The sequence below is a fragment of the Halomonas sp. MES3-P3E genome, assembly GCF_002836035.1.
GTDB classification, from domain to species: Bacteria; Pseudomonadota; Gammaproteobacteria; order Pseudomonadales; family Halomonadaceae; genus Vreelandella; species Vreelandella arctica.
Genome location: NZ_PJBT01000007.1, coordinates 1 through 52793, shown reverse-complemented (window position 1 = coordinate 52793; position 52793 = coordinate 1). Strand labels below are relative to the sequence as shown.

47 protein-coding genes, 1 tRNA gene and 1 other RNA gene are annotated in these 52793 nt (G+C 55.5%); 26 read left to right on the top strand and 23 right to left on the bottom strand.

Annotated features, from left to right (window positions below; genetic code table 11):
- The 6 genes from CXF87_RS02580 to CXF87_RS02555 form a co-directional block, all read left to right on the top strand.
- Positions 1 to 475: GGDEF domain-containing protein (locus CXF87_RS02580; RefSeq protein ID WP_157826456.1), on the top strand; the 475-nt coding region annotated here is incomplete at its 5' end.
- Positions 476 to 528: 53 nt separating this feature from the next.
- Complete coding sequence (locus tag CXF87_RS02575) at positions 529 to 1899, top strand: CHAD domain-containing protein (RefSeq protein ID WP_101145371.1); 1371 nt, start codon at positions 529 to 531, stop codon at positions 1897 to 1899.
- 85 nt (positions 1900 to 1984) lie between these two features.
- The gene (locus CXF87_RS02570) at positions 1985 to 2191 is read left to right on the top strand and encodes a ParD-like family protein (RefSeq protein ID WP_101145370.1); all 207 of its coding nucleotides are present in this window, start codon (positions 1985 to 1987) and stop codon (positions 2189 to 2191) included.
- Positions 2184 to 2990, top strand: a complete 807-nt coding sequence (gene map, locus CXF87_RS02565) for a type I methionyl aminopeptidase (RefSeq protein WP_101145369.1) — start codon at positions 2184 to 2186, stop codon at positions 2988 to 2990. The genes CXF87_RS02570 and map overlap by 8 nt, the downstream gene beginning before the upstream one ends.
- A gap of 105 nt (positions 2991 to 3095) precedes the next feature.
- Entirely contained in the window at positions 3096 to 4460 is a 1365-nt protein-coding gene (locus CXF87_RS02560) for a S8 family serine peptidase (RefSeq protein WP_101145368.1), read from the top strand.
- Between the two features lie 70 nt (positions 4461 to 4530).
- Entirely contained in the window at positions 4531 to 4770 is a 240-nt protein-coding gene (locus tag CXF87_RS02555; RefSeq protein ID WP_008956696.1) for a hypothetical protein, read from the top strand.
- Positions 4771 to 4931: 161 nt separating this feature from the next.
- Here CXF87_RS02555 and CXF87_RS02550 read toward each other — a convergent pair whose 3' ends face one another.
- On the bottom strand, positions 4932 to 5633 hold the full coding sequence (locus CXF87_RS02550) for an FMN-dependent NADH-azoreductase (RefSeq protein WP_008956695.1): 702 nt from the start codon (positions 5631 to 5633) through the stop codon (positions 4932 to 4934).
- Between the two features lie 120 nt (positions 5634 to 5753).
- Between CXF87_RS02550 and CXF87_RS02545 the strand changes: the two genes are divergently transcribed.
- Positions 5754 to 6653: a LysR substrate-binding domain-containing protein gene (locus CXF87_RS02545; RefSeq protein ID WP_101145367.1), complete on the top strand. Its 900-nt coding sequence runs from the start codon at positions 5754 to 5756 to the stop codon at positions 6651 to 6653.
- Between the two features lie 114 nt (positions 6654 to 6767).
- On the opposite strand, the gene CXF87_RS02540 is transcribed toward CXF87_RS02545, so the two are convergent.
- Positions 6768 to 8684, bottom strand: coding sequence for a DNA topoisomerase III (locus tag CXF87_RS02540; protein WP_101145366.1), 1917 nt, complete (start codon positions 8682 to 8684; stop codon positions 6768 to 6770).
- Positions 8685 to 8892: 208 nt separating this feature from the next.
- Here CXF87_RS02540 and CXF87_RS02535 point away from each other — a divergent pair, with 208 nt between their 5' ends.
- Together CXF87_RS02535 and CXF87_RS02530 are read left to right on the top strand one after the other, a co-directional pair.
- Entirely contained in the window at positions 8893 to 10134 is a 1242-nt protein-coding gene (locus CXF87_RS02535) for an ABC1 kinase family protein (protein ID WP_101145365.1), read from the top strand.
- Positions 10135 to 10240: 106 nt separating this feature from the next.
- Positions 10241 to 12058, top strand: coding sequence for an SEC-C domain-containing protein (locus tag CXF87_RS02530; RefSeq protein WP_101145364.1), 1818 nt, complete (start codon positions 10241 to 10243; stop codon positions 12056 to 12058).
- A 48-nt stretch (positions 12059 to 12106) separates the two neighbouring features.
- Here the strand turns inward: CXF87_RS02530 and CXF87_RS02525 are convergent, their stop codons facing one another.
- Positions 12107 to 13468, bottom strand: a complete 1362-nt coding sequence (locus CXF87_RS02525; RefSeq protein WP_101145363.1) for an AmpG family muropeptide MFS transporter — start codon at positions 13466 to 13468, stop codon at positions 12107 to 12109.
- A gap of 97 nt (positions 13469 to 13565) precedes the next feature.
- Here CXF87_RS02525 and CXF87_RS02520 point away from each other — a divergent pair, with 97 nt between their 5' ends.
- The 4 genes from CXF87_RS02520 (at position 13566) to CXF87_RS02510 (ending at position 16227) form a co-directional block, all read left to right on the top strand.
- Positions 13566 to 14084: an FKBP-type peptidyl-prolyl cis-trans isomerase gene (locus CXF87_RS02520; RefSeq protein ID WP_101145362.1), complete on the top strand. Its 519-nt coding sequence runs from the start codon at positions 13566 to 13568 to the stop codon at positions 14082 to 14084.
- 120 nt (positions 14085 to 14204) lie between these two features.
- Positions 14205 to 14360, top strand: coding sequence for a cytochrome c oxidase subunit CcoM (gene ccoM / locus CXF87_RS21515; protein WP_157826455.1), 156 nt, complete (start codon positions 14205 to 14207; stop codon positions 14358 to 14360).
- A 221-nt stretch (positions 14361 to 14581) separates the two neighbouring features.
- Positions 14582 to 15082, top strand: coding sequence for a hypothetical protein (locus CXF87_RS02515; RefSeq protein ID WP_101145361.1), 501 nt, complete (start codon positions 14582 to 14584; stop codon positions 15080 to 15082).
- Positions 15079 to 16227, top strand: coding sequence for a GGDEF domain-containing protein (locus CXF87_RS02510; RefSeq protein ID WP_101145374.1), 1149 nt, complete (start codon positions 15079 to 15081; stop codon positions 16225 to 16227). Before CXF87_RS02515 ends, CXF87_RS02510 begins: the two co-directional genes overlap by 4 nt.
- On the opposite strand, the gene CXF87_RS02505 is transcribed toward CXF87_RS02510, so the two are convergent.
- The 4 genes from CXF87_RS02505 to CXF87_RS02490 form a co-directional block, all read right to left on the bottom strand.
- Entirely contained in the window at positions 16211 to 16645 is a 435-nt protein-coding gene (locus tag CXF87_RS02505) for a group I truncated hemoglobin (protein ID WP_101145360.1), read from the bottom strand. The two genes, CXF87_RS02510 and CXF87_RS02505, sit on opposite strands and share 17 nt — an antisense overlap.
- Before the next feature lie 63 nt (positions 16646 to 16708).
- The gene (locus CXF87_RS02500) at positions 16709 to 17608 is read right to left on the bottom strand and encodes a DUF3034 family protein (RefSeq protein ID WP_232774542.1); all 900 of its coding nucleotides are present in this window, start codon (positions 17606 to 17608) and stop codon (positions 16709 to 16711) included.
- Positions 17609 to 17620: 12 nt separating this feature from the next.
- A complete protein-coding gene (locus CXF87_RS02495; RefSeq protein ID WP_101145359.1) occupies positions 17621 to 19975 on the bottom strand; it encodes a putative bifunctional diguanylate cyclase/phosphodiesterase in 2355 nt (784 codons plus the stop codon).
- Between the two features lie 49 nt (positions 19976 to 20024).
- A complete protein-coding gene (locus CXF87_RS02490; protein ID WP_101145358.1) occupies positions 20025 to 20702 on the bottom strand; it encodes a carboxypeptidase regulatory-like domain-containing protein in 678 nt (225 codons plus the stop codon).
- A 380-nt stretch (positions 20703 to 21082) separates the two neighbouring features.
- Between CXF87_RS02490 and CXF87_RS21510 the strand changes: the two genes are divergently transcribed.
- Positions 21083 to 21355, top strand: coding sequence for a hypothetical protein (locus CXF87_RS21510; RefSeq protein WP_157826454.1), 273 nt, complete (start codon positions 21083 to 21085; stop codon positions 21353 to 21355).
- Positions 21356 to 21401: 46 nt separating this feature from the next.
- Positions 21402 to 22622 (top strand): PqqD family protein, encoded by a 1221-nt coding sequence (locus CXF87_RS02480; RefSeq protein ID WP_101145356.1) that lies wholly within the window; start codon positions 21402 to 21404, stop codon positions 22620 to 22622.
- Positions 22623 to 22633: 11 nt separating this feature from the next.
- On the opposite strand, the gene CXF87_RS02475 is transcribed toward CXF87_RS02480, so the two are convergent.
- Both CXF87_RS02475 and CXF87_RS02470 read right to left on the bottom strand, forming a co-directional pair.
- Positions 22634 to 23176, bottom strand: coding sequence for a transglycosylase SLT domain-containing protein (locus CXF87_RS02475; RefSeq protein WP_431313233.1), 543 nt, complete (start codon positions 23174 to 23176; stop codon positions 22634 to 22636).
- A 64-nt stretch (positions 23177 to 23240) separates the two neighbouring features.
- Complete coding sequence (locus CXF87_RS02470) at positions 23241 to 24959, bottom strand: proline--tRNA ligase (RefSeq protein ID WP_101145354.1); 1719 nt, start codon at positions 24957 to 24959, stop codon at positions 23241 to 23243.
- A 279-nt stretch (positions 24960 to 25238) separates the two neighbouring features.
- Here CXF87_RS02470 and CXF87_RS02465 point away from each other — a divergent pair, with 279 nt between their 5' ends.
- Complete coding sequence (locus CXF87_RS02465) at positions 25239 to 25673, top strand: hypothetical protein (RefSeq protein ID WP_101145372.1); 435 nt, start codon at positions 25239 to 25241, stop codon at positions 25671 to 25673.
- A gap of 63 nt (positions 25674 to 25736) precedes the next feature.
- Here the strand turns inward: CXF87_RS02465 and CXF87_RS02460 are convergent, their stop codons facing one another.
- The 3 genes from CXF87_RS02460 to CXF87_RS02450 all read right to left on the bottom strand — a co-directional run bounded on the left by CXF87_RS02460 (position 25737) and on the right by CXF87_RS02450 (position 28931).
- Positions 25737 to 27158, bottom strand: coding sequence for an amidase (locus CXF87_RS02460; protein ID WP_101145353.1), 1422 nt, complete (start codon positions 27156 to 27158; stop codon positions 25737 to 25739).
- 106 nt (positions 27159 to 27264) lie between these two features.
- Complete coding sequence (gene nfo / locus CXF87_RS02455) at positions 27265 to 28128, bottom strand: deoxyribonuclease IV (protein WP_101145352.1); 864 nt, start codon at positions 28126 to 28128, stop codon at positions 27265 to 27267.
- A gap of 47 nt (positions 28129 to 28175) precedes the next feature.
- Positions 28176 to 28931: a glycerophosphoryl diester phosphodiesterase gene (locus CXF87_RS02450; RefSeq protein ID WP_101145351.1), complete on the bottom strand. Its 756-nt coding sequence runs from the start codon at positions 28929 to 28931 to the stop codon at positions 28176 to 28178.
- 197 nt (positions 28932 to 29128) lie between these two features.
- Between CXF87_RS02450 and CXF87_RS02445 the strand changes: the two genes are divergently transcribed.
- The 5 genes from CXF87_RS02445 to CXF87_RS02425 all read left to right on the top strand — a co-directional run bounded on the left by CXF87_RS02445 (position 29129) and on the right by CXF87_RS02425 (position 35538).
- Complete coding sequence (locus tag CXF87_RS02445) at positions 29129 to 30106, top strand: NADPH:quinone reductase (protein ID WP_101145350.1); 978 nt, start codon at positions 29129 to 29131, stop codon at positions 30104 to 30106.
- 261 nt (positions 30107 to 30367) lie between these two features.
- Entirely contained in the window at positions 30368 to 32317 is a 1950-nt protein-coding gene (locus tag CXF87_RS02440; protein ID WP_101145349.1) for an SLC13 family permease, read from the top strand.
- 124 nt (positions 32318 to 32441) lie between these two features.
- Positions 32442 to 33200, top strand: coding sequence for a DeoR/GlpR family transcriptional regulator (locus tag CXF87_RS02435; RefSeq protein WP_101145348.1), 759 nt, complete (start codon positions 32442 to 32444; stop codon positions 33198 to 33200).
- A gap of 127 nt (positions 33201 to 33327) precedes the next feature.
- Positions 33328 to 34815, top strand: a complete 1488-nt coding sequence (gene glpK, locus CXF87_RS02430; protein ID WP_008956669.1) for a glycerol kinase GlpK — start codon at positions 33328 to 33330, stop codon at positions 34813 to 34815.
- A gap of 498 nt (positions 34816 to 35313) precedes the next feature.
- Positions 35314 to 35538 carry a hypothetical protein gene (locus CXF87_RS02425; RefSeq protein WP_101145347.1) on the top strand — a complete coding sequence of 75 codons (225 nt, stop codon included), beginning with the start codon at positions 35314 to 35316 and terminating at the stop codon, positions 35536 to 35538.
- A 71-nt stretch (positions 35539 to 35609) separates the two neighbouring features.
- On the opposite strand, the gene CXF87_RS02420 is transcribed toward CXF87_RS02425, so the two are convergent.
- From CXF87_RS02420 to betI, 11 genes are all read right to left on the bottom strand, one after another.
- Positions 35610 to 37253, bottom strand: coding sequence for a glycerol-3-phosphate dehydrogenase/oxidase (locus tag CXF87_RS02420; RefSeq protein ID WP_101145346.1), 1644 nt, complete (start codon positions 37251 to 37253; stop codon positions 35610 to 35612).
- Between the two features lie 153 nt (positions 37254 to 37406).
- Positions 37407 to 39158 carry an ABC transporter substrate-binding protein gene (locus tag CXF87_RS02415; RefSeq protein ID WP_101145345.1) on the bottom strand — a complete coding sequence of 584 codons (1752 nt, stop codon included), beginning with the start codon at positions 39156 to 39158 and terminating at the stop codon, positions 37407 to 37409.
- 118 nt (positions 39159 to 39276) lie between these two features.
- Positions 39277 to 39549 carry a DUF2160 domain-containing protein gene (locus CXF87_RS02410; RefSeq protein ID WP_008956665.1) on the bottom strand — a complete coding sequence of 91 codons (273 nt, stop codon included), beginning with the start codon at positions 39547 to 39549 and terminating at the stop codon, positions 39277 to 39279.
- A 12-nt stretch (positions 39550 to 39561) separates the two neighbouring features.
- A complete protein-coding gene (locus CXF87_RS02405) occupies positions 39562 to 40458 on the bottom strand; it encodes a carbohydrate ABC transporter permease (RefSeq protein ID WP_008956663.1) in 897 nt (298 codons plus the stop codon).
- 1 nt (position 40459) lies between these two features.
- The gene (locus CXF87_RS02400; protein WP_101145344.1) at positions 40460 to 41347 is read right to left on the bottom strand and encodes a carbohydrate ABC transporter permease; all 888 of its coding nucleotides are present in this window, start codon (positions 41345 to 41347) and stop codon (positions 40460 to 40462) included.
- Entirely contained in the window at positions 41340 to 42440 is a 1101-nt protein-coding gene (locus tag CXF87_RS02395) for an ABC transporter ATP-binding protein (protein ID WP_101145343.1), read from the bottom strand. Before CXF87_RS02395 ends, CXF87_RS02400 begins: the two co-directional genes overlap by 8 nt.
- On the bottom strand, positions 42433 to 43530 hold the full coding sequence (locus tag CXF87_RS02390) for an ABC transporter ATP-binding protein (RefSeq protein ID WP_008956660.1): 1098 nt from the start codon (positions 43528 to 43530) through the stop codon (positions 42433 to 42435). Before CXF87_RS02390 ends, CXF87_RS02395 begins: the two co-directional genes overlap by 8 nt.
- A gap of 264 nt (positions 43531 to 43794) precedes the next feature.
- Complete coding sequence (locus tag CXF87_RS02385; RefSeq protein WP_101145342.1) at positions 43795 to 46281, bottom strand: acyl-CoA dehydrogenase; 2487 nt, start codon at positions 46279 to 46281, stop codon at positions 43795 to 43797.
- 202 nt (positions 46282 to 46483) lie between these two features.
- Entirely contained in the window at positions 46484 to 48157 is a 1674-nt protein-coding gene (gene betA, locus CXF87_RS02380; RefSeq protein ID WP_101145341.1) for a choline dehydrogenase, read from the bottom strand.
- Positions 48158 to 48369: 212 nt separating this feature from the next.
- Positions 48370 to 49839 (bottom strand): betaine-aldehyde dehydrogenase, encoded by a 1470-nt coding sequence (gene betB, locus CXF87_RS02375; protein WP_101145340.1) that lies wholly within the window; start codon positions 49837 to 49839, stop codon positions 48370 to 48372.
- Between the two features lie 23 nt (positions 49840 to 49862).
- Positions 49863 to 50483 carry a transcriptional regulator BetI gene (gene betI / locus CXF87_RS02370; RefSeq protein ID WP_198555986.1) on the bottom strand — a complete coding sequence of 207 codons (621 nt, stop codon included), beginning with the start codon at positions 50481 to 50483 and terminating at the stop codon, positions 49863 to 49865.
- 191 nt (positions 50484 to 50674) lie between these two features.
- Between betI and CXF87_RS02365 the strand changes: the two genes are divergently transcribed.
- The 5 genes from CXF87_RS02365 to CXF87_RS21865 all read left to right on the top strand — a co-directional run.
- Entirely contained in the window at positions 50675 to 51610 is a 936-nt protein-coding gene (locus CXF87_RS02365) for a choline ABC transporter substrate-binding protein (protein ID WP_008956649.1), read from the top strand.
- 86 nt (positions 51611 to 51696) lie between these two features.
- A tRNA-Met gene (locus CXF87_RS02360) sits at positions 51697 to 51773 on the top strand.
- A 52-nt stretch (positions 51774 to 51825) separates the two neighbouring features.
- Positions 51826 to 51922, top strand: an RNA gene (gene ffs, locus CXF87_RS02355) — signal recognition particle sRNA small type.
- Positions 51923 to 51996: 74 nt separating this feature from the next.
- On the top strand, positions 51997 to 52218 hold the full coding sequence (locus CXF87_RS22365) for a DUF6538 domain-containing protein (protein WP_431313232.1): 222 nt from the start codon (positions 51997 to 51999) through the stop codon (positions 52216 to 52218).
- 235 nt (positions 52219 to 52453) lie between these two features.
- Positions 52454 to 52793, top strand: a 340-nt coding sequence (locus tag CXF87_RS21865) for a hypothetical protein (protein ID WP_232774540.1), incomplete at its 3' end; no start/stop codon positions are given.

Here is a 52793-nt window from a genome sequence, read left to right as displayed (position 1 = left end):
GTTACAGCACTCCCAGTCCGAAAAGATGCCGTTTAGCCTTTTTATGATTGATGTGGACCATTTCAAAAATATTAACGATACCTGGGGGCATAGCCATGGGGATTGGGTGCTGTCCAAAATCGCTAAGGTTTGCGCAGAGTCTCTGCGTCCATCGGATGTAATAGGGCGATTTGGTGGTGAAGAGTTTGTAGTGGCCCTGCCGAACACTAACCCAAACGATGCGCAAATCATCGCTGAGTGCTTGAAAAAGAAGGTCGCTGAGTTGCCGTTAAAGGAAGAAATGAGCGAGCTGAGCCCAAGTGTCACCATCGGGGTAGCTGCAACGAATAGTAATGAGGTCGATCTAGACTCTCTCATCACGCGGGCGGATAAGATGCTTTATGCTGGCAAGCGCGGCGGCAGGAACAAAGTCGTGGTGTGTCGCGATGGTATAAAAGAGGGCAAAGGCGGGGGCGCCTTTAATCTTACTCAATAGTTGATGCGCGTGTACTAAACTTCGTTCAACACCCTTTACTTGTGAGCGAACCCATGCGGCACTTATACCTAATGCGGCACGCCAAGGCCAAACAGCCCAGTGGCGATATGACCGACCACCAACGGCCGTTGCGAAAGCGGGGTAAGCGTCAGGCAGCGGCGATGGCGCCTGTGCTGCAGCGCTGGCAAGCGTTCGAAGGGGAGATTTACGTCAGTACAGCAGCTCGCACGCGGGAAACCTTCGACGAGATCGCGGTGCAACTGCCTGAACATACTCTGGTCGATCAGGTTCACTTCGATGAAGACCTTTACACTTTCGATGGCGCCGGGCTGCAGGCATGGCTCAAAGCGTTACCGGATGAAGCCGAAAGGGTGCTGGTGGTTGGGCATAACCCGGCGCTGCATGACCTGGCCCGTTGGCTCGATAAGACAGCGTCGCATTCGCTGCCCACCGGTAGCGTGCTGCATTTCACGCTGTCTGGCACTGCCTGGAAAAGCGTGGAGCAGGGCGGAGCCAAATTGACGGGATGCCTGACCCCGGAAGCGGTCAGTTACCCACTTTTCAAGCGCCTTGCCCCCCAACCACCCAAACACAAAAGCGACACTGCCAGCCGAATAGGCGCCATGCTGGAGCACCAGTATCAGATGATTCGAGCCTTGGAGCCTGGCGTCATCGCAGGTGTTGATCCTGAGTTTCTGCACCAGTACCGGGTGAATCTGCGCCGCAGCCGGGCAGTGGGTGAATCCGTGCACGCCATTGCCCAAGTGCCTGGTTTTAAGAAGATGCTTAAGCGGCTCAAGCATCGCGCCCAGGCCACCAGTGATCTCCGTGATATTGATGTGTTTCTGGAGGATATGGGCAAGACATCACCGCCGCCCTCGTCGGTTACTCGAAAGGGGTTAACGCAGTGGCTGCAGGCTAGCCAGCGGGAACGGCACCAGACGCTGTGCCAGCAGTTAAATGCACCGGCGTACGCTGAAGAGCTTGAGGGCTGGCAGAGTTTTATCGCTTCCGATGATGTTGGAAAGGCGCTGTCAAAACTCACGCTAAAACGCATCAAGGCGGTACTGGATGAGCGCATCACACGCCACGATGAGGATCTGGCGGCACTCTCATTGGACGCTCACGACGCCGAGTTCCATGAACTGCGCAAGGGCGTGAAGCGGATTCGTTACCTGGCTGATTTAAACCCAGAGACTCCTGAGCCGTTCCTGACTGAATTAAAGCACCGCCAGGGCCTGCTCGGCGACTATCAAGACCTGTGTACCCGTCAGGCTTGGCTGGATGCGTTTAGCGCAAGCCCCGATAACGACCCGCAACAACAGCAGGAGTGTACCCAGTGGCGCGCTTCGTTAGAGAAGCCGAAGCTGGCGCTGCGCAAGAAAGTATTGGCGTTGAAACCTTTCTCAAACGTTACAGCTTAACGTAACAAGGTAGCCTTGCCGCCAGTCGTTACGCGATATATCATCCGTATATGATTTATATTCGTTTCATATACTGGGTGGTGTGATGGGTATCGTAAAAATCAATGATCAGCTGCACGAAGATATTCGCAAAGCGAGCTCGGTGATGGTGCGTTCTATCAATGCCCAGGCGGAGTACTGGATAAAAGTAGGTATGCTCGCTGAGGCCAATCCGAGCATGACTTTCTCTGAGATTATGCGTGAGCAAATGAAACAAGCCGACGTTGAAGTAAGGAAGGTGGTCGGTGAGTGAGGTAACGCTCAAAAACGAGGAGGAGTTGCGCTTAATGCGGGAAGCCGGTCGGCTACTCGGATTGGTGTTCAGCCAACTTGACCAACGTATTGCGCCCGGCGTATCCACCATGGATATTAACGATTGGGCCGAGCGCTATATCGTCGATCAACTGGAGGCTCGTCCGGCCAGTAAGGGGCAATACGATTACCAATACGTATTGAATGCCTCAGTGAACCACGTAGTGTGCCATGGCATTCCATCCGACAAGCAAACGCTCAAATCAGGCGATATCGTCAATGTCGACATTACCCTGGAGAAAGACGGCTTTATTGCTGACTCCAGCAAGATGTACCTGATTGGTGATGTCACTCCCTATGCCAAGCGACTGGTCGATAAAACCTATGAAGCCATGTGGCAAGGGATTCAAGCGGTCAAGCCCGGTGCCACCTTGGGCGATGTGGGTTATGCGATTCAGCAACATGCCGAACAGCATGGCTACTCTGTGGTTCGTGAGTATTGCGGCCACGGCATTGGCCGGGAAATGCATGAAGAGCCGGAGGTGCTGCATTACGGAAAGAAAGGCAGAGGCTTGGCGTTAAAAGAGGGCATGGTGTTTACCATCGAGCCCATGATTAATCAGGGCAGGGCCAAGATCAAAACCAAGCGGGATGGTTGGACGGTGGTGACCAGTGACAAGACATTGTCAGCCCAGTGGGAGCACACGATTGCCGTCACTGCTTCCGGTTTTGAAGTGCTCACCCTTCGGGCTGAAGAGCGTCTTCCCGATGAACTCAATCAATCTGGCGAAGATCATTAGGTGCGTTAAGCTGAAAGCACGACTTTCTGCATGGAGAGACTTTGCTTTCTATGGGTAAGCACTTGAGCAGTAACGTTTGAAAGCCAGACGAAATGGAGGTCAGCGATGGCTAAAAAACCGACAGGCCGCGGAAACGGTAACACACCCACTGGAGAAAACGGGGCGCTTGCCACCGTATCGTGTAGCACCGAAAAACTTCTGTTGGCGGCCCTGGAGCGGGGAGGCAGCTGTCTGGAAACAGGGCGCTTTCTTATCAGCTTTCGTGACGGATGGATGGAAGAGGGTATCAAGTCGTTAAAAGCCCAGAACTTTCGGGTGGCCGATGCCCGTGACTTTACCGATCAGGCCGTCAGCCTGGAAGACGCTGGGGATGCCGAAGCGATGGTGTTTCCCGAGCTAGGCGTGGCACTGGTGGGTGGTGATGCCTTGGAGCAACATGGCATGAGTGTGTTGGATAAGGTGTCAGCGGATAGTCCTATCGAAATCATTGAGCCGGAGTACTTTGCGTTTTCCGAGAGCTCTGGTTTTAAAAGCTCTGATTTTAAAAACACTGGTTCTAAAAACTCGGAATACCTTCGCGGCTTCTTGCGGGCAACGAGCACCATCGCGCGCGACCTGGGTGTCGACCTTGATAAGTATGATGCCGATGAGGAGCTTGAGTCTGACGCTCAGCAGTCGACATGGGGGCTAACCCGGTGCAGGGTGCCGCAAAGTAGTTGGAGTGGTGCAGGTATTAAGGTGGCCGTGCTGGATACCGGAATGGATCTTGGCCACCCGGATTTCGTTGGAAGGGAGTTCGTTACCCGCTCATTTGTCGGGGAGCCGGTGCAAGATATGAATGGTCACGGTACGCATTGTATCGGCACGGCCTGTGGACCCGAGGCGCCAAGTGAAAGCACGCAGCGTTACAGTATCGCATATGAAGCGGAGGTCTTCGTCGGGAAGGTGCTGACTAACTCGGGCAGCAGTACCGGGGCGGGCGTGCTGGCTGGCTTGAACTGGGCTATCGCCAACCGGTGTGAGGTGATCTCGATGTCGCTTGGTAGCCAGAGCCCGGTGCAGGCCGCCTACACCCATGCGGGTGAAGCGGCGCTGCGTAATGGGTGCCTCATTATCGCCGCGGCGGGGAATTCTGCGACCAATACCGGCGCACCTGCCAACTCGCCTACCGTGATGTCAGTCGCGTCTCTCGATCCGAACCTAAAGCCCTCCAGCTTTTCCAATCATGGCAAGATTGAGATTGCTGCGCCTGGGCGCGATATCTTCTCCTCATGGCCACGGCCTACTCGGCATAAGTCGATCAGTGGCACCAGCATGGCGGCACCACACGTGGCAGGCTGCGCAGCCCTTTGGGCACAGTCTGATGACACATTGCGGGGAAGGAAACTGTGGCAGCAGCTGATAGCTTCGGTGCAGGAACTGCCATTACCGGAATCCAGCGTGGGAGCAGGATTGGTGCAAGCGCCCTAACGATAGGCGGCGTGCTGGGCAGCCACTTCTTTCAGGCCGCCCGGTGCACTCACTTCGGAGATAATGCCAGATGCCAACGGTAGCGCTATGGGTGATCACTATTTCCAGCGATCAACCGATAAATGAAATGGCTACACGCCTCAGTGAGGAAGGACTGACCATCAAGGATATCCTCGAAGAGATCGGCTGTATAACCGGCTCCGCAGACGATGTCACGGCGGAACGGCTGAAGCATATACAGGGCGTGGTGGATATTGCGCCCGATATGCAGATTGATGTAGGGCCGCCGGGGGCGGATGAGACTTGGTAAGCTTATTCACCTTTCAACATAGAAGTGGAGCTGCCAAAAAGAGGAGATTAGTCGCAACCTTAGGTGGTGATAGGGGAAAGACTGGCGCACTCTTGAGAGTAGGTGCGGATATCCTAGGCTAGCGATCTCCGCACCAAACAAGAGGCTGTTGAATTCAATTACTAGGCTGATTCGGCTATTGCATTAGCCACCATTTCCTTCTGTAAGTCAGCAACCAGAGTTTCAACATCGCGCAGAGCCTCAGCAATCGATTTATCCAACACCTCCCCACCCGCTTCCTGTCCTTCGATCGCGATGTAGTGAACGCGAGTGATACCGATAAACGCCAGCGCGGTGGCCAAGTGTGGTTCAAGATGGTTCATATGGGCCATTTCTTCACCGGGGGCCATATTGACGCCACCTCTAGCCGTAAGAACAATCGCTTGCCTTGGGCGGTCATCCAGTTTTGGAATGTAAGGGTCGGTCGGGTTGCTCTCGTCAATATCCACTGTTCGGCCAGCGCGCACTACTAGATCGATCCACGCTTTAAGAGCGGCTGGCATGCCGAAGTTGTAGAGTGGGGTACCGATAACGAGAATATCTGAGGCAATCAGTTCATCTACCAACTGATCGCTTTCTGCCAGCGCATTTTTCATCCAAGGCTCTAGATGTTCCTCAGGCGTAAACGCAGACGCAATCCAGTCATGGTTGATAAAAGAGGGTGGGTGTTGGCCGATATCCCGGTAGGTGACGGTGTCTTTCGGACGACTGGATTGCCAGTGGTTTATGAATCGCTGAGACAGGTGGCGGCTGTGGGAGCCGTGCTCATCTTTTCCCGCAATTCCGGGGCGTGCGCTAGCGTCTATGTGCAGGATATGAGACATGGAGAAACTCCAGTTATGAGCTAAACTCATCTATGATTAACGACAGACTTAGCGTAGGCCTTGATCAGTGGCCCAAACAAACGATCTTTTCTTGCTGTAATAGATGAGCAAAACTCATTCATGAGCACTCGACGATTACCCTCACTGTCAGCACTTCGCGCCTTTGAAGCGGCTGCCCGCCATCAAAGTGCCAAGCAGGCGGCGCTAGAGCTCTCGGTGACACCTACTGCCATTAGCCATCAAATTCGTGGGCTTGAGGAGGCGCTGGGCATTGCGCTGTTTATTCGCAAGCCCAGGCAACTTGAACTTACTCCGCGCGGGCGGGAGCTGCAGCAGGTGTTGGAAGCTTCGTTCGACAATATTAGTCATACCATCGAGCGCCTGAGTGCCATGCCGGAACGCCGTGGCATTACCCTTACGACCACCCCAGTCGTGGCAGTGCGCTGGCTACTGCCTTGGGTTTGCCTGCTGCGTGACGCCCATCCCGACATTGACCTGCGCATTCATGCCTCCCATGAGCCTGTTGCGCTGGATGGCGTTACTGCCGATCTCGCCATTCGCCATGGCGATGGACGCTGGCCTGGGTTAGTGGCTGAAAAACTGTTTGATACCACGTTGATTCCAACCTGCAGCCCGCAACTTGTGAAGCACGTTGCAGGCGATTTCACGAAGTATCCGCTGATTCACTTTCGTCCTCAGGGCATATTGATTTCGCCAATGGATTGGGTTGGCTATCAAAAAGTAGCGCAGATACCGGGATTGAGTATCGACGCAGGATTGGCTTTTTCTGATGAAAGCCACGCTATCTCGGCGGCTGTTGGTGGTCAGGGTGTGATGCTGATGAGCCGACAACTGATTGAGGATGAGCTGGCCGAAGGCCGTCTGGTGCAACCCTTTGGCCCCGAACTAAATGACCGCGCCTTTTTCCTGGTCTACCCAGAAAGCCGCCGCAACGATCCGACCCTTCTGGCTATCCGGGAGTGGGTGATGGCGGTACCGGGAGTTAAATCAAAACAGTAAACTTATATTTGAATCCAGTTTATACCGTTATCTTGAGTGGGTTATCTATCCGGGCCACCTTTCTGCCTATCGAGTGCATAACGATTGAACAGCGGATCATTTCACCCAATGTTGTTAACTCGTCTTCTTTCTACTGACGGTACTTCTCTTTTTGGTATAACGCTTGCTTGTCTTACCCGTGCGCTTCGCTGGCGTGCTGGTTTCCCCCTGGGCGGTCTGCAGGCTCTGCCTTAACTTGGCCGCGTCGCTGTGGGTGAGCAGGCCGCGTAGATCATCCAGCAGCGCTTGCTGAAACGCGCCAGGGTCGTCCTGTTGTTCGGAAATCGCCCGTAGGCGCTGTTCCCAAAGGGCGGTTCGTTCAGGCGTGCTCACGGCGCTGGGCAGGGCGGTGATCAAGGCAGTGCCAAGCTTGGTGGCGCGCAGGGCTTTTTGCTGGCGAGCTAAGTAGCCGCGCTGTACCAGGGTTTCGATAATGCCCGCCCGGGTGGCTTCTGTACCTAGGCCGTCGGTGTCGCGGAGTGTGCGGCGTACGTCCGGATCATCCACGTAACGGCCAATGTTCATCATGGCCTTGATCAGGCTGGCATCGGTGAACGGTTCTGGCGGGCGGGTTTCCTTCTCTTCAACCCCTGCACCTAGCGCTTGGCTGGGCTCCCCTTGGGTGAGAGGGGGCAGCGGTGGGGTTTCATCGCGGGTGGTGAAGAGCGGTTTCCAGCCGAGGTCGAGAATGCTTTGGCCGCGGGCACGGAAGGCTTCATTCAGTAGCGTAAACTCCGCTTTGACTTCAAAAGTGCGCAGCGGGCGATAGAACTGTGCCATCACGTTGCGCACGATCAATCTAAAAACATGGCCTTCGGTGTCGGAAAGCTGACTGAAATCTGCCAGTTTGCCGGTGGGTGCGATCGCATGGTGCGCGCCCACCTGCTTATCGTTCCACGCTTTGGAGCGCAATGTGAAGTCCGCCCCATTAAGCCACTGCTGTAGTGCTTGATCGTTTTGGCAGGCGCTGGTCAGGCTGCGTTGGGCAAGCTGAAGATGCTCTTCCGGCAGGTAGCGGCAATCGGAGCGGGGGTAGGTAATCAGTTTATGGCGCTCATAAAGTCGCTGACAAATATCCAACACCATCTGCGCGGAAAGTCCATGGCGGCGGGCGGCGTCTACCTGAAGGGCAGAGAGTGAATAGGGCAGCGGCGGTGACTGGCGTTTCTCCTGCTGGTCGAGTTTGGTCAGTTGCCCTGATGCGCCGGGTAACTGTGCTGCTCGGGCATCCGCGGGCGTGCGATCAACCAAGCGCCCTTGATCATCGAGAGGCTCATGCTCTTTGGGGGCCCACCAGGCGCGCAGTTGACCCTGGGCGACGTTGAGATCCACCCATAGTGGATAGAACGGGTGGGGTACAAAGTCGCGGATGGCGTTGTCGCGGCGCACGATCAGCCCCAGCACCGGGGTTTGCACACGGCCTACGGAAAGCACGCCGTCGTGCCCCGCTTGGCGGCCGGTGAGTGTCCAGGCACGGGTTAGATTGATGCCATACAGCCAGTCGGCACGGGAACGCGCCTGGGCTGCTAGAAAGAGCGGCTGGTACTCAACGTTGGAGCGTAGCTTGGCAAGCGCTCGGCTGACGGCAGGCTTGTTCAGGTCGCTAATCAGCAGGCGTTGTACCGGGCCGCGATACTTCATGTACTCGATCACTTCCTGCACCAATAGCTGGCCCTCTCGGTCCGGGTCGCCAGCGTGCACGACATCGGTGGCCTGTTTGATCAGTTTGCGAATCACCGCCAGTTGGCCGCGTGCTTTTGAACGAGGCATCAATTTCCACTGGTGCGGCACAATCGGGAGACGATCTAAACGCCACTGTTTATCGGCGGGATCGTAGGCCTCCGGCGGCGCTTGCTCTAATAAATGCCCCAGGCACCAAGTGACGGTGGTGTCACCACACACCACTGCGCCATCCTGGCGTCGGCTAGTGCCCGGTAATGCCTCAGCAATGGCTTGGGCGAGGCTGGGTTTTTCGGCAATTATCAGGCGCATAGCAGCGAAGCCTTTATCGTATCCTTTGATGGCGCCTATGGTAGCAGACGCCTTCATCGTTAGTGACCGGGATTGGTTTGTGTGGTTGAGATACGTAGTGTGATGCGAGAAGTGGTCAATGCTGTTAACTTGTATAAATTGTGTATAGATAATTTTATTTGCTGGCACTGTCGTTAGCTATAGAGACAGTGACGTGAGGGCATGACCAATGCGTGAACAAGGTAGAACACGGCGCTTGATGGGCTTGGGCGCACGTACTGGTGGGGCGTTGCTGAAAACCCGCTTGGGCGGTCAGGCGGATTGGCGCGCCCTGGGAGAAGCGTTGTTCGAAGGGCTTTCCGAATTGAAAGGGCCGGCCATGAAGCTTGCGCAAATCATGTCTCAATGGGATGACCTGCTGCCCCCGGATCTTGCGGAGGAGCTAGCTCGCCTGCAGCGCCAGGCCGAACCCATGCCGTGGCCGCGTATCCGTGAAGCGTTGGTACTGCAGTACGGTGACATCGACCACTATTTCAGTGAGATCGAGGAGCGACCCTTTGCCAGCGCTTCCATGGGGCAGGTGCATCGGGCGACTACCCACGAAGGCGAAACGATTGTGCTCAAGGTGCAGTACCCTGGCCTTGCCGAGGTGCTGGAGAGCGATTTGATTCAGGTGCGGCGCATTAAGCGGTTAGGCCGCTGGTTTAAAGTGCCTCAGGCGCGGCTGGATGCGCTGTTTGATGAGCTCGCTGAAAGCCTGCGTGGGGAGTTGGATTATTACGCCGAAGCTGCCGCGTTGGCCCGCTACCGTGAACGCTATCAAGACGATCCCCGACTGGTGATTCCCGAGCCTTTGCCAGCGCTCTCCGGCCAACATGTGTTGGCAATGCGCTTTGTCGACGGGACGCCATTGCGAGAGCTGGCGGACGCCGATGATGCGACGCGCCAGGGCATTGCCCAAACATTAGCCGATTGGATTACCCAGGAGCTATTTACCTACGGCGAACTGCACGCTGACCCCCATGCGGGTAACTTCGCTGCCGATGCCCAAGGGCGACTGGTGATTTACGATTTAGGCGCGGTGATCGCCGTGCCGGAGACGCGCATCAAAGCAATGATGCAACTGCTTGATGCTACGCTAAAGCATGACCCCATGGGCATGGATGAGGCGCTGATGCAGATGGGGGGTCGCCAGGGGCAGGGCGCGCCGTTAGCGCTCTATCGCGAATCGGCGGAGTGTATCGCGCCGCTGTTCGCGCCGGGTGAACAGGATTTCAGCGACGTGCGTGTTCACCGTCGTTTACGCGAGCTCACGCCAAAGGTCTGGGCGGCCATGGACCGCCTGCAGCCACCTGCAGATACACTGCTGCTTTCACGCGCGCTCAATGGTCACTACTGGAATCTTGTGCGTTTAGGCGCTCGGTTGGATATGAATGAGCGTACGACCCCATTGTTACAACGGGCCCATTAACGATAAACCGATTGCCGCTGCGGGGGCGACGGCCTTCGTGATAAACTATGCCGCTTTCATTTTAGACATCGATTACGGGTCATCGTAAAACACAGTGGAGACGGCAATGCTGGCGGTATGGGTCGATCAGCTGCTGGGATTTGCCTCCGGGGCACTCTCGGCAATCAGGCAACAAGAACACTATCCGGACTTCATGACCTGGGTACGCGCCAAAGGGGCGGACTCATTTGAAGGCGATGTGGCCATGGCTCAGGCATTGGCGCCGGTGCTGTGGTCGCAAACGCCGCTGGAGCGGCTTAATTTTGCCTGCGAGCCACTTGCCACGCCGGGGCGCAACGAGCCGTGCTGGTGCGACTCCGGACGCAAATTCAAGCAGTGCTGCTACAAAGTCGAGTTTCCCACCGACATCCCCGATCAGATGATGTGGATGCTCTCGCTGCGTGAGTGGAAGGGCGCTACCCTGAAAGCGGCGCTGGATAGCCAGCAGGCACCGGCGCAAGCGCTGCTGGAAGCGGGCCTTATTGCGGCTGAAAGCGGCCAGACCGGTCGCGCCATGCAGATTCTAGAGTCACTGTTTGACGGCAGCGACTGGTCACGGCTGCCCGAGCAGGCTGAACCCGCGTTTGAAATCCTGCTGGATATTTATCAAGAGCGTGGTTTTACCCGCAAGCGTGCCGATCTGCTCGACGATGTCATGGAGCGTGGCCCGCTGTTCCTGCGCGGCGTCGCTCTCGAACGCTTGTGTCTTATGCACCTGGATAATGATGATTTAGACAGCGCCCGGGGTGCCTTTGTAAAAGCCCAACAGGCGCTGCCCGATTCGCCTACCTTGGCTTACATCGAAGCCATGCTGCTGCTACATGAAGGCCACGAGCAGGAAGCCAAGGAGCGTGCCAACTTCTGGTATCGCCGCCTAGTTCGTCAGGGCGAACTGGACGAAGACCAACTGGATTTCCTGGCTGCTCTTGCGGAAAACCCCGGGGCTACGCTTGCCGACCAACTGCTCAGTGCAGAAGAAGACTTGGCCACACCGCTGGTGTCGCTTCAGGCGTTGCTGGCAGCGTTGCCTACTGCGCCGAAAATCGATATTCAGGCTGACTCTGAAAGTGGTCGGTTGCTGTATAACACCAGCGCCCGCGAAGCGACGCTATTTGCCGCCTGGCATGAGCAGTTTCAGGTGCTGGTGGATGAGGATGTGGCGCTGGGTTTCCGCGATGACCCCTGGGGCAATGCGGTTGAATGGATGTCGGCGCTGTGCGCACATCCAGAATGGCTGGATGCCCCGCAGGTGGTGCAAGATTTAACGTTGGCACTCACCAGCCGTTTTGGCAGCCTGCCGTGGATGGCACCTAGCCTGCTGGAGCCGTTGGCACTGCGTCTTTCACGCTGGATGGAACAGGCCCGCGCCGAGGGTGACGGCAACCTGTGTTGGGATGATGCTGACAATGCCATGCTACTGCGCACCGGCCTGGCGCTGGTGGTCGGTATGGAGCGTGGCGCGCGCCAGCACTCTCGCGAGCTGGCCGAAGAGCTATTGCTGATCGACCAGGAAGATAGCTTGGGGCTGCGTGAGTTGGTGTTAGATCAACTGCTGCGCGACGACCGTAACGAAGAAGCGCTGGCGCTGGCCGAAGATAATGACGACGACGGCTCGCTGGTACTTGGGCTGCTGATGGGCAAGACCTTGGCGCTCTATCGCTTAGAGCAGCGCGAAGCCGCTGAAACGGCGCTTAGTGATGTGCTTGGTCATAATCGCTATGCGCTAGAGCTGATTTGCGCCGAGAACCCGCGGCCTTCCATGCCCCACCCAGATGGCCAGGTTGACCCCGGCTCCCGGGCCGAAGCATGGCAGTACCGCACGCTGATGCGCGACCAGTGGCGCACGACGCCGGGCGCCCTGGATTGGCTTGAATCACACCGCTAGCCCAAATATTCACTCGTCTAATCCTTCAAGCCTGGCCTTCAAGCCTGTTTAAGCAGGCTTGGGGGTAGGCACTAACTGCTTGTCGCGGTTGATCCAGATGGCAAGCACAATGGCGGGCACGCCGAGTAGAGTGGCGATGACAAAGAAGCTCGGGTAGCCCTCGGCAGTAACCACGAGCCCGCCAAAACCGCTCAAGAATTTCCCCGGTAGCGTCATAAGCGATGAGAAAAGCGCATACTGCGTCGCGGTATAAGCGCGTGAAGTGAGGCTGGAAAGAAAGGCGATAAACACCGCACTGGCCAACCCGTTGGCGAGGTTGTCGCCGATAATCGTGACGACCAACATAGGTAGTTGATTACCCACCACCGCAAGCGCCGCAAACAGCAGGTTGGTCACCATGACCAACCCCGCCCCGAAGATAAGCAGCGGGCCGATGCCGTAACGCACCACCAGCAGTCCGCCTAAAATCCCGCCAGTAATGCTCATCGCGATACCAAATATATTGGTCACGTTAGCAATTTCCGCTAGCGAAAAGCCCAAATCGATATAGAGCGGATTGGCCATAGAGGCCATGGCCAAATCGCTGATTCTAAACACTGCAATAAACACCAAAATCCATAGCGCTTTTACCCCATAGCGGCTAAAAAAGTCGGTAAAGGGGCAGACTAACGCGCCAATGCTCCAGGCGCCCATACGGCGTAAAAATTTGGGTTTGCCGCGGCTGGCGCGAATGAATGCACGTACCTTGGGTTCGTGAATAAGCTGAATGGAAAGTGATGCGCGTTTGGGTTCCGGGCGCAGCAATACGGTCAGCACGCCAATGCTCATCAGTGCCGCCATGCTGAGATAGGCAACATCCCAAGACGTAGACGCCGCGATATACAGCGCCCCAGCGCCAGCAGCAAGCAGGCCCCCGCGATAGCCAATAATATACGTCGAGGCCATGGCTGCCTGGACGTTGTCATCCGCGGATTCGATTCGGTAGGCGTCGATGGCAATATCTTGCGTTGCTGAGCCAAAGGCAACCAGCAGCGCAAAGACGGCCACCCAGCCGAGATTGCCGACCGGGCTCAAACCGGCGAGTCCCACCAGTCCGGCGGCAATCATGCTTTGTGCTAACAGCATCCAGCCGCGGCGCTGGCCGAAGGCGCGAGTCAGTAGCGGCAGTGCCAGCCGGTCAACCACCGGTGCCCAGAAAAACTTGATCGAGTAGAGCATGCCGATCCAGGCAAAAAAGCCGATCGCCGCAACTTCCACGCCATCGCTGCGTAGCCAGGCGGAGAGCGTCGAGAACACCAACAGAAAGGGTAGGCCTGCGGAAAACCCCAGAAACAGCATGGTGATAACGGGCGCACGACAATAAATCGCCAGCGCAGCAAGCCAACTGCGCTGGGGGGTGGGGCTTAACATTAAGCGCTACTCCTGGAAAGACGTTAGCAATGACCAAGTGATAAACTGACGCAGTGTTCGATTACAAAGCCGACAGCTTACCGGAGAGGAGTTTTCCATGTCGATTACGGCGCATCAGGTAGTTACCTTGCACTATGTTCTTAGCGACGTGCTCAACGATGGCAGCAAGCAGGTATTGGATGACTCCCAGGCGCGCAATAAGCCGCTGGAGTATCTTCACGGCCACGACAATATTGTGCCGGGGCTTGAAAGTGCCCTAGCGGGCCAAGCGGTGGGCGCCGTGCTAAGCGTTCAACTGATGCCTGCCGATGCCTACGGAGTGCGAAACGAGGCGTTGATCCAGGAGGTCAGCCTTGCCTCCTTTGGCAATGCGGAATTGACCCCCGGCAGCCGTTTTCAAACCGAAGGCGAAGCCGGCCCGCAAATCGTCACCGTGCTGGAAGTGGAGGGCGACCGTGTCACTGTGGATACCAACCACCCGCTTGCCGGGCGCACGCTTAACTATCAGGTAACGATTCTGGACGTACGCGACGCCACCCGCGCAGAGCTTGCCAAAGGTCACCCGTTACCGCCGGGCACTGAGCACAGCAAAGTTGAAGACCGTAAAGTTCTATAGCGTGGTTGCGCTGCTATGAACGCCCAAAAATTGACTAGTATCAATTTCCTGTTCAACCGCTTACTCCCGCCACTCGCAACTTGACCTAGGTCAGCATTCTCCCACCGATGAGTGACTAGTATGAACGCATACATCACGGCGGGAGGATTCACCATGTATTGGGATGACACAGTTGTTTTCGGTTTGGTCACCGTCGCTTTGGTTATCGCTTTTATGGTGGGTTGGGTCGGCTTCGTGATTCGCGATCATCTGCGTAAGGATGAGCGCAAAAAATAGCCGACCTGCCTTGCGTCAACGTTGTCAGGGGAGGGGGTTTACTAGCGTAGTGAGCCTCTTGTTGCCAGCCCACAGTGGGCTGGCTTTTTTATGTTTCATATTCCATATTCCATATTTCATATTCATCGTGAGTTGAAATTATATGGCCTGCGTTGAAAAGCAAAGCTAGGCGGGCTCTGGTAAAGTTCGTTGAAAGGATTAACACATCAGGAAGCTTTGCCATGAACGCAGTTGTCTTACAACGCAGCCCATGGGTTCGTGCACGTGGTCTATTAGCGTGCGTGTTAATTAGCACTAGCACCTTATTGCCCGCGTCTGCCTTTGCACAAGCATTGGATATTATCAATGGCGATGTCACCCAGAAGATCGCTTTAAGTGATTTACACGCTATATCTGATACCACTTTTACACTTTACGACCCTTACCAGGGGCGCGATGTAGAAATGCAGGGCGTAGCGTTTCAAGATTTTTTGATTGATCAGTTTGGTGAAGTACCGCCAGCGCTGCACTTCACCGCCTGGGATGACTACGAAGTGACCCTTGAAGGGTGGGACGACCCCACCTGGTATTTAATTACCTCAGAAGATGGTGCCCCGTTAACCATTCGTACACGAGGTCCCGTGCGGCTGGTAGAGCGAGACTATAGTGGCCGCGATGTCGCGAACCTGCGGGATTTCAATGACTGGATCTGGATGATTCGTAGCATAGAGGCGAAGTGGTGATATCCAAAGCCAAGCCTGCGGTGGCGCCATCCATTCAACCACGCCCTTTAGCTCGCCAGCCTCGCTATGTCACATGGCTGTCGCTGAGCGTGATGAGCTTTTTGGCGCTGATGGTGCTGATTGTTTATGAGTCGCGCTGGGTTTACCCAGAAATACAGGCCTATTTTAGCCAGACGGGCAATTTGACCGGTCAGCAACTGGCCACCCGTTCGCGGGTTTACTTACAAAATGCCCAATCCGAGCTGCTAGCCGACCAGCCTGAGCAGGAAGCTTTCGCTGCGGCTATCACCGACATTGAGCTCTCTTACGGCTTATCCGATATGCATGTTTATCGGCATCAGTATGAGTGCACGGAGCCAAGCCTGAGAATTTTAAACCGTGTATTAGCACGGTTAGAGGTGGCCGAAATTGATCGAGTCGGCGCGGTAGGCGAGTTGTTTGGGCCAATACAGTGCCTTACCCACATTGAGATGGATCAGTTAGACCAGCGTGGTGCGGCGATCAATGATTTCTCCGTAAGCACTCGCCAACATAACCAAGTACTGACGTATTCCAGCCTATTGATCTTCGTGATGGGGCTGGTGTTTTGGTGGCTTCATGAGCGCCAGTTACGGCGCACCGATCATGCAACGCAAGAGACTTTCGAGTGGATGCAGCGCGCGATGCGTGACCCACTTACTGGAATCGGCAATCGCAGCGCTTTGCATCAAGATGTGTTGGCAAAGCAGCATCAGTCGCTGGGGCTGATTCTGATCGATATCGACTTTTTTAAACAGTACAACGATGCCTACGGGCACCCGCAAGGCGATACCCTGCTGCGCCAGCTGGCCACCTTGATTGGTGAAACGCTTAATGATGAAGCGCAGCTCTACCGCTTGGGAGGCGATGAGTTTGCGGCACTCCTTCGCTGCCCCGATACTGAAACGCTAAAGAGCTACTGCTGTCAGTTAATTGAAGGGATTCGCGCAGCTGACTTTGCGCACCCCGCCCATCCAGATAAAAAAGGCGTTACCTTCAGTGTCGGTGGGAGCCGTTTTATGGCCGACGAAGCAACGTTTGCCTACGCCTACGAAGCCGCCGATAAAGCGCTCTACCGGGTGAAAGCAGCAGGACGTGATGGTTGGCAGGTTACTGAAGACGCATAATTTCTGCATACAGGGGCGCGAGCCTCCCCAGCAGTTCATTGCGTGCGCCAAGAGTAACATCTTCCTCCTCCATCGCCGCGTCGAGGTGCTCCACTACACGATTAAAATGTACGTTCGTCACTCCCATATGCTGGTGGGCACGATCCATCGGCGGGCCTTCGTAGCGGCAGGGGCCGTCGCTGATATCGCATAGCTGACTAGCCAGCGATTCAGCAAATAAATCGATATTCGTGTTTGCAAAAAACACCACCACCTCGGCATCATCCGCAATCCGGTATAAGAGGTTTTCAACCACTGCGTCGATCGTAGGCTGCCCTCCCAGGCGCTCGTAGAGCGTCGCTTGGTTGCGATTGTGTGCACAGCTGGCCAGAGAGAGGGCGATGGTCGTCAACATCAAAGCCATTAAATAGCGGCGCATTGTTATGTCCTTTTGGATGAGCTCTCGCAGTGAACTTAAAGCAGTAAAATTAAAGCAGTGAACTTAAAAAGCGGCCTGGAGTGAAAGGTACCCGCCGCGCTGGGAAGGCAGGCCAGCAATGTCGCCTAAATCCAGCCAAGCACCTGTGAGCGATAGATGCTTATTGAAGAAGTAGGCACTGTAAAGACTTTGCCAGTCATCCTCTCTCGCCTCGCTTAGGTTATCGGGTTTCTGACGATACTCAGCGCCAATAATCCAGCGGGGAGTGACAAACAGCCCCACGCTACCCTCGGCTAGCCACGAGCGGCCATCTTGGTTGCCACCAAAACCGAGTAGGCCTCCCTGGTTGGCATCGGTATTGCGCAGTGTTGCGTTGAGCAGCACGTTGCGGCCCGCAACTGCACTAAACAGCAGTTTGCTGGCGCTGAGATAAATATCGGTACCGTGCGTTTCGTCGGCACCCAGGGCGGTGGGGGTGGTGCCGTCCACGAGCCGTTTGTGCTGTAACCCAACGCTCCAAATACCCCAGGGGTGATAAAGCACATCGCCCAGTAAACGTACTTTAGCGCCGTAAATATCTTGGCCCAGTTCGCCGCCCAGCGTGTCTAAATCAAGCGTTTGACGCGCGACAGAGACTTCAGCTCGATCGTAAATATTCAGACTGGCGCCGGTTACCGTCAGCCGGTAATCATCCACCCAGGCGCGGGTAGCGGCGGCGGTAACGCCTACTTCGTGCTCGCTTGCTGTGCTGGCAAGTACCGCCCAGGGGGATAAACCTCCCCCCGCTGCGCCTTCAATGGCACTCACCCCGCCGGTACCTAAAATACGGCTGCCAGCATGGCTAGGCATGACGGCTATCGCCAGACTAAAGATGAAGCAGGCAACAAAGAAACGACAAAGTAAGGCCTTCGATAAGGTGCTGAGCGAAGCTAAATGCATTGGCACGGTGTAGCGTAACGTCATGGGGTTCTCTATTTAGATTCTCATGGGCGATAGGGCAGGGAGGGGAAGCACCAGCGGGGCGAAATTATCCAACCAGCCGGTGAGCTCTTCAGCGGGCATCGACTTGGCAATCCAATAGCCTTGGAGATAGTCACAGCCGAGCGTGCTAAGTAGTTCAGCACTGGCTCGATTCTCAACCCCTTCTGCAACCAAACGCAGGCCTAAACTGTGGCCCATCTCGATAGTCGAGCGAACAATGGTGAAGTCGTCCTGCTGGGTGTCGAGTGCCAGCACAAACGATTTGTCGATTTTCAGCTCATCCACGGGCAGGCGCTTAATTTGTGCCAGTGAGGAGTAACCGGTGCCGTAATCATCAATGGCGATACGCAACCCTAGTTGGGTGAGTTCTAGCAGGGTGGTCATGGCCGCATCCACATCCTGCATTACCGCACTTTCGGTTACTTCTAAACTCAACTGGTCGGGGGTGAGCTGATAACGCTTGAGGAGATCCGCTAGGTGTGTCGCTAACTGCGGATCCATAACATCGCTGGCGGAGAGATTAACGGCTACTGACAAGTGATAGCCTCGCTGCTGCCAAGCTTGGATCTGCGCACAAACGTGGGTTAGCATCCATTGACTAAGCATGCGGATATTGCCCGAGCGTTCGGCCAGCCCAATAAATTCATCGGGCGGCACAAAGCCCAGTGAGGGATGACGCCAGCGCATCAGCGCCTCACATTGATGGACTAACCCCGTATGAATATCCACCTTGGGTTGATACGCCATCCACAGTTCCCCATTACCCACTGCTTCCTGCAGATCACGAATGAGCGTGAGCTGGCGCAAATGATGTTCATCTTGCCCCTCCAGGTAGTATTGATGCGCATGCCGATGGCGGCGTGCCATGTCTAACGCTATATCAGCACGGCGCAATAATAGCTGAGGGCTGTCGCCATGCTCGGGGTAGTTCGTTTCACCCGCTGAAAGCGAGGGGGTGATGGGCGATTTATCCAGGTCAATGGGTTGGCTTAGAATGCCAAACAGCTGTGTCCGCCATGCAATGCTGCTACTGGGTTGTTTGACGAGCAGTAACAGTTCATCGCCATCTAGCCGATACGCTTTGTTCTCTGGCGCAGGCAAATGTTGCAAACGATTGGCCAGAGTGGCCAATAGATGATCCCCAAGCGCGTAGCCAAAGGTGTCATTAATATCGCGAAAATTATTGATCGCTAGGCGCAGTAGCGTGAAGGGCTCGCCCCGTTGGATTGAGAGACAAATATCTTCCTGAGCGCTAATGCGATTGGGTAAATCGGTGAGTAAGTCGTGGCGGGATTGATGATGAAGTACGGCCTCCCGCTGAATAATATCTTCCTGCATAGAGAGCAGTGTTGATGCCAATAAGCCCGTTTCACTACGCTCTTGGCCAATTGATAAGCGAGTAATACGCTCACCCTGGCCGATACGCCGCGCCGCATTGGCCAGCTCTATGAGCGGTTTGCTCATGCTTCGCGCGCTCCACATGGCCACTAATAGGGTAAAAAGCAGGATTAACGCGACAATACCGAGTAGCTGCCATTGCAGTGAGCGGTAAGCCCCCAGTAGCTCGTTGCGCGAAAGTTGCAGTAATGCGTAGGTTTGATTGGTGTCATCAGCATAGAGCGGGCTGGCATAGGAAAAATACTCAGCATCGGGCGTCATTTGGCTAGTGGATGAATATTCCCCTTTCATGAGTTCGTCACCGCTGCCGCTCATTAACTGCCGTGCTAATTGCTCTTGGTGGGAGCTTGCGAGGTAGCTTATCTCGCCGTTATCGCGATAGTTGACCACGCTTATTTCAAGCCCGGTTAGCGCATTAATCTCCTCGGTCACTGCTTCGTTGATTAAAAAGCCCATCCCCACCCAACCAATCAGATTCGGCGCACGCACAGGCAGCAGGGCGAACTCATACGGCTGACCCTCGGCAATCACGACGCTAACTGCGGTGCCCTCCTGGCGCGCGCGCGCCAAGAGCTGCGGGAAAGGCATCGGGCTATTTTGTACATGATGGCTGCTTGCCAAAATATGGCCATCAAGGCTACTTAAAAGCACCATGTCGGCTTTGGCGCGATCACCGTGATTGGCCAGCACGGAGTAGAGCGTCTCGGTATCCTGGGTGGAAACGGCGCTCTTGAAGCCGAAATCATCGGCCAGGATCGCGACGTTATCTCTTAACTGTTCGCCGCGTGAATCCAGCAATTGCTGCAATACGTTGGCGCCTACCTCTAAACGCTGGGACCCTTTGGCGAGGATGTCATTTTGCGTAGCGCGAAGAAACGCCACGCCGGTGGCAAATTGCGAAACAATCACCACCGTTAGCAGTACTAGCATGAGGCGTGTTCGAAAGCGCATAGCAACCTCGAAAATGGCGGATCAGCGTATTTTAAACACTGGAAAGTGCTTAACTGGCATCTTTAAACCGCTGCTGAAGAGGAGACAGCATTGGCTCGGGCGGCGGCAACGCGTTGAGCTCTAAACGGACGTCCAACTGATCCGTGTCGGTAATCGTGCCTTCCCACCACCGTTGTTGGCTGTCATCAAGGCGAGGATGCCAAACACGTACACGATGCTGGCCTGGCGGTAAAGCGGGTAGGGTCAGCGTGCCGTCGGCATTCGTTATTGCCGCATAGGGCGCATCGCTGACTACTATAAAGGCCTGCATATGGTCATGGATATTGCATCCCAATACGACGACCCCTGCCTGATCAAAATGAACGGGTGGGGGTGTTTCCTGTAGGTACAGATTCAAATCAAACGTTTTCGCCGGTGAAAAAGAGTAAACGTGGTGGCGTGTAGTGTCCTGATTGGGAAATGCCACATAACTGCCGGTGGGCACGGTTAGCACCCTGGGATGAAAGGTCGCATCGCGCTGATAGATATTCTGTTCTTGTGGCTGATTGGCAGATGCTGAGTCGTAGTAGACCTCCACAACGGCATCCTCAAGGGGTAAGCCTTCGTCGCTGTTGACGGTGATCTGTGCAGCGTTAGCGGTCGTGCTAAAGAGAGTTATCGCCAGCCCAACGAGCGCAGCAGTGAATGTGCTGATAAAACCAACATAAAGGCGACGTTGTATTGGCATTGGAAGTCGGCATCTCACGTTGAGGGGTAATATATGTCATTGGCAGCGTGTTTTTCTGATGCTGCGTTGAGGCTAATAGTGAAAGGATTATGCAAGAAAGTCATGCTTTCGGCTTAACGGTAAGCCAACTCTTGCAAAAAAGAGTAAACAATAGGGAAAACAGCCCCGATTAGTGGCGCTCTGTTGAAGCGGTGGTTAAAGTGAATACTGAGAAAACGGTGTTCGATAACTGCGGAGAAGTGATATGAGCACTCAGGATGAAGTCACCACAATGCTAAAACAGCGGCGTTCACGCCGACAGGTCTTGGCTAGTCTAGGGCTTGGCGCAGCGGCGCTTTACGTGGCTCCTACACTGCTTTCAACGGGGCAGGCTGAAGCACATGAACGCGGGCGCTCTCGCCCTAAGGGCCGCCATCAGCATCAACATCAACATCATTCGGGGCGTCGCCACTCAAAGCCCAGCTTTTCACGGCCTGACCATTCAAGACCCCATTATTCACGGCCGAACTATTCCAGACCTCACTATGACCGGCCGAACTATTCCAGGCCAAGCTACGACCGGCCAGACTATTCACAGCCTGGTTATTCTCGCAACGGTTATTCGCGTCCCCAGCGATATGACGAACGTCCTCGTTGGGAACGTGATGGTGTGATTGAGCTGCGTATCAGCCGCCTACTCCCACGCGGCTGGTGAAACCGATGATGACGTCTGACGCCGAAGCTGTTGATTACGCGCTCACCGGTCTGGGGCCGTGTATTCGCCTGGTGAATGCTCAGCCACTGCTGCCGGTTCTTCAAGCTGCCATGCCAGGCTGGCCGCTTACCCCATGTCCGTTACAGCCAAACAAGCCAGATATTTGTGTTTGGCAGCAGGAAGAGGGGTTTTGGCAGCAGGCACCGGCATTGCCCAAGGGGATGTGGCTGGAAACGCCAGTCAGCACGGCGTGCAGCGTTATTGCAGATATGTCTGGGGCCTATTTGCGCCAGCATCCAGCCTATATTGGATTGCACTGCGGTGCGGCTGAGATAGACGGTCAATTAGTCATTTTTCCTGAGTCTCACCGTGCCGGTAAAAGTACGCTGACGTGTGCGTTTGCAGCCGCTGGATACCGTGTTTTTGGGGATGATGTCGTGGCGCTGACGCCTCAAGGAAAGGGGGTTTCGCTGGGTGTCGCGCCACGTTTGCGTTTACCGCTTCCCACCACGATTGCGGACGAGTTACAGGACTTTATTCATCGGCACCGAGGGCCGAGCGATGATCGCTATGGCTATGTCGCGTTGGACGAAACATTGCTGGCTCGCCACGGAGAGCAGTGCCCGGTCGGTGCCATTATATTGATTGACCGGGATAACAGTGTTGCTCGTCCCCAGCTTACGTCGCTGCAACATGGAGAAGGGTTGTGGCAACTGTTAAAGCAGAATTTTGCCGACACGCTTTCCGACCAGGAACTGATTGATAAATTCTGGCCTCTGGTACAGCGCATGCCCTGTTTCCTGCTGCGCTATTCAGATGCATACGAAGCGGCCGCTTTTGTAGGGCGCGAACTAAAAGAGGCGCTTCACGCCCAGCCGGCTACTTACACATCGCCTTCACAGGCCGCGGCAATGCCTGAGGCTGCGGCGCTTGATCGAAACGATCTGCGCCAGTGGCGAGCGCGTCCAACGGCGCATGAGTATCCTCTCGGCGATGAGCTATTCGTGATCGTGGAGGAGGGGGGCGAGATCCATCGTATGAACGTAACTAGCCGAGCGGCATGGGCATTACTGCAGCATGAAGCACTGACCATCGAGGAGCTAAGCCAAACGCTGGTGGCATTTTTTATGCCGGTCTCTCTTGAGCAAGTACGTAGCGACATGGCTGAGTTGCTGGGGCAGTTCTTAGCCGTTGGCTTAATTGAGCCCGTTGCAAGCGCCTCTTAACGCGATCTAGGCTAGCGCCACGTATCTCGCCAAGCATGCATGACTCGCTCCGGGTACCAGGTTTTCCCTAAGCTGCCGTTATAACGCGCTAGCGCACGGGTAAAATCGCCATTTTCAATAGCTAAGTAGTGCGCCAAAATCGTACAGCCATAGCGCAGATTACGCGAAGGCTGCGTCAAATCGTCTATCGGAAGCCCCAGTTCGCTGACCCAGAAGGGCATGATTTGCATCAAGCCGACGGCACCTGCCGAAGAGATTGCATCGGCTTTGAAGGCGCTTTCCACCTGAATCAAGGCTAATACCAGCTCTGGCGGTAAGGCTGCCAGCCTGGCTTCTTGATAGATACGCGTAAGCAGGCTTCGTCGCTGGGCGGCGTCATTGATAAAACGCGCCAGCGGCGCGTCCATGCGTGCTCGCCACTGGCGCGCTGCCCACTGTTGCTGAGGCGTTTGGTGATACTGATTGGCGGCTTCAAGGGTAGGGCGCAGGGTCGGCGGCAGTGGCTGTGCTGCTGCAGGCCCTGCGGTGCTGAGCAGGAGTAGGCCCAGCGCCACCTTAAGGGTTAGCCACCGCGTAGCGCTAAACAATCCACGAGACGCGGTGGCTGCCTTGGCGGGGTTAGCGCGCCTTCTCACGCAGGAAGTCGACGATCTTGTCGGCGGGCACCATGGTTGCTTCGCTATCCCGGCGGCCTTTGTATTCCAACTCGCCATTATCCAGGCCGCGATCACCAATCACCAAGCGATGGGGTACGCCCATCAGTTCCAGGTCGGCAAATTTAACGCCAGGGCGAGTGTCACGGTCATCCAGCAATACGTCGAGACCCGCAGCGCTCAGCGCTTGGTAAAGGCGCTCGGACTCTTCACGTACACGCTGAGACTTGTGCGCATTCATCGGCACCAGCGCCACTTGAAACGGTGCGATAGCGTTAGGCCAGATAATCCCCGATTCGTCGTGGTTCTGCTCAATAGCGGCGGCGACCACGCGGGTCACGCCGATGCCGTAGCACCCCATCCACGGGTGGCTGGTCTTGCCGTTGTCGCCCAGCACGTTGGCGTTCATGGCCTGGGAGTACTTCTGGCCAAGCTGGAAAACGTGACCAACTTCGATACCGCGCTTGATAGAGAGCGTGCCCTGGCCATCTGGAGAGGGGTCGCCTTCCACCACATTGCGAAGATCCGCTACTTCGGGCAGGGCCACATCACGCTCCCAGTTAATCCCGAAATAGTGTTTGCCTTCAATATTGGCACCCGCGCCAAAGTCGCTCATCAGGGCAACGCTGCGGTCGGCAATAATGGGCATATCAAGGTTCACCGGGCCAAGCGAGCCAAAGCCTGCGCCGGCTGCTGCGCGAATTTCCTCTTCGCTGCCCATGGTCAGCGGCGCCGCCACTTGGGGAAGGTTCTCGGCTTTTACCTCGTTCAGCTCATGATCGCCGCGCACCAATAGGGCAATCAGGCCACCTTCAGTTGCACGTACAATCAGGGTCTTGACCGTTTTCTCGATCGGCAGATCAAACTGCTCAACCAGGGCGGCGATGGTTTTGGCGTTAGGTGTATCTACCAGATGCATCTCTTGGGTAGGTGCTTCGCGCTGTATGTCGCTGCCCAGAGGAGCAGGCAGAGCTTCGGCTTTTTCCATATTGGCCGCGTAGTCGGAGGCGTTAGAGAACACGATGTCATCTTCGCCGGAGCCCGCCAGTACGTGGAATTCGTGGGAGCCCGTACCGCCAATGGAGCCGTTGTCTGCGATCACCGGGCGGAAGTCGAGGCCTAAACGCGTGAAAATGCGTGTGTAGGCATCGTACATATCCTGGTAGGTCTGCTTCAGCGAGGCTTCATCAAGGTGAAAGGAGTATGCGTCCTTCATGATGAACTCACGTGAGCGCATCACGCCAAAACGCGGACGAATCTCGTCGCGAAACTTGGTCTGGATCTGATAAAAATTGATTGGTAACTGCTTGTAGCTGGCGATCTCTTTACGCACCAGGTCGGTAATGACCTCTTCGTGGGTTGGGCCAACGCAGTAATCGCGGTCGTGGCGATCTTTCAGGCGTAGTAGCTCAGGGCCATACTGCTCCCAACGGCCGGACTCCTGCCACAGCTCAGCCGGTTGCACGGCCGGCATGAGAACCTCCTGGGCACCGGCGCGGTTCATCTCTTCGCGCACAATGGCTTCCACTTTACGCAGTGTGCGCAGGCCTAGCGGAAGCCATGTATAGAGCCCTGAGGTTAAACGGCGAATCATCCCGGCGCGGAGCATTAGCTGGTGGCTAATGACTTCGGCGTCGGCCGGGGTCTCTTTCAGAGTGGCAATCAATAATTGGCTGGCGCGCATGGGCGTGAGCATTCCTTAGAGCTTAGAAAAATAGCGTTTAGAAGAAAGTGTGCCTGGAAGCGGGGCAGTGGCCCCGTTTACGTTGAATGTAGGCATTGTACGGCCTAGCGCTTAAAGCGGCAAAATCCGCATGATCATCTCAACCCTGTGCTTTTGGTCGGGTGTGCTAGACTAAGCAGGTTTTAGGGCGTGCTGGTCGGTAGCAATGAGCCGCTAGAAATGGCTTCATCACAACATGTTACACCGACTACCGTTACTTTTTTGATTGAGGAAACCTTCATGCATCAAGCCGTTCGTCGCTGGTTGACAGGCGCCGTGGTTGGCGTCTCCATTGTGTCACTGAGTGGTTGCGGTACACTTTTTCATCCTGAGCGCAAAGGCCAAATGAGCGGTGATATTGATCCGGTGGTCGCCATTGCCAATGGGGTGGGGTTACTGTTCTTTATCGTTCCTGGGGTAATTGCTTACGCCGTGGATTTCTCTAATGGCACCATCTACCTACCCGGCCGCAACAGCGCCTCAGTGGATGTTCACCAGTTAGACGACGCTATGGATGTAGCCTCCCTGGAAAAACTGCTGTCTGAAAAGGCTGGCCAGCCGGTGAGCCTGGAGAGCGAATTGGTCATGATCGAAGAAATGGATAGCCTTGATGAAGCGCTCGCAATGGTGCGCATGTCGGGCGTACTGGACGAAGAAAAGCTGTCTACGATGTAACGACTATCCATTAATTGCAAAACCCAGCCTGGCGTTACGCTTGGCTGGGTTTTTTCATGTTGACTATGCGTTACGCATGCTGGCGGGATTGGGAGCACTGGGAAAGCGCGGTGGATGTGCTTCCATGTAAGCGTGGCAGGCGCGCAGAACGCGAATGTCATCAAATTTACCGCCAGCGAGTTGAAACCCCACCGGCAAGCCGTTATCGGTAAATCCGCAGGGTATTGATGCGGCGGGTTGCTGGCTGAGGTTAAAAGGGTAGCTAAACGGCGCCCACTCTTCCCAGTCCTGCATATCACTGCCGGGGGGAACTTCATGGTTGATTTCAAACGGACTGACCGCCACTGAGGGCGTCATCAGCAGATGGTACTCTTGATTGAAGTGTTCCAGATGCTGCGTTAATGCTGCACGGTCGGCCAGGGCACGAAACAGCTCAACGGCTTTCCAGGGCTCCGCTTCGCGGGCATTGGCTACCATGCCGGGATCCAAGAGCGTGCGCTGGTGTTGCCCCGTTTGCGACCACTGCTCTAGCGAGGCGGTGAACCACAGCTTACGAAAGGTCTCCAGTGGCGATGAGAAGCCTGGGTTTACCTCGACGATTTCAGCTCCCAAGGCTTCTAATCGAGTCGCCGCTTCATGCACGCGCTCAGCAATTTGCGGGTCTACCGTGGCGTAGCCAAGATCTGCGGAGTAGCCAATTCGCAAGCCGGTTAATCCTTTTTCCAGGTCGACCCCCCAGCAATCGGGTTGGCCGCGCGTGGCGTAAGGGTCACGGTAATCGTAGCGGCCTATTACATTTAGCATGCTGACCGCGTCGCGCACGGTGCGCGTCAGTGGTCCCAGGTGTGAAAGGCTGGGCTCTTTTGCGGGCGGCCATTGAGGTGTCCAGCCGTAGGTGGGCTTGAAGCCAAATACCCCCGTAAACGCCGCAGGAATACGGATCGAGCCACCTGAATCGCCGCCCTGGTGAAGCACGCCCATATTGAGAGCTGCGGCTGCAGCGGCTCCGCCGGAGGAGCCGCCAGGGGTCAAACGGGTATTCCAGGGGTTGGTCGTGGCGCCAAAGACGCGGTTGTCGGTGACTGCTTTCCAGCCGAATTCGGGCGTATTGGTTTTGCCCAGTATCACCGCCCCTGCTTCGCGCAACATGCGGGCCGGAGGCGCATCTGTATCGCATGGCGCGTCGGAGGAGGTCAGTGACCCTTCCCGACATGGCATGCCTGCCACTTGAGTCAGGTCTTTCAGCGATACCGGCACCCCATCGATGGGGCTGAGCGGTTTACCTTGCCCCCAGCGCCTTGCCGAGGCTTTTGCCGCTGATTCGGCGCCTTCGGTATCCACGTGAACATAAGCGTTCACGTCCGGATTGAAGCGCTCAATCCGCTCAAGGGCGGCTCGGGTCGCCTCGAGGGGTGAAGCCTCACGGCTTTCGAACAAGTGAGCTAAGGTTTGGGCATCCAGGCTGCCAAGATCGGTACCGCTCATTGCATACTCCTTACGTCGGCTGGGCTTGGGAAAGGAGTCTAAGGGTAGGCAAGCATTGCCTGGGGTGCAAAAGCCGCGCCATGCAGAAGCCGCAGCCGTGCAGAGTTTAATGGCTCGGCGTGGCTTCTTCGGGCGCCTGGGCGCGCAGCCAACTGATCTCCTCGGCCCATATAGCTGGCTCGATGGTTTCCAGTATCAAGGGGATACCGTCAATCCGGGCATCCTGCATGATGGTGGTAAAGGCGGGTAGCCCGATATTGCCTTTGCCCAGGCTATGATGGCGGTCCACACGGCTGGCGAATCCGCTTTTGGCATCGTTCAAATGCATGCCTCGCAGGTAGTTGAACCCCACCACTTTACCCAGCTCATCGAGCGTTGCCTGTGTGGCTTCTGCACTGCGCAGGTCATAGCCAGCGGCAAATGCATGGCAGGTATCAATACATACGCCTACCCGGGTTTTATCGTCTACATGGTCAATGATCTCGGTCAGATGCTCGAAGCGCCAGCCCAGGTTGGTGCCTTGCCCAGCGGTGTTTTCAATCACTGCCGTGACACCTTGGGTATGTGTAAGCGCCTCATTAACGGACTCGGCAATACGCTTTAAACAGTCGCTTTCGCTGATCTTGTTTAGATGGCTGCCTGGGTGGAAGTTGAGCAGCGTGAGGCCGAGCTGCTCGCAGCGCTGCATTTCATCTAAAAAGGCCTCCCGTGATTTGGCTAAGCCTTCCTGCTCCGGGTGACCCAGATTAATCAGGTAGCTGTCGTGGGGTAAAATTTGCCCAGGTGAAAAATCGTGTTTAGCACAGGCGTCACGAAAGGCTTGAATCGCGTCATCGGTGAGCGGCTTGCCTTTCCATTGGCGCTGGTTTTTGGTGAACAGCGCAAAGGCATCGGCACCGATCTCTACCGCCCGGTGAACGGCTTGGTCTGCGCCGCCAGCTGCGCTCACGTGGGCTCCCAGGTATTTCACAACGGACTCCTTGTCATTGTTTGAACGTATTCAAGTATCTGAATGGATCAATGGCTATCTAGAAAGCGCTTGAACACGGCGGGTTCGTCGGTAATCACACCGGCGACACCCCACGCCCAGCGGCTATGGAAGGCACTGGGGTCATTGGCGGTATAGCACAGGACCTGATAGCCGTCCTTTTGCATGGCCTCAACCTGGGCGCGCTTCAGGCGTGACCAGGACGGATGCACACTAAAAGCTTCAATGGCTTCGCACTGTGCTCGCCAAGTTTTGGGTACGCCATTGTACAGCACGCCCAGCGCCAGACGCTCCTTGCCCGCTAACTGGCGGCAGTGGGTCAGGGCCTCGGTATTGAAGGAGGAGATGATCAGCCGTTCGGAAGGCAGGGTATCCAGCATCTCAGGTAGGGCGCGCTCAACCAGCGCGATGGGATCGCGCCCTTTGTTAACCTTGATCTCCATGTTGACGCCCATTTCCAGCTCGTTAAGCAGCGCCAGCATCTCTCCCAAGCTGGGCATTTTTTCACCTGCAAAGCGATCACCAAACCAGCTGCCCGCATCCAGCGTTTGCGCTGTTGCCCAGCTCATTGAGGCCAGGCTACCGCGGCCATTTGAGCAGCGTGACACGTCGGCGTCGTGCCAGATGACCGGGGTGCCATCACCGAGCAATTGCAGATCCAGCTCTACCCAGGTGGCGCCCGCCTGATGGGCGGCGCGCACTGCGGTCAAGGTGTTTTCGGGAGCAGCGGCAGAGTAGCCGCGGTGGGCAATCAGCGAGGGAACTTGAATAGCGGGATGCGTCATGACAGCGCTCTAAGTCTTGGACGATAAAGGAGTATTGATTCTAACATGAGTGCATGACAACAGGATTTCATCGCGCCAGTGTTCAGCCGCAACCGGTGATAGCGTACTAGCTTGATTTATAGCACGCGACGCGCTTGTATAGCGGCACCTGTTGTCTTGACTATCTTGTACAAACCCAACAATGAAAGGAAACCCTAATGTCTAAGCGTATCCAATTTGCCCAGACCGGCGGTTCCGAGGTGCTTGAACTGGTCGACGTGACCCCCGCTGAACCCGGCCAGGGCGAAGTGCGTATTGCCAATAAAGCCGTTGGCCTCAATTTTATTGATATCTATTTTCGTACCGGGCTTTATCCTGCCCCCGCGATGCCTTCTGGCCTTGGCACCGAAGGCGCTGGTGTAGTCGATGCTGTCGGCGCTGGCGTGACGCACTTAAGCGTCGGTGATCGCGTCGCTTATGCCCAAGGGCCTTTGGGCGCTTATGCAGAACTGCATACGTTGCTTGCGGCGAAAGTGGTTAAGCTCCCCGATTTTGTCGATTTCGAGACGGCAGCGGCCAGTATGCTCAAGGGCCTGACCGTGCAATACCTGCTGCGCCAGACCTATGAGCTGAAAGGCGGCGAAACCATTCTGTTCCATGCGGCTGCCGGTGGGGTAGGGTCGATTGCCTGCCAGTGGGCGAAGTCATTAGGCGTCAAGCTAATTGGTACTGTCAGTTCCCAGGAAAAAGCGGATCTGGCTATGGCCAATGGTGCCTGGGCGACGATCAATTACAGCGAAGAGAACGTGGTCGAGCGGGTGCGCGAGCTGACTAACGGCGAGATGTGCGATGTGGTGTATGACTCGGTAGGCAAGGATACCTGGGAGATGTCGCTGGATTGCCTGAAGACGCGCGGCTTGATGGTGAGCTTCGGCAACGCTTCTGGCCCGGTGGATGGTGTTAATATCGGCATCCTCAACCAGAAGGGCGCGCTTTACGTGACCCGCCCCAGCCTTAACGGTTACGCCGACACGCGCGAGCGTCTGGAGATGATGTGCCAGGAGTTCTTCGCCATGCTCGAGAGCGGAAAGGTCAAGATTGACATCGCCAACCGCTATCCGCTGGCAGAAGCGGGTAAGGCCCAGGACGCCCTACAGAGCCGTAAAACTACCGGCTCGACTATTCTCTTGCCCTAATTCCTACCTACATAAATACCCTACATACGCACCTACATACACACTCAGCTGACGCATTCGGCTCTCATCGCTTGCCACGTTATTGGCAAGCTGCTCAGGGCCGAATGCCACGGTCGGCTATTCAACGGGCGGTGCGTATGCAGGGACTATATCTGTGTATAGTAAACGTCTAATGTGCGTGGGGAATAGCCATGCCTGTGGCGTGGAGTGCATCAATCGTATGCTGCCGCTATCAAACGGTGGCAAGGGAGTAGGAAAAGGATGTCGGCTGAGGACATGAGTGTTGAGAGCTCAGGTGCTGAGGGCTCAGGAGTTGAGAGTCTTAATCTTGAAGCGCTAGGGCTTGAGTGGTTGGCGCTTTCGCCAAGTACGTTGGTCTTTATCGTGCTTGGCCTGACGCTGGTTGCGTTCATATGGGGGCGCTTTCGCTACGATCTAGTCGCGTTGGCGGCGTTGCTGGGATCGGTCATGCTCGGGCTAGTGCCTGCCGAGAATGCCTTTATGGGTTTCGGCCATCCGGCGGTTATTACAGTGGCCGCCGTGCTAGTACTTAGCCGGGGCTTTGAACGCTCCGGTGTGGTCGATATTATTTCCAATCAAGTGGTAAAAGTGGGTGAAAACCTGCTGCTTCAGCTATTAGTGCTGGTGGGTACCGTCGTGTTGTTATCGGGCATTATGAACAATGTGGGCGCTCTCGCACTGCTGTTACCGGTGGCGATGCGGTTGGCTCGTGAACATAATACCTCGCCCTCTTTACTGCTGATGCCGCTGGCGTTCGGGTCTCTGCTGGGCGGCCTGACAACCTTAATTGGCACGCCACCCAATATCATTATCTCTAGTTACCGGCGCGATGTGACGGGTGAAGCGTTTAGCATGTTTAGCTTTTCGCCTGTCGGGATTGCGGTGGCGCTGGTGGGGCTTGTGTTTATTGTGTTGGTGGGCTGGCGCTTGACGCCGAAGCGCAGCGGCCAAGCCTCTACCGATGAAATGTTCGATACCGCCAACTATTTGGTGGAATTGAAAGTAGGTGAAGAGTCGAAAGCCAAAGGCTTAACGTTACAGCAATTGCGCGATGAGCTGGACGAAACCATCCCCGTGTTAGCGGTCGTTCGCGATGATAACCGTCGTGCTGGCTATAACTTCCACGGCGCCTTGGAAGAGGGCGATATCCTGCTGTTGGAAGCAGGACCCGATGAACTCCAGATGCTGGAAGATAAGGTAGGGCTTAGTGCGATAGCCGAACTGGAAGAGGAGGCGGACGGCCCTGAGCACACCGCAAGCGGCGAAGAGGGCGAGAAAGCTGGCATGGGTGAAGCGAAAGATGCGGCACAGGACCGGCAGCCGGTGGATACCGAAGGCTTGCAGCTAATTGAAGCCGTGGTACGCAATGATTCCATGATGATTAACCGCAGCGTGCGCCAGTTACGCCTGAATCACCAGTTTGGCCTGCACTTGGTGGCCGTGGCCCGTGACGGTGGGCGCTTGAAGCAGCGTCTGCGTGATATCCGCTTTAAGAACGGCGATGTGTTGCTGCTGCAGGGCAGTGAGAATGAAATGTCCGACAGTCTGGCCTCCCTCGGTTGCCTGCCGTTAGCGAGCCGGGAATTGCATCTGGGGCAGCCGCGCAAGCTGGCAATGTCGATCGCCATTTTTGCCTTAGCAATTATTGCCATGCTGTTCGATCTGCTGCCTGCGGCAGTCGCCATGAGTACCGCTGCTTTGATTTCGCTACTGATTGGCGTATTGCCGTTGCGCGAAGGGTATCAAGCCATCGACGGCCCTGTGATCGTGCTGTTGGCCGCAATGATACCCGTGGGGGAGGCGCTTGAAACCAGTGGCGGCGCCGACCTGATTGCCGATGCACTGCTGCGCTTTGGCAGCGACTGGCCGGTGGTGGTCACCATGGTGGGGCTGTTCCTGCTCTCTATGCTGCTCTCGAATGTGGTCAACAACGCGGCGGCTGCGCTGCTGATGGCGCCGATTGCAGTCAGCCTGGCCAATGGGTTCGATGTCTCGCTCGATCCGTTCTTGATGGTGGTGGCCGTAAGTGCTTCCTGTGCGTTTTTAACTCCCATCGGCCATCAGTCGAATACACTGGTGCTGGGCCCTGGCGGCTATCGGTTCGGCGATTACTGGAAACTGGGGCTACCGCTTTCACTGGTAGTATTGGCTGCCGCTATCCCGCTTATTCTGCTGGTATGGCCGCTTTAAAAAACGTCTAACGGTCCGGCCTGTCGGTGTGATGGTAGCGAAGAGGGGATGAAGGCTATTAGGTTTCGAAAATTTTGCTAACCTATTACGTTCAGAAACCAAGAAAATCGAACAGGCCGGGCTTATGAACCAACAATTTCGTCAGGATGCCATTGTCGAGCTAGTTCGTCAGCACGGCTACATGAGTATCGAACAGCTCACCGACCACTTTGCGGTGACACCGCAGACCATTCGGCGGGATTTGAATACCCTGGCTGATGAAGGCCGTGTGCGCCGTGTGCATGGCGGTGTAGGCATCGAATCCAGCACGGTGAATACCGCCTACAGCACGCGCAAGACGCTTCACCTGGAAGAGAAGGAGCGCATTGCCCGCTGCTTGGCGCAACACATACCCAACCACTCATCGCTGTTCATCAACATCGGTACCAGCAATGAAGTGATTGCCCACGCGTTGCTGGAGCATCAGGGTCTCGAGATCATTACTAACAACCTGAATGTGGCGGCCATTCTTCAGCATAAAGAGGATTTTACCGTAATCATCGCCGGGGGGCAGGTGCGCTCTCGCGATGGCGGGATTATCGGCGAAGCCACCATCGACTTTATCAATCAGTTCAAGGTGGATTACGGCATCATCGGCATCAGTGGCATTGACGAGGATGGCTCACTGCTGGAATTTGACTACCAGGAAGTACGTGTCGCCCAAGCGATTATTGCCAATTCGCGGCGCATCTACCTAGCGGCAGACTACTCCAAATTTCACCGTAACCCGGTGGTGCGGCAGGGCAATCTGGACCAGTTGGATGCGCTCTTCACCGATCGCAAACCGCCGGAAGCGATCCAGCGCTTGCTGACCCAGCACGATGTAGCGCTGCATATCGCCTAGCCTAGCCTAGCCGTCTTTGTCGCAGTTTCATCCTTGAGCATTTAGAGCGGCTGGAGTAGCCTTAAAACATAATAAAGCGAAAGCAAGTCAACAAAATCGAAAGACAATACAACAAAGCGAACTCGACATGTCCTCTTATATACTCGCCATTGATCAGGGTACCACCAGCTCGCGCGCTATTCTCTTTGACCGCGAAGGTCAGGTGGCGGCCGTCGCTCAGCAGGAATTCACCCAGCACTTCCCTCATGACGGCTGGATTGAGCACAACCCCGAAGATATCTGGGAAACGGTAGTGGCCACCTGCCGAGAAGTGATGGCCAGTGCCGAGATTACGCCAGACCAGATTGCCGGTATAGGCATTACCAACCAGCGTGAAACCACCATCCTGTGGGATCGAAAAACCGGCAAGCCGCTGTATAACGCCATTGTCTGGCAGGATCGCCGCACGTCGGATTTGTGCCAGTCGCTGCGGGATAAAGGGCATACCGAGATCGTTCAAGCCAAGACCGGCCTGCTGATTGATCCTTATTTCTCGGCGACCAAGCTTGCCTGGCTGCTGGAGAATGTCGAGAGCGCACGTGAGCGCGCCGAACGGGGGGAACTGGCCTTCGGCACCGTCGACAGCTTTCTAATCTGGCGGTTGACCGGCGGCCAGCAGCACGTCACCGATGCTACCAACGCGTCTCGAACCGCGCTGTTCAATATCCATACCCAAGAGTGGGATGACGAGCTACTGGCACTATTCGATATACCCGCCAATTTACTGCCCGAAGTGAAAGATTCCAGCGATGATTTCGGTACTACCGAGGCGCACTGGCTAGGCGCACCGCTTCCCATCGCAGGGGTAGCAGGCGACCAGCAGGCTGCGTTGGTCGGGCAGGCGTGCTTTCAGCCGGGGATGGGCAAGAGTACCTACGGTACCGGCTGCTTTATGATTGTGAACACCGGTGAGACGCCCTCGCTTTCGCGTAATCGTTTGTTGACCACGATTGGCTACCGGCTTAACGGTAAGCCGACCTATGCGATGGAAGGCAGTATTTTCGTGGCCGGGGCGACGGTGCAGTGGTTGCGCGATGGTCTGAATCTGTTTGCCGATGCCTCGGAAACCGAAGCGCTGGCTCAGAAGACCCGTAGCGGGCATAGCGTTTATCTGGTGCCCGCTTTTACCGGTTTAGGGGCGCCGCACTGGGACCCAAAAGCACGTGGCGCGATTTTTGGTTTAACCCGCGATACCGGTATTGCTGAAATAGTCGCCGCGGGGCTCCAGGCGGTGTGCTACCAAACCCGTGACCTGCAGCACTGCATGAATGACGATATGGAGGCGCCGCCGGGCAATTTACGGGTTGACGGTGGTATGGTGAAAAACAGCTGGGTGATGCAGTTTCTTGCCGATATGCTGGGCGTGCAGGTGGATCGCCCCACCATATTGGAAACCACTGCGCTGGGGGCTGCTTATTTAGCGGGTCTGCGTCTGGGCTGGTATCAAACCCTGGAAGAGATCGAACAACTGTGGCGCTGCGAGAAGAGCTTTATGCCCACCATGGAAGAAGCTACACGTGAGCAGCTTTACCAGGGTTGGTTGGATGCGGTGTCGAGAGTCCGCTCCACGCCTTAGATAATGACCTGAATTCAACTAATAAGTGCAGCCTTCCTACTTAAGCACACTATCTATTCACTCTTTCGATTCTTTATAATGCGGCGGCCAATTAAGCAATTGGCCGCCTTTCTTCGCTTTTAGCGCCCCTCATGAAAGTCTTTAACACCATTAACGCTTATTGAGCGTTTATGTAGTCGAGTTACAACCATGCCTGCGGCCAATGACGCATTGTGAGCTTTCCTGCTGTAGCCCATAGTGAGGTCATGGATCAGGAAGGTGACTCGTTATCCCGAATCACTGAACTAATCCCTGCTACAGAACGATAGCGCTTCAGTATTACCCTAGCGCTAAAGGGCGAAGGTCTTGTAACGCTTGTGACCGTTTCGCAGTTACCGAACTGGGCACTTATCCGGCCCAGCATGAGTAGCAACGTCACCATACGTCGTTAATTAAGATGGCTGCTTTTAAACCGATTGGCGGTTAGGCAGCGGATGACCATACCATGAGGTAGTACTAATGAACTGCATCGAACTGAGCCAACAAGCCAATAGCATCGCCAGCTCCTTCAGCAAGCAAGATCTCGCCAGGTTAGTGGTGGCGCTGAAGGGTAATCGTGAGTCACTGCAACATGCGGTTGAGGTTATCGACACGGTGGATAGTCGTTCAGGCTACACACTGGAAGAAGCCTGGGATGAAGTGCTCGCGGGAGACTCTCAACTTCGTATTGAAGATGAAGAGTAAAATAGAACAATTGCTTAAATAACCCTTAGCCCCCTTATTGATATAAGGGGGCTTTTTAGTTTTATCAACGATTAAGCATTGGCTACGGGTGTAAAAGGCAGCGATGTGTCCCGGTGTTGTTCAAAGTAACTGTTAAAACGTTCATCTGCATCGTCGCCAAATAATACCCGGCAGGCTTCTTTCAGACCGTTTGAATGGCGCAACTGCTCATGGGGAACAACCAGCGAGACCTTGGCACGACGGCGTAGAAAGTCTTCAAGCTGAGTGATCATTTCGTGATCGCGGGCATGCTCAAGCTCACAGCGAATATACTCGGTGCCCTCGATTAGAATTTCACCCTGGGCAGGATCCTGGCGGATTTTCTCCAACATCTGAATAGCTTGGTCGGCATAACGCCGCCAGAGCCGTGTGGAGAGCAGCTCAGATGAGGTCTGGGCGGTCATGGCATCCAGGTTCATGCGCTTGGCCTGATCCATAAACTGCTGCTTGACGGGGTTGGGTGGTTCGCCGTACCAGTGGAATTTAGGGTCTGTGAGGGAAACGCCCAACTGGCTGATCTCTTCGGCAATTTCATCACCCACATTCAAGCAATCGGTCAGCTTGCCGCCAAAGATACTGATATGCGCGCTTTCGGCATTGGTGTCGACTACATGCTTGCGCGATAGCTGCAGGAAGTCTCGATCGTTGCCTTGATCATCTTTGATCGCTAACGGCCGTACGCCGCAGCGGGTAGAAATAATATCGTCTTGGCTCAATGGCTTGGCCAGGGTCAAACGCTTGTTGATATTTTCCAGCACAAAGGCGATATCGTCAGCGGTGACCTCCACCTCCGGATGCTCCATATGCGTATCCGTGGTGCCGATGCAGGTACGGTTACCCATGGGAATGACAAAGAATAATCTGCCATCGTCAGCAAAAAACGCCAGCACCCGCTGGGAATCCGTTAATTGCGGAACGATGAGGTGAATGCCTTTGGAGTAGAGGTGGTGGTGAGTGGTTTTTTGGCCGGTCAGCTCATTATGCTGATCCACCCACGGGCCGGCCGCGTTAATGAGTACCTTGGCGCGTATATCGAAGGTGCTGCCATCCATCACGTTGCGTGCCTTGGTCACCCATAGGCCATCCTGGCGCTCGGCGCCAAGTGATTCGACGTAGTTGGCGGCAATCGCCCCATAGTTAAGCGCTTGGCGAACAAAGTTGAAGACAAATCGAGCGTCATTATCGTGCAGGTAGGCGTCAGAATACTCGAAACCGCCAACGGCCCCCTCAATATCAATGATGGGCTCCTCCTGCTTGATTTTATTTGGCGAGAGCAGGCGCGGCAGTTTGGTGAAGCCGTTGCCCATCAGCCAGTAAAGCCAGGTGCCCGCCCACAGGTAGCGTGGAGAGTGGCGGAAACCTTTTGAAATAGTGGTCAGGAAGCGAATTTCCTGCACCGTGGAAGGGTAACTCTTGATCAAGTGATTGCGGCTTTTGCATAGTTTGCGAACCAGGGCAAAATCCTTGCTTTCCATGTATTTGATGCCTCCCCATACCAGGTTGGAGGAGTGCATGCTGGTACTGCCGGCGAAGTCGCCGCGGTCAATTAGTGCAACTTTTGCGCCTTTACCAGCCAGCGCTGCTGCGGTGGCCGCGCCATTGATGCCGCCGCCGATAATCAGAGCATCAAAGGTTTCGTTAGGTAACTTTTCAATGTTTCTATTTCGCAGTTTCATAGCGGATCCAATTAACCAATCAATAGCCCGGTTGCAGTGGGTGTTCTCTCTTTTGCTCTGGCATACCGCCAATGAAACCCTTGGCAGGGCGGGCAGTCGCCCGCCCTGCAAGCTTTGACGCGTAGTTTTCCTAAACTTAGTTATTAAGCTTAGTTATTCTTGGCGCGTACCGGCGGCCATCCAGGCTTCCATCATTTCATCGTAAGGAACGGTGGTGCCTTGCGGCATTTCGTTATCCAGCTTGGCTTTCGGGGCGCCTTCCTGATCCAGCCAGACCTGTGGGTCCTGCTCTTCGTTAAGTACAGGCGCGTAGCTGTCGAAGACGTTAGCGCGGGCCAAACGGTTCATGGTGCTGTCCAGGTCTGCCGCTAGCTTGTCGAGACCTTCCTGGGGTGTGACTTCACCACTCATGACCGGTGCAAGGTTCTGCCACCACAGTGGTGCCATGCGCGGATAGTCAGGTACGTTCGTACCGGTCGGTGTCCAGTTGGATTCGTTGGGGCTGCGGTAGAACTCCACCAGGCCACCCAGCTTGGGTGCCATTTCGGTCATCTGCTCAGAGAAGATGTCAGACTCACGAATCGGCGTTAAACCATGCATGAGTTTTTCCAGCGAGGTGGTTTTTGCCACGGTGAACTGGGCAAACAGCCAGGCGGCGGTGCGGCGGTCTTCGGGCGTTGAGTCAAAGAATGTCCATGCTCCTACGTCCTGGTAGCCAACCTTCATACCCTCTTCCCAGTAGGGGCCGGTGGGGGAAGGAGCCATGCGCCACAGCGGGTTGCCTTCATCATCGGTCACCGCAACGGCGGGGTCGGTCATGTCAGCTGTGAACGCGGTGTACCAGAAGATTTGCTGGGCAATATGGCCTTGCGCGGGCACGGGGCCTGCTTCACCAAAAGTCATGCCCTGCGCTTCTTCAGGTGCGTAATCGCGTAGCCAGTCGACGGCTTTCTGCATCGCAAACACGGAGGCCGGCGAGTTGGTAGCACCGCCACGGCTGACGCTGGCGCCTACCGGCTGGCTATCTTCATTGACGCGGATACCCCAGTCATCCACTGGGTTGCCGAAGGGAACCCCTTGGCTGCCCATGCCCGCCATGGAGAGCCAGGAGTCGTGGAAACGCCAACCTAGTGACGGATCACGACGACCGTAATCCATGTGGCCATAAATCTTGGTGCCGTCTATCTCACCCACGTCCTCGGTGAAGAACTTGGCGATATCTTCGTAAGCGGTCCAGTTGGTCGGTACGCCGAGTTCGTAGCCGTAGATTTCCTTAAACTGGGCCATCAGGTCGGGGTCGGTGAACCAGTCATGGCGGAACCAGTAAAGGTTGGCGAACTGCTGGGTCGGTAGTTGGTAGATGCTGCCATCTGGGCCGGTACCATATTGCAGACCGATGAAGTCATCCAGGTCCAGCGTGGGCAGGGTGTAGTCGGCCCACTCGTTCTCCATCGCTTCAGAGAGGTTGATGGTGGTGCCATAGCGGATATGCGTGCCAATGGAGTCGGTATCATTGACGAAGCCGTCATAGATGCTGTTGCCCGACTGCATCTGGTTCTGCATGGTATCCACGACATCGCCTTCACCAATGATGTTGTGGGTCAGGTTAATGCCGGTCAGCTCACTAAAGGCTTCCGCTAACACTTCGCTTTCATAAACGTGGGTAGTGAGGCCTTCCGCCACGGTTTGAATGTCCATGTCACGGAAAGGCTCGGCAGCCTTGGCAAACCACATCAGTTCTTCGATCTGCTCTTCACGGCTTAGCGTCGAGTTCTGGAAGTGCTCATCGACCAAGCGTTCAGCAATGGCGCGGGCATCCTCTTCCTGCGCTGACAGCGTACCCGATGCCAACAGCAAGCTGGCGGCGAGGGTTGTCAGTTTGAATTTGTTGTAGTGCTTTTGCATGGTGACCTCGTTTTGTTGTGTTCTTCCTTGATGGCTTGGCCGTCCTTGATACCGAATAAACGCTGAAGTGCTTTTTCAACAACTTGTTAAGGGCTATCTCAAGAGGCTGTCTCAAGGGCTAGCCCCAGCGCATTAAAACCAGTAGCCATACGGCTGATACCGCTAGTGCAATCCAGATGGATAATGAAGTGAAACCAATCACTCCCAGGTGGATAAAGGCCGCCGAGAGCAGGCCGATAAACAGCCGGTCTCCGCGAGTGGTGGCAATGGGTAAAAACCCTTTGCGCTCTATGGTGGGAGACAGGATCTCCCATATCGTCATCCCCGCCAGCATGGCAGCGATTGATGAAAAGAATATGGCGGTGGGCATGGTCCATACCATCCAAGACATGGTGCGCTCTCCTCAGGTACGGCCCAGGGCAAAGCCCTTGGCAATATGATTACGGACGAAATAGACCACCAGAATGCCGGGAATAATGGTCAGCACACCGGCGGCGGCCAGGGTGCCCCAGTCAATTCCGGAGGCTGTCGAGGTGCGCGTCATAATCATGCCGATTGGTTGGGCATCGGTGGCGGTTAGCGTGCGTGCCAGGAGCAGTTCCACCCAAGAGAACATGAACAGGAAGAACAGCGTGACGCCAATGCCCGAACGGATCATCGGAATGAAAATCTTGACGAAGAAGCGCGGAAAGCTATAGCCGTCGATATAGGCCGTTTCGTCGATCTCCTTGGGCACGCTGCTCATGAAGCCTTCCAGAATCCAGATCGCCAGCGGGATATTAAAAAGACAGTGGGCCAGCGCGACGGCAATGTGGGTGTCGAAAAGGCCTACCGAGTAGTAAAGCTGGAAGTAGGGCAGCAGGAAGACGGCGGGGGGAGCCATCAAGTTGGTCAGCAGCCAGAAGAACAGGTGCTTGTCGCCGATAAAGGTGTAGCGGCTAAAGGCGTAAGCGGCCGGTAGCGCGACGCAAATGGTGATCAGCATATTCATGGCCACGTAGAGCATTGAGTTGACGTAGCCCATGTACCAGCTTGAGTTGGTGAAGATGCCAATATAGTTGTCAAAGGTCAGGTTTTGCGGCCACAACGTCATCGAGCCAAGAATTTCGCTGTTGGTCTGCAGCGACATGTTGATCAGCCAGTAAATGGGCAGGATCATCAGCGCCAGATAAAGGCCCAGCAGGATACGTGAGCGCCAATGCGCCCGAGCAGTGCGGTTACGCCGCTTGGCAGGTGAAACTTTGCTAAAAATCGTGTTGTACTTTTCACCGCGCTGGGTGTTTTCGAGTTGGTAGCTCATGTTAGGCACCTCCATGCGGGGGCTTGTCTTTCTGCATGTGCATGATGGTGGTGTAGAACACCCAGCTCACCAGCAGAATGACAAGGAAGTAGATCAGCGAGAACGCGGCAGAAGGCCCCAGGTCCTGCTGGCCGATCGCCATAGTGGCCAACGACTGACTCAGGAAGGTTGTCGAGCTGCCAGGGCCGCCGCCGGTCAACACGAAGGGCTCGGCGTAAATCATGAACGAGTGCATGAAGCGCAGCAGGACGGCGATAACGAGCACGTTGGTGAGCTTGGGCAACTGGATGTAGCGGAACACTGCCCACTTGGAGGCACGGTCGATACGTGCAGCCTGATAGTAAGCTTCAGGAATCGAGCGCAGGCCGCTGTAGCAAAGCATGGCCACCAGCGGGGTCCAGTGCCATACATCCATCAGCACGATAGTTACCCAGGCATCGCTGGCGTCACCGGTGATGTTGTAACTGATGCCCAGTTCGCGCAGCCCCCAGCCCATTAAGCCAATATCACCACGGGTAAAGATTTGCCAGATGCTGCCCACCACGTTCCAGGGAATCAGCAGCGGCAGCGTGATCAATATCAACACGGCGGAGGCCTGCCAGCCCCGTTTGGGCATGATCAGGGCGATCCCTATTCCCAGCGGAATCTGAATAGCCAGAATAATCAATGAGAACGAAATCTGGCGCAGAAACGCCGCTTGTAGCGCCTCATCGTTGAGCATGGTTTTAAACCACTCGGTGCCAGTGAAAAAGCTGGCGTTAGGGCCGAGCACATCCTGCACCGAGTAGTTGACGACGGTCATCAGTGGAATGATGGCGGAGAACGCCACCAATACCAGCATGGGAAGCACCAGCAGCCACGCTTTGTTGTTGGGTACCTTGTTATTCATGGCCGGTCTCCACGAGGTATTCATCGATATAGAGGGCGAGTTTTGCTGTATCGAACTCAGCAAACGCCGCTTCCCCCACGGGTGAGTGCCCTTCGGGAAGGCGTGCCTTGAAGGTTTGTGCGTTGAGCTTATAGGTCAGCAGGGAGTAAGTGCCCAAATCCTGAACGCTGACGACCTCAATCGGTACGCTGTCGGCGGTCGGGCTGGTGGTTATGGCAATAAATTCGGGACGGATACCCAGTTTGATATTGCGGGAACTGGCAGTCGCAATCACACGTTTTACCGACTCGCTGACCGGCAGTGATTGATTCCCGAACATGACGTGCTCATCTCGATACTCGATGGCCATGAAGTTCATGCCGGGGCTGCCGATAAAATACCCCACAAAGGTGTGGGCCGGGCGTTCAAACAGCTCCCGGGGCGTGCCGAACTGAACCACTTGACCGTCGTACATCACGGCGATCTTGTCCGCGAAGGTAGACGCCTCCAACTGGTCGTGGGTCACGTAGATCATGGTGATATTGAAGCGTTCGTGAATCTCCTTGAGCTTGCGGCGCAGCTTCCACTTTAACTGTGGGTCGATCACCGTCAGCGGCTCATCAAACAGGATGGCCGTCACGTCATCGCGTACCAGCCCACGCCCCATGGAAACTTTCTGCTTTTCATCGGCGGTCAGGTTCTTCGCCTTGCGGTTCAGCAGCGGCGTCAGTTCCAGAATGTCGGCAACTTCAAGCACCTTGGGTTTCACCCGATACTCGGGGGTATTCATATTGCGCAGGGGAAAGGCGAGATTGTCGAACACCGTCATGGTGTCGTAGATCACCGGGAACTGAAAAACCTGGGCAATATTGCGCTCTTCAGGGGGGAGTTCGTTAACTCGCTGGCCGTCAAAAAGTACGTCACCCTCTGAGGGTTCAAGCAGACCGGAAATGATATTGAGTAGCGTTGATTTACCGCAACCCGATGGCCCCAAAAGCGCATAGGCACCGCCTTGATGCCACACGTGATCCATCTGCCGAATAGCGTAATCCGCTGCACCCTTGGGCGTTTTTTCATAGGAGTGCGCCAGACCTTTTAAAGTGATCTCAGCCATGGGCAGCTCCTCCCTGACGCGCAGGAATATGGACTGTATGTCCCTGTTTGTCGAAGGCGTAAAGTTGATGGGTGGGGAAGTAAACTTTCAGGGGTTCATTAACACTAAACTGGTGAATGCCCGCTAGGTGCAGCACTAAGGGGAAACGTTCGTGGTGAACATGCAGGAAGGTTTCAGAGCCGCTGATTTCTGCTACATCCACATGGACGTCCAGCGTCAGGTCATCGGCGCGTTGTGGCTGCAAGGTGAGGTGCGAAGCGCGGACACCAAAATCATAGTCACCTGGCTCCAAGCGCTTTAACTTGTCATCGCAGGGAAAGTGTAACGTTTGATCGAAAGTGATTTCGGTATCGGTAAGCCGACCGGGAACAATGTTAATTGGCGGCTCGGAGAACATTTCAGCGCTGAAGCGGCCGTTTGGCTCCCGGTAAACCTGTTCGGTAGGGCCATACTGAAGCAATCTGCCTTCATGCAGGACGGCGGTGTTTCCACCCAGCGCCAGCGCTTCGTTGGGCTCGGTAGTGGCATACACCGCGATGCAGTTGCGCGCTTTGAAGAGATCACGAAGCTCGTCGCGCAGCTCTTCGCGGAGTTTGTAATCCAGGTTGACCAGCGGTTCATCAAACAGAATTAAGTCGGCATCTTTGATCAAGGCCCGCCCCATGGCGGTGCGCTGCTGTTGGCCGCCGGAAAGCTCTTGCGGGTAGCGGTTAAGCAGGTGCTCGATATGCAGCATTTCAGCAATTTCGCCTACTCGCTTATCAATCTCGCTTTTTGGGTGTTTGGCCAGTTTCAGCGGCGACGCAATGTTGTCGTAAACGGTGAGGCTGGGGTAGTTGATAAACTGCTGATACACCATGGAAACATTGCGCTTGCGCACGGAGACGTTGGTGACGTCCTTGCCATCCATGATGATTTTTCCGCGGGTAGGGGGCTCAAGTCCCGCCATAAGACGCATTAGAGTGGTTTTTCCGGCCAGCGTCCGCCCTAGCAATACATTGAATGAGCCTGGCTCAAGCGCTAGGTCTATTCCACTGATATGAGGCACACCGTTAACGATGTGATCGATATTTTGCAAATGTAAGGACATGCCGATCTCGCTAGCGTCATTGTTATTGGAGAAAGCTATTTTGAGAAGCGGTTGGGGGATCGCTCTCGGAGAATGCTGTTAACAATACAGTTAAATAAGATTAATTGCTTTCGTTTACGAAAGGCTAGTTGATCACTTGCGAACTTGCAACGCGTTTTTGGGCGATAGGACTAGGCATTTAGGCGTAGAAAGCGAAAACAAAAAAGCCGACTACTGGCGCGCAGTAGTCGGCTGATGTTGAGGTAACTCCTTGAAAAAAAGGTGTTACTTAATATTTTCTTCCGCCTGTTTCGGCGCAGGCACAGGTTTGCCGTTGTGATCGATCAGCGTGGACTTGTTCTTGGCGAAGGCATCATAGGCGAAATCATCCACGGTGAGCATTTCCAGAACCTCGGCCTCAAAGATGCGCATGAAGTCGGCATCTTCTTCATTGATAAGGCCTTTTTCCAAGCCGGCCTCTACACGTGCCTCCGGATGCAGTGCTGTTTGCGGTAGCTCGCCCTTGGCATAGGCTTTGTTCACCGTGCGGTAGATTGCTTCGGCGCGGTCATAATCGACCAGCAAAGCGTTGTAGCGCGCCAGCGGGTTACGTTGCTCACCGTCATCCGCATCCCAGGTGTTTTCCAGCAGCTTGGTACGCAAGGCGCTGTGTGTAGAAACACGCTTAGCGATATCGCGAGCCAAATCATCGTGGGGTTTGTTCCAGCGGCGGCCGGTCGGCATCACTACGGCGTTGAGGGTTTTACCCAGGGCGCGGTTGGGTAGATTATCGAAAATCTCAACGAACGCCTGTTCTGCACGCTGAAGCAGGAAACGACAGCTGTAGTGCAGCAGCGCTTCTTCGCCTTCTACTTTACTGCCCGCTTGCCACTGCTTGAGCACCATGGAGGTCAGGTAGAGGTTAGAAAGCACATCCCCCAGCCGGGCGGAGATCATTTCGCGTTTCTTCAGCGCTGAACCCAGGCTTGCCATGGCTGCGTCGGCACATAGGCCAAAGCCAGCGGAAAGGCGGGCAATATCCTGAGCATAGATGGTGGCTGGGCCATCAAAGGGAACGCTGGATTTGCCGATGCCAAAGCCGAGGGTAAAGGCGCGCGCGGCGTTACCAAAGATCAAGCCTGCATGACCAAAGAAGGCTTTATCGAACGCCTTCATGTCATTGGCGTCTTTTGCGGCCAGCTCTTCAAGCACGTAAGGGTGGCAACGGATCGCGCCCTGACCAAATATCATCAGGTTGCGGGTCATGATATTGGCGCCTTCCACGGTAATTGCTACCGGGTTGGCGCTATAGCCGATACCGAGGTAGTTGCGCGGGCCTAGTGTCACCGCCTTGCCACCGTGAACATCCATGGCATCACTAAGCAGCACGCGCTGGAATTCGGTCAACTGGCTTTTCAGAATGGCTGAGGGCACCGCAGGCTTTTCGCCGTGATCGATCATATTGGCAGTTTGATACACGGTGGCCTGGGAGATATAGGCCAATGCCGCCATGCGGGCAAGAGGCTCTTGCACACCTTCCATTTCGGCCACCGGTACGTTGAACTGGCGACGTACGCGAGTGAAACCACCGCTCCAGCCCAGGGCATAACGCGCGGTGCCGGTAGCGCCCGAGGGCAGCGTGATGCAGCGGCCGATCGAGAGACACTCGACCAGCATCCGCCAGCCCTGGCCGATCATGTCCGGGCCACCAATGATGGTATCCAGCGGTACAAAGACATCTTTACCGATAATCGGGCCGTTCATAAACGGGCTGCCGATAGGGTGGTGACGACGACCGATTTCCATGCCGTCGGTATCGCGGGGGATCAGTGCCAGCGTAATGCCGCGATCTTCTTCATCACCCAGCAGCTTTTCAGGGTCAAAGAGACGGAAGGCAAGACCGACGACTGTGGCGATGGGCGCCAGCGTGATCCAGCGTTTTTCGAAGTTAAGGCGCAGGCCAAGCACTTCTTCGCCATTAATAGTCTGCTTACATACAACGCCGGTATCGGGCAGTGACGTGGCATCAGAACCTGCACGAGGGCCGGTGAGGCCAAAGCAGGGAATCTCACGGCCATCGGATAAGCGTGGCAGGTAGTGATCTTTCTGCTCTTGAGTACCGTATTTAAGCAACAGCTCGCCAGGCCCCAAGGAGTTAGGTACGCCCACGGTGACCATCAGGGTTTCGTTGGCGGAGAGCTTTTGCAGCACCATGGACTGCGCTTTGGCCGAGAAGCCCAGGCCGCCGTACTCCTTCGGAATAATCATGCCGAAGAAGCCCTCTTTTTTCAGGTAGTCCCACAGCTGCTGGGGCAGGTCTGCGCGCTCTTGGGCGATATCCCAGGCGTTGCACATGCCAGCGGCTTTGGCACACTGATTGGCTAAGAAAGCTTTTTCATCGTCGCGCAAGCCTTCGTCTTTAAAGGCGAGCAGCTTTTCCCACTGGGGTTTGCCCGAAAATAGCTCACCGTCCCAAGAAACGCTGCCCGCTTCCAGGGCCGTGCGCTCGGTGGCGGACACTTTGGGCGCCACTTTTTTAAAGGTGGTGAAGAGGCGCGGTGTCAGCCATTTGCGACGCAAGGCGGGCAGGCCTGCCACGGCGACAGCGGCGGCGCCAATCAATAGCAGAACGCCGATCACTTCAGCGTCTAACAGCAGGCCGACAAGGCCCAATACGCCAAGCACCACAAGCGCCGCGGGGGCGCCTGCTTCGCGACGCATGACCACGAGCAGGCCACCAACGGCGAGCACGATAAGGAGTAGGGTGAGCATAATAGTTCTCTCTGTTTCAGGCCTATAACGACAGCCTGCTGTTGTTAATGAGCGCGTTAATCGAACACTTGTTTGAATATTGGCAGATAGGCGCGGTTTTATGCAAGCCTTTAGGTATGTTTACACCCGGATGCCTTGTTAGATATAAAAAAATGCCATGACGTGAAGCCATGGCATTTTGAGTGGCGAATAGACGGAATGTTCAGGCGCGTTTGGCAGGCGCGCCGTTGGCGACATAGTAGTCCACACTCGCCCGGGGCAGCGGCTCATTACCCTTGATGCGGTCGGCGATCTTTTCCGCCAGCATGATGGTGGGGGCATTCAGGTTGCCGGTAGGAATCACCGGGAAGAGCGAGGCGTCGACCACGCGCAGACCTTCAATACCATGCACGCGCCCCTGGCCGTCGGTGACCGCCATCTCGCCTTCGCCCATTCGGCAACTGCCGCAGGGGTGATAGGCGGTTTCGGCATGCTCTTTGACGAAGGCGTCGAGTTCGGCGTCGGACTGCACGTCCGGTCCGGGCGCTATTTCACGACCGCGGTACTTCTCAAAGGCTGGCTGGGCGATGATGTCACGAGTGAGGCGGATAGCATCACGGAACTCTTGCCAGTCTTTCTCTTTGGCCATGTAGTTAAACAGGATGCTGGGCGCCGCATGTGGATCTTTTGACGTCAGGCGGATACGGCCGCGACTTTCAGAGCGCATCGAGCCGACGTGGGCCTGGAAACCGTGGGCCTGCACCGCGCTCTTGCCGTTGTAGCTGATGGCGATGGGCAGGAAGTGGTACTGCAGATTGGGCCACTCCTCTTCATCCCGGCTGCGAATAAAGCCACAGGATTCAAACTGATTACTGGCGCCAACGCCGGTGCCATTGAATAGCCATTCGGCGCCAATCTTAGGCTGGTTGTACCACTTCAAGGCCGGGTAAAGTGAGATGGGCTCTTTGCACTCGTACTGGATGTACATTTCCAGGTGATCCTGGAGATTCTCACCCACGCCGGGCAGGGCGTGAACCGTCTCGATATTCAGTTCGTTCAGCAGTTCTGGATTGCCAATGCCTGAACGCTGCAGAATCTGCGGCGAGGCGATAGCGCCACCGCATAGCAACACTTCGCGGCGTACGTAGGCCTGCTGTTTTTCCCCTTTTTGTTCATAGCGAACACCAACGGCGCGTTTACCTTCAAACTCAATCACATCGGTAACGGCATGTGTTTCGATAGTAAGGTTATGGCGCTTCTTGGCAATGTCCAGGTAGCCCCGGGCCGTGGACGCGCGGCGGCCTTTGGGCGTGACGAAACGGTCCATGGGGCCGAAGCCCTCTTGCTGGTAGCCGTTGACGTCTTCAGTCTCTGGGTAGCCTGCCTGTTTACCAGCTTCAATAAAGGTGCGATAGAGCGGGTTGTTAGTGGACTTTGGCGTGGTCACGCTCACCGGTCCATCGCCGCCGTGATAGCTATTGGGCCCAATGTCGCGGGTTTCGCACTTTTTGAAGTAGGGCAGGCAGCTCAGGTAGTCCCAATCTTCCAGGCCGGGCTGTTTGGCCCAGTTGTCGTAATCGAGTGCATTGCCGCGGATATAGCACATGCCATTGATCAGCGAGGAGCCGCCCAGGCCTTTGCCGCGGCCACACTCCATGCGGCGGTTATCCATATACGGCTCGGGGTCGGTCTCGAAGGCCCAGTTGTAGCGCTTACCCTGAAGCGGGAAGGCGAGGGCCGCCGGCATTTGAGTGCGGAAATCGAAGCGGTAGTCCGGCCCACCCGCTTCTAGCAGCAGTACGCTGACGCTGCTGTCTTCGGTGAGGCGAGTAGCGAGCACGTTGCCCGCGGAGCCGGCGCCGATAATGATGTAATCAAATTCGCGTGGTTGAGGCATCAATGCTTCCCTCATCAAGATGGTAATGAGTTGGCACAGGTAGGTGTGACACGAAAACGCTGTGAACCCATCCATGGGCGCTCGGCTTTCTCATCTGACCGCCATGGATGGCGGGAATGCCGGAATTGCATGGAGCTCTTTCCGGCCCTGAAAAAGACGCTTCGCTTTCACGCCTACCTGTGCCGCAGTGTTTGAGAGTGTTAATTCAGGGACTAAAACACTGACTCAAACGGCCCCATCTCGATTTGTACCGACTTGGTCTGGGTGTAGTGATTGAGCGTCTCAACACCATTTTCGCGACCAATACCCGACTCTTTATAGCCGCCTACCGGCATCTCCGATGGTGACTCACCCCAAGTGTTGATCCAGCAGATACCCGCTTCCAACTGGTGAATGACACGGTGGGCGCGGTTCAAACTTTCGCTGAAGACACCCGCGGCCAGGCCATAGGGGGTGTCGTTGGCGCGTCGAATGACTTCCGCTTCGTCATTAAAGGCGAGTACCGACATCACCGGGCCGAAGATCTCTTCGCGCACAATGCGCATTTCGTCGGTGCAGTCGGTGAAGATCGTCGGTGCGGCCCAGGCGCCCTCTGCATAGCTGCCGGTATTCCAATCGTCGCCACCCACGAGCAGGCGAGCGCCTTGCTCTTTGCCCAGGGCAATATAGGAGAGCACTTTCTCCTGATGCTCGAAGCTGACCAAGGGGCCAAAGTTAACGCTGGGATCCATGGGGTCGCCTGCTTTGATTCGCTTGACGCGCTCTACCAGCTTGGCTTCAAAGGCGTCTTTAACGCTGCGCTCAACAAATACCCGCGTGCCGTTGGTACAGATTTGGCCGCTGGAGTAGAAGTTGGCCATCATGGCGGCGTCTGCAGCGCGATCAAGGTCGGCATCCGCAAAAACCAACAGCGGCGATTTGCCACCCAGTTCCATGGTGACGTCTTTTAGCGTCGAGCTAGCGGCGGCGGCCATGACTTTCTTGCCGGTGCCTGCTTCGCCGGTGAACGATACCTTGGCGATGCCAGGATGCTCGGTGAGCATGGCACCTACGCGGCCATCGCCCTGCACCACGTTGAAAACGCCGTTGGGCAGACCGGCTTCGGTGAAGATTTCCGCCAGCTTCATCACAGTGAGCGGGGTAACTTCACTGGGCTTGAACACTACTGCATTGCCTGCCGCGAGTGCGGGAGCCGCTTTCCAGCAGGCAATCTGAATCGGGTAGTTCCAAGCACCAATCGCGCCAATCACGCCGAGCGGCTCGCGGCGGGTATACACAAAAGAGCTGTCGCGTAGGGGAATCTGGCTGCCTTGAATTGCAGGCGCCAAGCCAGCGTAGTACTCGAGCGCATCTGCGCCGGTGACGATATCGACGCTAGCCGTTTCGCTGATCGGCTTGCCGGTATTGCGGGTTTCAAGCTCGGCAAGCTCGTCATTGCGCTCTCTTAATATCGCAACAGCGCGCAATAAGATGCGCGAGCGTTCCATGCCGGTCATTGCAGCCCATTCACGCTGGCCCCGCAGAGCGGCTTCTACAGCCGTGTCGACATCCGCTTGGCTTGCCTGACCAATCGTGGCCAGCAAGCTGCCATCAAAAGGGTTGGTGACTGTGAAGGTGTCGCCTGATGTGGCGTCTACCTGGCGACCATCAATATAGAGTGGCTGTATGTTTTGAGCGGCCATGTCGGTCTCCATGAATAAGTTAATTAACTATAAATATTGGATGCTTTCGTAGTGCATCCATGATGAGCAAAAAGCTGGTCGAGATAGGTGTGCGCAAGGTGGCGAGCTTCTGCCGCGTCAAGACCTTCAGGCGTCAGGGCGCCGCGCAGCCATAAGCCATCAATCATGGCCGCCAAGCCGCGGGCCGCGTTACGGGCCTCGGTAGGGGGCATGACGCGTTTAAACTGGTGACATAAATTGCTGTAAAGGCGGCGATCATTGACGTTTTGCAACCGCTGTAGCATGGGTTTATGCATGCTGCTGGCCCAGAAGGCTAACCAAGTCTTGGCGGCTGGGCCGGTGACCTGGGTGCGGTCAAAGTTGCCCTCGATAATGGCGCCGATATGAGCACGCGGGGCGTTGTCTTCCAGCGCATGGCGGCGCACTGCCACGGCCTTGGTAAGGTCGGTCAAGATTTGCCGCATGGTGGCCTCAAGCAGGCCATCCTTGCCGCCAAAATAGTGACTGATAATACCCGCTGAAACGCCCGCATGACGTGCAATACGCATGACGGTGGCTTCTGCCAGACCGACTTCATCAATGGCTACCATGGTCGCGTTGATCAACTGCTGGCGGCGTATCGGTTCCATTCCCACCTTTGGCACAGCGTTCTCCTAATTCGTTGAATGCCTAACTTGGGTAGATGCTTGAAACCCAGGCGCAGGCATGATTACCTAACCATGATGGCATTTTTTTATTGAACGTTCAATCAATAAAAAGGCGCCGACATTTACACTGGATGCGACCTCTGCCATCAATGAGTGTTCGCAGCAGACGTTTAAGGGGAACCACGATCATGAGCAGAACTTCTTCACGCTACGCAGGTGCTTTATTGCTGGCAGCAGGCCTACCAGCGGTGGCTTACGCCGACGAGTGCAGCAGCGTGCGCTTTGCAGAAGTGGGCTGGACGGACATCACCGCGACGACGGCGCTAGCCAGTGAAGTACTTGAAGGGCTTGGTTACGAGCCAAGCGTGGATACGGTTTCCGTGCCGATCGCCTACGCAGGCATGCGCAACAATGATTTTGATGTCTTTCTGGGTAATTGGATGCCCTCAATGGCTTCCATCAGCGACCCCTATATCGAGCGTGGTGAGGTTGAGCGCCTGGTGGCTAACCTGGAAGGGGCGAAGTACACCCTTGCAGTGCCCCAGTATGTTTACGACGCTGGCGTGACCTCGGTTAACGATTTAGCGGAGCATGCCGACCAGTTTGATCGCAGCTTGCACGGCATCGAGGCGGGTAACGATGGCAACGAGATGATTGAGCAGATGATCGATGATGACGCTTATGGCCTTGGCGATTGGCAGGTAATAGATTCCAGCGAAGCGGGAATGCTGGCAGAACTGCGCGCCCGAGTACCCAACGAGCAGTGGATGGTGTTTTTGGGCTGGGAGCCGCATCCCATGAACTCCAACTTTGAGATGGCCTACCTTTCTGATGCCGATGACTATTTTGGCCCAGATCTGGGCGGCGCCACGGTGCACACCAATACCCGTGCGGGCTTTGTGGAGGAGTGCCCCAATGTGGGCACGCTATTGCGCAACATGACGTTTACCCTGGAAATGGAAAACCAGCTAATGAGCGCGATCATGGATGATGGCGAAGACCCTCGTGATGCCGCGCGTGATTACTTGAAGGCCAATGATGGCGTGCTGGACGAGTGGTTAGACGGCGTGACCACACGCAACGGCGAGCCTGGTGCTGAGGCCGTGCGTACTGCTATTCAATAAGTCAATTTTGGTGATAGCGGCAAGCCGGAATCCGGCTTGCCTTTCATCGTTAAGGTAGGCATAATCTGCACCCGTTGATGAGGAAAGGCTACGTAGCTCAGCTGGTTAGAGCACATCACTCATAATGATGGGGTCCCCTGTTCAAATCAGGGCGTAGCCACCACATCAGCATTAGCACACTTACTTAACAACCGAGTGTGCCGTTATGGTGGCCCCTTAGGTCCTCCCGCAACGCTAAACTGCGAACCCCGCCAGGCCCGGAAGGGAGCAACGGTAGTGGTGGCTGCGTGTGCCGGGATGTGGCTTTTGGGGTCGCCTCCAAGCTTTTAATTTTAAGGGTTTTTCTACCACTGGATTCGTCAATTAACACAATCCGGTGATACAAAATGCCTAGCAACCTCCCTCCTTACGTCATCCAGACCCGCCAAGGCGTCTTCTATTTTCGTATCGTAGTTCCTGCCCCGTTGCAGCCCATAGTTGGGAAGCGTGAGGTACGGCGTTCGTTGAGAACTAGAAGCAAACGAGAAGCAATCCTGAAAGCAAACCCGCTTGTGGTGAACGCTTGTAGGCTTATAGATAGAAGCTGCATACGCTGGAACCCGTCCTGACCTCAGAACCCTCACGTCTGAACTTATATCGCCTATTGCTGATGCTGGCGGGAATGCTGGACTGTTCCAGATGCCTACCAGAGACACTCCCTCTATCACTGGCCTGATGAATGCCTATAGTAAGAGCCAGAGGCTAGAAGGCGTCTCAGAGAAGACGATTGATGACAAAAAAGCTGTGCAAGTCTGCTTGTTCGCATCATTGGTAATAGACCAATCTCAGAAGTCTCCTTGAGCCATGCCAAGAGCTTCAGAGAGACAGCATTACAGCTCCCTCCAATGGGTCACAAGCCTTCTACACAACAAGACTCTCGATGAAGTAATTGAAGAGGCTGACAAGACAATCTCGATAACTACCTACAACAATTACATCAAGTATCTATCAACTCTCTTCGAGTATGCTATCAGGGGAGAGTGTATTGAGAGAAATCCATTCAGCGGAATGAAGTTGAAAAAGCGCCGTAAGTTGAACAGCTTTCGCTCTGTGTTCACTCAAACTGAGCTTGAAAGACTATTTAAGGCTGTTCAGGGAGAGAACATACCATTTAAACGCTGGCTTCTCTGTTTGGGATTCTACA

Bases quoted from the DNA above. Each gene is read 5' to 3' on its own strand.
- CXF87_RS02575 (WP_101145371.1), top strand. From the start codon at position 529: ATGCGGCACTTATACCTAATGCGGCACGCCAAGGCCAAACAGCCCAGT.
- CXF87_RS02570 (WP_101145370.1), top strand. From the start codon at position 1,985: ATGGGTATCGTAAAAATCAATGATCAGCTGCACGAAGATATTCGCAAA.
- CXF87_RS02560 (WP_101145368.1), top strand. From the start codon at position 3,096: ATGGCTAAAAAACCGACAGGCCGCGGAAACGGTAACACACCCACTGGA.
- CXF87_RS02555 (WP_008956696.1), top strand. From the start codon at position 4,531: ATGCCAACGGTAGCGCTATGGGTGATCACTATTTCCAGCGATCAACCG.
- CXF87_RS02550 (WP_008956695.1), bottom strand. From the start codon at position 5,633: ATGTCTCATATCCTGCACATAGACGCTAGCGCACGCCCCGGAATTGCG.
- CXF87_RS02545 (WP_101145367.1), top strand. From the start codon at position 5,754: ATGAGCACTCGACGATTACCCTCACTGTCAGCACTTCGCGCCTTTGAA.
- CXF87_RS02540 (WP_101145366.1), bottom strand. From the start codon at position 8,684: ATGCGCCTGATAATTGCCGAAAAACCCAGCCTCGCCCAAGCCATTGCT.
- CXF87_RS02535 (WP_101145365.1), top strand. From the start codon at position 8,893: ATGCGTGAACAAGGTAGAACACGGCGCTTGATGGGCTTGGGCGCACGT.
- CXF87_RS02530 (WP_101145364.1), top strand. From the start codon at position 10,241: ATGCTGGCGGTATGGGTCGATCAGCTGCTGGGATTTGCCTCCGGGGCA.
- CXF87_RS02525 (WP_101145363.1), bottom strand. From the start codon at position 13,468: ATGTTAAGCCCCACCCCCCAGCGCAGTTGGCTTGCTGCGCTGGCGATT.
- CXF87_RS02520 (WP_101145362.1), top strand. From the start codon at position 13,566: ATGTCGATTACGGCGCATCAGGTAGTTACCTTGCACTATGTTCTTAGC.
- ccoM (WP_157826455.1), top strand. From the start codon at position 14,205: ATGAACGCATACATCACGGCGGGAGGATTCACCATGTATTGGGATGAC.
- CXF87_RS02515 (WP_101145361.1), top strand. From the start codon at position 14,582: ATGAACGCAGTTGTCTTACAACGCAGCCCATGGGTTCGTGCACGTGGT.
- CXF87_RS02505 (WP_101145360.1), bottom strand. From the start codon at position 16,645: ATGCGCCGCTATTTAATGGCTTTGATGTTGACGACCATCGCCCTCTCT.
- CXF87_RS02500 (WP_232774542.1), bottom strand. From the start codon at position 17,608: ATGACGTTACGCTACACCGTGCCAATGCATTTAGCTTCGCTCAGCACC.
- CXF87_RS02495 (WP_101145359.1), bottom strand. From the start codon at position 19,975: ATGCGCTTTCGAACACGCCTCATGCTAGTACTGCTAACGGTGGTGATT.
- CXF87_RS02490 (WP_101145358.1), bottom strand. From the start codon at position 20,702: ATGCCAATACAACGTCGCCTTTATGTTGGTTTTATCAGCACATTCACT.
- CXF87_RS21510 (WP_157826454.1), top strand. From the start codon at position 21,083: ATGAACGCGGGCGCTCTCGCCCTAAGGGCCGCCATCAGCATCAACATC.
- CXF87_RS02480 (WP_101145356.1), top strand. From the start codon at position 21,402: ATGATGACGTCTGACGCCGAAGCTGTTGATTACGCGCTCACCGGTCTG.
- CXF87_RS02470 (WP_101145354.1), bottom strand. From the start codon at position 24,959: ATGCGCGCCAGCCAATTATTGATTGCCACTCTGAAAGAGACCCCGGCC.
- CXF87_RS02465 (WP_101145372.1), top strand. From the start codon at position 25,239: ATGCATCAAGCCGTTCGTCGCTGGTTGACAGGCGCCGTGGTTGGCGTC.
- CXF87_RS02460 (WP_101145353.1), bottom strand. From the start codon at position 27,158: ATGAGCGGTACCGATCTTGGCAGCCTGGATGCCCAAACCTTAGCTCAC.
- CXF87_RS02450 (WP_101145351.1), bottom strand. From the start codon at position 28,931: ATGACGCATCCCGCTATTCAAGTTCCCTCGCTGATTGCCCACCGCGGC.
- CXF87_RS02445 (WP_101145350.1), top strand. From the start codon at position 29,129: ATGTCTAAGCGTATCCAATTTGCCCAGACCGGCGGTTCCGAGGTGCTT.
- CXF87_RS02440 (WP_101145349.1), top strand. From the start codon at position 30,368: ATGTCGGCTGAGGACATGAGTGTTGAGAGCTCAGGTGCTGAGGGCTCA.
- CXF87_RS02435 (WP_101145348.1), top strand. From the start codon at position 32,442: ATGAACCAACAATTTCGTCAGGATGCCATTGTCGAGCTAGTTCGTCAG.
- glpK (WP_008956669.1), top strand. From the start codon at position 33,328: ATGTCCTCTTATATACTCGCCATTGATCAGGGTACCACCAGCTCGCGC.
- CXF87_RS02425 (WP_101145347.1), top strand. From the start codon at position 35,314: ATGAACTGCATCGAACTGAGCCAACAAGCCAATAGCATCGCCAGCTCC.
- CXF87_RS02420 (WP_101145346.1), bottom strand. From the start codon at position 37,253: ATGAAACTGCGAAATAGAAACATTGAAAAGTTACCTAACGAAACCTTT.
- CXF87_RS02415 (WP_101145345.1), bottom strand. From the start codon at position 39,158: ATGCAAAAGCACTACAACAAATTCAAACTGACAACCCTCGCCGCCAGC.
- CXF87_RS02410 (WP_008956665.1), bottom strand. From the start codon at position 39,549: ATGTCTTGGATGGTATGGACCATGCCCACCGCCATATTCTTTTCATCA.
- CXF87_RS02405 (WP_008956663.1), bottom strand. From the start codon at position 40,458: ATGAGCTACCAACTCGAAAACACCCAGCGCGGTGAAAAGTACAACACG.
- CXF87_RS02400 (WP_101145344.1), bottom strand. From the start codon at position 41,347: ATGAATAACAAGGTACCCAACAACAAAGCGTGGCTGCTGGTGCTTCCC.
- CXF87_RS02395 (WP_101145343.1), bottom strand. From the start codon at position 42,440: ATGGCTGAGATCACTTTAAAAGGTCTGGCGCACTCCTATGAAAAAACG.
- CXF87_RS02390 (WP_008956660.1), bottom strand. From the start codon at position 43,530: ATGTCCTTACATTTGCAAAATATCGATCACATCGTTAACGGTGTGCCT.
- CXF87_RS02385 (WP_101145342.1), bottom strand. From the start codon at position 46,281: ATGCTCACCCTACTCCTTATCGTGCTCGCCGTTGGTGGCCTGCTCGTG.
- betA (WP_101145341.1), bottom strand. From the start codon at position 48,157: ATGCCTCAACCACGCGAATTTGATTACATCATTATCGGCGCCGGCTCC.
- betB (WP_101145340.1), bottom strand. From the start codon at position 49,839: ATGGCCGCTCAAAACATACAGCCACTCTATATTGATGGTCGCCAGGTA.
- CXF87_RS02365 (WP_008956649.1), top strand. From the start codon at position 50,675: ATGAGCAGAACTTCTTCACGCTACGCAGGTGCTTTATTGCTGGCAGCA.
- CXF87_RS22365 (WP_431313232.1), top strand. From the start codon at position 51,997: ATGCCTAGCAACCTCCCTCCTTACGTCATCCAGACCCGCCAAGGCGTC.